Below are 57,271 nucleotides of genomic sequence, written 5' to 3'. Positions count from 1 at the left end.
CTGATCCATTCCTTGATGATCTGGGCGGCCATGCGCGGGTCGGACTTCACCAGCTCGCGCGCGGCCTCCAGGTTGCTCAGGTACTGACGGCGCTGCGCCTCGCGCGGGTCGAGCGGCTCGCCCGGCTCCAGTTCCTCCTCGTCGCCGGCCACCGCCAGCAGCGTGCCGCCCTGGGCCTCGGCGGCGCCGGCGGCCTCCGGCTCGGCCGGCTTCTCCTTCTTGAGCACGTCGCGCACGATGGGCCGCACGACGCCAAACAGCAGGTAGAGCACCACCAGCGCCAGGAGCGCGTACTTGACGAGGTCGGTCGCGTTCTGGCTGGCGAATTCGAGCGCGCGCTCCTGCAGCGAGGGCTTGGGCAGCGAGTCGGCGAAGGCGGCGTTGACCACGTTCAGCGTATCGCCGCGATCCTGGCTGAAGCCCATCGCCTCGCGCACCAGATTGTTGATCTGGTTGACCTCCTGCGCGGTCAGCGGCGTCGGTTTGAGTTCGCCGTTGCGGTCCGGCAGGTTGCGGTAGTTGACCACCACCGCCGCCGACAGCCGCTTGACCATGCCCTTGGGCAGCTTGGTGTGCTGGATGGTCTTGTCGACCTCGAAATTGGTGGTGATCTCGCGGTGCAGCGTGCCGCTGGCGCCCATGGGCTGGCCGGACAGCGTCGCGGTGCCGGGCGCGGCGCCCGGCGGCAGCGTGATCGGCGCCGACGCGGCGGACGGAGGCTGGTTCGACAGCGCGCCGGGCACGCCGCCCGGCAGCGGCGAGCCCTGCCCGAGGCTTTCGACGATCTGCTGGCTGCGCGTCGCCGACGGGTTGGGCGAGGAGTTCGGCCGGTAGGTTTCCGAGGTCTGCTCGACCTCGGAGAAGTCGAGCTGGGCGGTCACCTGCGCGCGCACGTTGCCCTTGCCGAAGATGGGTTCGAGGATGGCCTCGATGCGCTTGACGAAGTCGTGCTCGATCTGGCGCACGTAGTTGAGCTGGCGCTGGTCGAGGCCGGAGGCGTTGTTGACGTCGGGCAGGTTGGACAAGAGGTTGCCGTCCTGGTCGACGACGGTGACGTTCTTGGCCGGCAGGCCGGGGACCGAGCTGGACACGAGATGCAGGATGCCGGCGATCTGGCCGGCGTCGAGGATGCGCCCGGGGTTGAGCTCGAGCATCACCGACGCGGTCGGCTGCTGCTGCTCGCGCACGAAGACGCTCTGCTTGGGTACGGCGAGGTGGACGCGCGCGCTGTTGACCGAAGCGACCGCCTCGATGGTGCGAGCCAGTTCGCCCTCGATCGCGCGCTGGTAGTTGACCTGCTCGGCGAACTGGCTGATGCCGAACTTCTGGTTGTCCATCAGCTCGAAGCCGACGCCGCCGGCCTTGGGCAGGCCCTGCGCGGCGAGCTTGAGGCGGGTCTCGTAGACCTTGTCGGCCGGCACCGAGATCACGCCGCCCTCGCCCAGCTGGTAGGGGACGTTCATCTGCTGCAGCGCAGCGGCGACCTGGCCGCCGTCGCGGTCGGACAGATTGGCGAAGAGGATTTTCTGCGCGGGCTGGCGGTTCAGCAGCACCAGACCGACAATGACCGAGAAGAGCGCCGCGATCGCGACGAACAGCAGCACCTTCCGGTTGGTGGGCAGCGCCTTGAACCGTTCGACCGATTCGTTGACGCGGGATTTCCAGGCAGGCGTAGCGTTGTCTACCAGTTCAGCCATACAGGGGTTCGCGCGTTAGCGATCCGCCGCCGCCGGCCGGAAGCGACCCGCAGCGTCAGACCTGGGTATTCATGATTTCCTGGTAGGCGGTCACCAGCTTGTTGCGGGCCTGCACCATGGTCTGGAAGCTGAGGCTCGCCTTTTGCAGCGAAACCATCACGTCCTGCAGGTTGACCCCTTCCTCGCCGAGCTCGAAGCGCTTTTGCAGGTCCTGCGACGCCGCCTGCGCGGCGTTGACCTGGTCGAGCGTCGCCTTGAGCACGTCGCCGAACTCGACCTGCGGTGTTTCGGCCGTCGCCGCGCCCGACTTGCCGGCCGCCATGGCCTGGCTCGCGCGCAGCTCGGCCAACATGTGGTCGATGCCTTGCAGGGACATAGTCACTCCATCTTGCCTTATGACGGACCAGCTTTCCCGGCGCCCAGCGATTCTTCGCGGTAGCGCTGCAGCTTGTAGCGCAAGGTGCGCTCGCTGATGCCGAGCTTCTCGGCGGCGAGTTTCTTCACGCCGCCGACGGTCGCCAGTGTATCCAGAATATGACGCTTCTCCAGCGCCCTCATGTCGTGGACGGGAGTCGCCTCGGGTTCGAGATCGGGCAAGGAGGACCGCGCGGTTTCCGCGGCGCCGGAGCACGGCGGCAACATCAGGTCGGCGGCAAGAATTTCCGCCCCGGCGGCAAGAATCACCGCCCGCTGCATGACATTTTCCAGCTCGCGGATGTTACCGTCCCAACTATGAGCAGTCAATCGACGCTCCGCCTCGCCCGAGAGGACCATGCCGGCTCTGCCGGCGGCCTCGCAATACTTGTCAAGCAAGCGCCGTGCCAGCGGCAGAATATCCTCGCGGCGCTCGGCCAGCGACGGCAAGCGCAAGGGGAAGACGTTGAGCCGGAAATAGAGGTCCTCGCGGAAGCGGCCGGCGTCGACCTCGGCCGACATGTCGCGGTTGGTGGTCGCCAGCACGCGGATGTCGAGCCGGATCGCGCGGCTGCCGCCGACGCGCTCGACCTCGCGCTCCTGCAGCACGCGCAGCAGCTTGGCCTGCAGCGGCAGCGGCATTTCGGAAATCTCGTCGAGCAGCAGCGTGCCGCCTTGCGCCTGCTCGAACTTGCCGGGCATGGCCGCGGTCGCGCCGGTGAAGGCGCCCTTTTCGTGGCCGAACAGCGTCGACTCGAGCAACGACTCGGGGATCGCCGCGCAATTGACCGCAACGAAGGGGCCGTCGGCTCGGCGCGAGTGGCGATGGATGAAGCGCGCCAGCACCTCCTTGCCGGCGCCCGACGGACCGGACAACAGCACGGTCGCGTCGCTGACGGCGACGCGGCGCGCGAGCGACAGCACCTCCCGCATGCGCGGCGAGGCGGTCAGCGCCTCGCCGTCGCCGCCGTCGGCGGGCAGCTTCAGCAGGTGCTTCTCGACCTCGGCGATCAGCGTCTGCGGCTCGAAAGGCTTGAGCAGGTAGTGGCTGGCGCCGGCGCGCAACAGGTCGATCGCGCGCTCGATCACGCCGTAGGCGGTCATCAGGATGAAGGGCACGCCCGGGTAGCGGCGCTTGACCTCGTCGAACAGCGCGTAGCCGTCCATCGGCGCCATCTGCGCGTCGGAGACGATCAGGCCGACCGGTTCGCGGCGCAGCACCTCGAGCGCGGCGCCGCCGTCGACGGCGGACAGCACCGGGTAGCCGGCCAGTTCGAGGGTGTCGGTCAGCGCTTCGCGCAGGTCGGCGTCGTCCTCGACGACCAGGATGGGCAGCGATTTCATGCGGCGGTCTTCGTCTTCTCAAGAATGGGCGGCGCGCTGCGCGGCGAGCGCGACGAGCTTGCCGGCGATCGCGCCGATCGGCAGCACCTCGTGGGCGGCGTTCAGCGCGATCGCCTCCTTGGGCATACCGAACACCACGCAGCTGGCCTCGTCCTGCGCGAGATTGTACGCGCCGGCCTCCTTGAGCTCCAACAGGCCCTGCGCGCCGTCGCGCCCCATGCCGGTCAGGATCACACCGAGCGCGTTGCGGCCGGCGACGTTGGCGGCCGAGCGGAACAGCACGTCGACCGACGGCCGGTGCCGGTTGACCGGCGAGCCCTGGCTCAGCGACACCGCGTAGCCGACGCTGTGGCACGGCTTGACGACCAGATGCGAATGACCGGGCGCGATGTAGACGGTGTCAGCCATCACCCGCTCGCCATCCTCGGCCTCCTTGACCCGGAGCTTGCACAGCGAGTCGAGCCGCGCGGCGAAGGTCTTGGTGAACATTTCCGGCATGTGCTGCGCGATCAGGATGGCCGGCATGCGCTCGGGCAGCGCGGTCAGCAGCACGCGCAGCGCCTCGGTGCCGCCGGTCGATGCGCCGATCACGATCAAGGGCTGTCGGCCGATCGCCAGCCGTCCCGGCTGGCGCGGCAGGATCACGTCGGCGCTCAGGCAGGGCGCCACTGCGAGCGGGCCCTTGCCGTCGCCGATCTGGAACTGTCCCATCTTCCCTCTTTCGCACGCTCAAGATTGTCGACCCGCGGAAGGCGGGCATAGTCAAGAAATACTATCGTCATTCCCTGCCGCCGGCCACGGGCGCGGCCGGGCCCGTCCGCTTCAACCTTGTCGCAGACGCGCCAGCCAGCCGTCGCAGGCCGCCTCGACCAGGTCGAGCACGGTGTCGAAGCCCTGCGCGCCGCCGTAGTAGGGGTCGGGCACCTCGTCGACGCCGCCGTCGAGCACGTCGAGCAGCAGCGCGAGCTTGTGGCGGTGTTCGGCCGGGCAGCGCGCCGTCAGCTCGGCGAGGTTGCGCCGGTCGGCGGCGAGGATCAGATCGAAGCGCTCGAAGTCGTCGGCCTCGACCCGGCGCGCACGCAAGCCGTCGAGCGCGTAGCCGCGCCGCGCCGCCGCGGCGCAGGTGCGCGGGTCCGGCGCCTCGCCGACGTGGTAGCCGTGGGTGCCGGCCGAATCGACCCGCCAGCCGTCGAGCCCGGCAGCCTCGAGCCGCGCGCGCATCACGCCCTCGGCGGTCGGCGAGCGGCAGATATTGCCCATGCAGACGAACAGGATGTGCATACCGTCTCCCGAAACAGTGCTTGGCGCCCGCCTGAAAACGGGCCGCGGAGCGCGGATTCTAGGAGCCGCACGCCGGAAAAGACAAGACGGGATATCGGCCGCGCAAAGCGCCGTAGCCGGTCGGATAATGGAAGCGATCGGACATTTTCCCGCGCGGGCCCGTCTCGCGCCGTTTGGACGACGACCATGTGCGGACGCTACGCGATCTTCCCGCCCTTCGCCGGCCTCGAGCGCCGGCTCGGACTCGGCCTCGACCTGCCGCCGCGCTACAACGTCGCGCCCGGCCAGACCGTGCCCATCGTCCGCGCCGGCGGTGACGGCTACGCGCTCGCCGACGCGCACTGGGGGCTGATCCCGTTCTGGGCCAGGGAGCGCAAGATCGGCTACAGCACCTTCAACGCGCGCGTCGAGACGGTGGCCGAGAAGCCGGCCTTCCGCGCCGCCTTCCGCCATCGGCGCTGCCTGATCCCGGCCGGCGGCTTCTACGAATGGCAGGACCTCGGCGCCGGTCGGCGCAAGCAGCCGTGGTTCATCGCCGACGCCGGCGGCGACGGCCTGGCCTTCGCCGGGCTGTGGGAACGCTGGCGCGACCCGGACAGCGGCGAGACGGTCGACAGCTGCAGCATCCTCGTCGGGCCGGCCGACCCGGCCTTGCTGCCGATCCACGCGCGGCTCGCCTGCATCGTCCCGCCGGAACACTACCGCGACTGGCTCGCGCCCGACGCGCCGCCGCCCTTCCTCTTCGCGCTGCTCGCGCCGTACCCGGCCGCGCGGCTGCGCACCTGGCGGGTGTCGGCGGCGGTCGGCAACGTGCGCAACGACGGGCCGGAACTGGTCGCGCCGCGGCCGGAACCGCATTAGAATCGGGCCGGCACGCATCGTGCGCGGGGACGGCCCCGCGTGCGCCCTCCACCCCGGGGACGGCCCCGACTCTTGTTACAGGACCGTCCGATGGCCTGGTTCTATCTCGTGATCGCCGGCGCGCTCGAAGTCGCGTGGGCGATCGGCCTGAAGCAATCCGAAGGATTTTCCAAACCCGTTCCGACCGCGTTCACGCTGGCGACGATGGCGGCGAGCTTCTACCTGCTCGCGCTGGCGATGCGCAGCCTGCCCGCCGGCACCGCCTACGCGGTCTGGACCGGCATCGGCGCGGTCGGCACCGTGCTGCTCGGCATCGTTTGGCTCGGCGAGCCGGTCAACCCCGGCCGCGTGCTGAGCCTGAGCCTGCTGGTCGCCGGGCTGATCGGGCTCAAGATCAGCAGCGCCTAGCCCTGCCCCGACCCGAAAAAAAACGGGCTCGGCCAACCTTGTGGGGTTGGCCGAGCCCGTCTGGCGCCTCGTCCGCGGCGCCGAGCAGCCGGGGATCAGCGCGCGCAGGATGCGGCGGAGCGTGCCAGGGCGGCCGCGCCTTACAGCGGGTTGGCCCAGGCATGCTCCTTGAGCGCCTTCAGTTCGTCGCGGAGCTTGGCGGCCTTCTCGAACTCGAGGTTCTTCGCCGCCTCCATCATTTCCTTCTCGAGGCGCTTGATCTCCTTGGCGAGCGACTTCTCGTCGAGCATCGCGACGCGCGCCGCCTCCTTGAGCGCGGCCTTGTCGTCGGCGGTGGTGTAGACGCCATCGATGATGTCCTTGATCTTCTTGGTCACGCTCCTGGGCGTGATGCCGTGCTCGACGTTGAACGCGATCTGCTTGGCGCGGCGGCGCTCGGTCTCGTCGATCGCCCGCTTCATCGAGTCGGTGACCTTGTCGGCGTACAACAGCGCCACGCCGTTGACGTTGCGCGCCGCGCGGCCGATGGTCTGGATCAAGGAGCGCTCGCTGCGCAGGAAGCCCTCCTTGTCGGCGTCGAGGATGGCGACCAGGCCGACCTCGGGAATGTCGAGGCCCTCGCGCAGCAGGTTGATGCCGATCAGCACGTCGAACAGGCCGAGGCGCAGGTCGCGGATGATCTCGACCCGCTCGACGGTGTCGATATCGCTGTGCAGGTAGCGCACCTTGACGCCGTGCTCGGTGTAGTAGTCGGCCAACTGCTCGGCCATGCGCTTGGTCAGCGTCGTCACCAGCACGCGCTCGTTCTTGTCGATGCGCAGCCGGATCTCCGACAACAGGTCGTCGACCTGGGTCGCCACCGGGCGGATCTCGATCACCGGGTCGACGAGGCCGGTCGGGCGCACCACCTGCTCGACCACCTGGCCGGCCTTCCCGTTCTCGTAGGCGGCCGGCGTCGCCGACACGAACACCGTCTGCGGCATCATCCGCTCGAACTCGTGGAACTTCAGCGGCCGGTTGTCGGCCGCCGACGGCAGGCGGAAGCCGTACTCGACCAGGTTCTGCTTGCGGGCCGCGTCGCCCTTGTACATCGCGCCGATCTGGCCGATGGTCACGTGCGATTCGTCGATGAACATCAGCGCGTTCTTCGGCAGGTAGTCGATCAGCGTCGGCGGCGGCTCGCCCGGGCCGCGCCCGGAGAAGTGGCGCGAGTAGTTCTCGATGCCCTTGCAAAAACCCATCTCGTACAGCATCTCGAGGTCGAAACGGGTGCGCTGCTCGATGCGCTGCGCCTCGACCAGCTTGCCCTCCTTCTGGAACCACGCGACGCGCTCGGCCAACTCGAGCTTGATCTTCTCGCAGGCCTTGAGCACGGTGTCGCGCGGCGTCACGTAGTGACTGGACGGGAACACCGTGTAGCGGCCGACGCGCTGGCGCGTCGCGCCGGTCAGCGGGTCGAACAGGGTCAGCGTCTCGATCTCGTCGTCGAACAGGCTGATCCGGAGCGCGGTCTCGGCGCTTTCGGCCGGAAACACGTCGATCACGTCGCCGCGCACGCGGAAGGTGCCGCGCGCGAAGTCGGTCTCGTTGCGGTCGTACTGCATGCCGGTCAGCCGCTTGATGATGTCGCGCTGCGCGAGCGTCTCGCCCTCTTTCAGGTGCAGGATCATCTGGTGGTATTCGGACGGGTCGCCGATACCGTAGATCGCCGACACGGTGGCGACGATCACGCAGTCGGGACGCTCCAGCAGGTGCTTGGTCGCCGACAGCCGCATCTGCTCGATATGCTCGTTGATGCTCGAATCCTTCTCGATGAACAGGTCGCGGCTGGGGACGTAGGCCTCGGGCTGGTAGTAGTCGTAGTAGGAGACGAAGTACTCGACCGCGTTCTCGGGAAAGAACTCGCGCATCTCGGCGTAAAGCTGCGCGGCCAGCGTCTTGTTGTGCGCCATGATGATCGCCGGACGGCCGGTTTGCGCGATCACGTTGGCCATGGTGTAGGTCTTGCCGGAACCGGTGACGCCGAGCAGGGTCTGGTACGACAGCCCGTCGGACAGGCCCTCGACCAGCTGCGCGATCGCGCTCGGCTGGTCGCCCGCCGGCGGGAACGGCTGGTGCAGTTTGAACGGACTGTCGGGATAGCTGATGACCATGGCGATGCCTTGCGAAAAGGGGCGGCGCCGGCGGCGGCCCGACCCTTATTGTACTGCACGGAAAGCCCGCTCCGACGGCCAGGTAACGACAGGTAAAAACCTCGCCGCCGCGGTCTATCCTTTGAGTAAAATGCTGGGCGATCGATCGCTGCACGCAGGAGAAATACGCAATGCTCAAGTTTTTTGCCGGCTGGCTGTTGTCCGCCGCCGTGGCCACCGCTTTTGCCGCGCCCGCCCTCACCGAAGTCCACGGCGTGAAGGTCGCGACGCAGATGGCGAGCCAGGCCCCGCTGTTGAGCTCGCACTCGGTACTGGTGATGAACAGCCAGACCGGCGAGCCCCTCTACGAAAAGAACGCCCACCAGCGGCTGCCGATCGCGTCGATCACCAAGCTGATGACGGCGATGGTGGTGCTCGACGCCGACCTCGACCTGAACGAGGCGGTGACGATTTCCGACGCCGAGATCGACCGGCTGAAGAATACCCACTCGCGGCTGGCGATCGGCACCACGCTGACGCGCCGCGAGCTCTTGCTGCTGGCGCTGATGTCGTCGGAGAACCGCGCCGCCGCGGCGCTGGCGCGCAGCTACCCGGGCGGCACCGACGCCTTCGTCGCGCGCATGAACCGCAAGGCGCGCGCGCTCGGCATGCGCGACACGGTGTTCTACGACGCCACCGGCCTGAACGTGCGCAACAGCGCGACCGCCGCCGACCTCGCGCTGATGGTCAAGGCCGCCAACGGCTACCCGCTGATCCGCCAGTACAGCACCGCGCAGCACCACGCCGTCTACAGCGGCGCCAACCGCCTGCTGCAGTACAAGAACAGCAACGCGCTGGTGCGCGAGGGCGAGTGGGACATCGGCCTGCAAAAGACCGGCTACATCCAGGAGGCCGGCCGCTGCCTGGTGATGCACGCGACCGTCGGCGCGCAACCGCTGGTGATCGTGCTGCTGGCCGCCGGCAACCCGGCCGCGCGGATCAACGACGCCAAGGCCATCCGCCACTGGCTCGAATCGCAGCCGGGCCACTGGCTGGCCGCCGGCTGAGCCGTCCGCCTGCGCCACCCTCCTCCGCCCCGGCCGGGCCCCGTCGCTCGGCCAAGCGCTTTGAGCCGCGTGCGCGGCCCCGCCGAACGCGACAAAGACTCGGCCAACCTTCAGGGTTGGCCGAGCCTTTTTTCTGCGCCGGCGAACGGATCAGGCGCCGCGGTGGAAGGCGATCAGGTGGTCCATCTCGAGGCGGATGCCGATCGGCTCGCCGATCGCGTGGTTGTGGTGGCTCGGCACCTCGGCCAGCACGCGCTGGCCCGACGGCAGCGTCAGCGTGTAGTGGAAGGCCGAGCCGCGGAACACCTTGCTCTCGACGCGCGCGGTCAAGGGGCTGGCGTCGTCGTGCTGCACGTCGTCGGGGCGCAGCAGCACGTCGACCGTCTCGCCGACGGTGAAGCCGTTCGGCGTCAGGCCGCAGAATTCGCCGATCTCCAGCTTCACGCAATTGGGCGCCATGATCGTCGCCGGCACGAACACGCCCTGACCGATGAAGTCGGCGACGAAGCGCGTCGCCGGCTGGTGGTAGAGCGCGTACGGCGTCGCCCACTGCAACAGCCGCCCGCCCTGCATCACGCCGACCTTGTCGGCCATCGCGAAGGCTTCGTGCTGGTCGTGGGTGACGAGGATGGCGGTCATGCCCTCGCGCTTGAGGATGTCGCGCACCTCGCGCGACAGCCGCTCGCGAAGATCGACGTCGAGGCTGGAGAACGGTTCGTCGAGCAGGATAAGCCGCGGGCGCGGCGCCAGCGCGCGCGCCAGCGACACGCGCTGCTGCTGGCCGCCCGAGAGTTCGTGCGGGTAGGCGTCGCCATACGTCGCGAGGCCGACCAGTTCCAGCAGTTCGGCGACGCGGCGCTCGCGCTCGGCGCGCGCAAGCTTGCGCAGGCCGAAGCCGACGTTGGCCGAGACGCTCAAATGCGGAAACAGCGCGTAGTCCTGGAACACCATGCCGATGCGGCGCTCGTGCGCGGCGCGCGCGTAGCCGGCGCGGCTGAGCACTTCGCCGGCCAGGCGGACCTCGCCGCTTTCGACCGGCTCGAAGCCGGCGATACAGCGCAGCACGGTAGTCTTGCCGCAGCCCGAGCTGCCGAGCAGGCAGCCGATCTCGCCGTCGGCCAGTTGGAAGCTCATCGCGTCGACGACGCGGGTGTCGCCGTAGGACTGCGACACCTGATCGAATTCAAGCAAGGCGCTCATGCAGGTTCTTTCTGTCTGGACAGCAGGATCACCGGCAGCAGGCCGGCGAGCACGATGGCGATCGAGGGCAAGGCGGCGCGGTCCCACTGGCCCTCGGCGGTCAGGTTGAAGATGCGCACCGCCAGCGTGTCCCAGTCGAACGGCCGCGTCATCAGCGTGATCGGCATTTCCTTCATCACGTCGACGAACACCATCAGCATCGCGGTCAGCATGCCGCCGGTCAGCAGCGGCAGGTGCAGGCGCGCGGCGAGCCGCCAGCCCGAGTAGCCGAGCATGCGCGCCGCCTCTTCCTGGCTCGGCGTGATGCGGTGCATCGCCGCATCGAGCGCCGAATGGCCGACGGCGAGGAAGCGCGCCGTGTAGGCGAGCAGCATGACGACCAGCGTGCCCTTGAGGACGGCGGTGGTGCCCTCGGGCAACGCGGCGCCGAAGCGGGCGATCAGCCAGTTGTCGAACCAGGCGACGGGCACGAACACGCCGACCGCGAGCACCGTGCCGGGCACCGCGTAGCCGAGCGTCGCGAGCCTGGCGATCAGGCGCGTCGCCGGCCTCTTGTCGCGCCGCGCCGCGTACGACAGCGCCAGCGCGACGACGGCGACCAGCGCCGCCGCCATCAGCGACAACAGCAGCGAACGGCCGACGTAGGCGGCGAGCTCGGCGTTCAGCTCCTCGGCCCAGACGCTGAACGCCCACCACACCAGTTGGCCGACCGGCAGCACGAAGGCGAGCGCGAACACCGCAAAGGCCAGCAGGCTCGCGCCGGCGGCGCGCGCGCCGCTCAGCGGCAGCCGCGGCAGCCGCGGCAGCGGCGCGGCGCGGCCGGTCTGGCCGTAGGCACGGCGGCCGCGCGCGCGCTGCTCGAGCCACACCAGCACGAAGACCAGCGTCACCAGCAAGGACGCGAGCTGCTTGGCGGTGTCGAGCGAGAAGAACGAGAACCACGCCTTGTAGATCGCGTTGGTAAAGGTGTCGTAGTTGAGGATGGCGACCGCGCCGAAGTCGGCCAGCGTCTCCATCAGCGCCAGCGTGACCCCGCCGATGATCCACGGCCGCGCCATCGGCAGCGCCACCCGCCAGAAACCCTGCGAGCGCGACAGGCCGAGCGACTGGCCGACCTCGAGCGCACGCCGACCCATGGTCGAGAAGGCGTTGCGCGCCAACAGGTACACGTAGGGGTAGAAGGCCAGCGTGAGCACCGCGACCACGCCGCCGGTCGAGCGGATGCTCGGCACCCAGCTCGAGTCGCCCCAGGTATCGCGCAGCCAGGTCTGGATCGGGCCGGTGAACTCGAACAGGCCCAGCTGTGAGAACGCCATCACGTAGGCCGGCACCGCCAAGGGCAGCATCAGCGCCCAAGCGAAGAAGCGCCGGCCGGGAAAGTCGTACACCGACACCAGCCACGCCAGCGGCACGCCGACGACGAAGACGCCAGCGCCGACACCGAGCACCAGCCACAGCGTGTTCGTCAGCAGGCCGGGCAACTGGTATTCGAGCAGGTGGGACCAGATCGCCGCGTCGGGCGAGCCGATCGAGGCGAGGATCACCGCGAGCGGGATCACGGTGGCGAGACTGATCAGGGCCGCCACCGCCCGCCAGCGCAGAACCGAGCTCTGCATGAAGCACTTCCGGGAAGAATTGGTAAAGGAAGAAATTATCCGCCCAAGCGGGCAGCGCTGCAAACAAGACCGATTGGCAATCGCATTGCAGGCGCGCGGCCCGGCCGCGCCGCAAAAGACAAAGGGCGGGATCTCTCCCGCCCCGTCAGACCCGTCCGGCGACGATCACTTGTAGCCGACGCGGTCCATCAGCATCACGGCCTGCGCCTGGCGGGTGCCGGCGTTGGCGACGTTGATCAGCGAGGACTTGAACGGCCCCCAGGCGGCGACTTCGGCGGCCGGCTTCACCTTCGGGTTGGCCGGGAATTCCATGTCGACGTCGGCGTACAGGCTCTGCGCCTTCGGCGACGACAGCCATTCGAGCAGCTTGATCGCGCCCTTCTCGTTCTTCGCGTAGCGGGTCACGCCGGCGCCCGAGATGTTCACATGCACGCCCTTGCCGTCCTGGTTGGCCCAGAAGATGCCGATCGGCAGGTTCGGGCTCTTCTTCATCAGGCGGCCGTAATAGTAGGTATTGGCGATGCCGACGTCGCACTGGCCGGCGCCGATCGCCTCGAGCATCTTGGTGTCGTCGGAGAACACGTCGGTCGCCAGGTTGTCCATCCAGCCCTTGACGATGCGCTCGGTCTTCACCGGGCCGTGCTCGGCGAGGAACATCGCGACCAGCGACTGGTTGTACACCTTCTTCGAGGTGCGCAGGCACAGTCGGCCCTTCCACTTCGGATCGGCCAGGTCCTCGTAGCTCGACAGCTGGGCCGGCTTCACCTTCTGCGTGTTGTAGAAGATGGTGCGCGCGCGCACCGACAGACCGAACCACTGGTTTTTCGGGTCGCGCAGGTGGGCCGGGATGTTGGCCGAGAGCGTCGGCGAATTGACCGCCTTCAGCAGGCCCATGTTCGACGCCTGCCACAGGTTGCCGGCGTCGACCGTCATCAGGATGTCGGCCGGGGTGTTGCTGCCCTCGGCGCGCAGGCGCTCCATCAGCGGGCCTTCCTTGTCGGACACCAGCTTCACGTCGACGCCGGTCTCCTTCTTGTACGCGTCGAGAATCGGCTTGATCAACTGCTCGCCGCGCGAGCTGTAGACGACCACCTCCTCGGCGAAGGCGGAGCCGGAAATCGCCGCGACCAGCGCGGCCAGCAACATCGGTTTCATCAGACTTTACTCCTCAAGCCCGGCGCGGGCGATCGACAAGGACTCAAGTCTAATCTCAACAAGAATTGTTATCAATTATTTGCTGCACCGGTCGCTCACGGCGCCGGCGTCACCAGCCTCACCAGGTCGCCGGCCGCGACCGGGTAGCGCGCGTTCTGCAGGCGCGCGACGGCAAGGCCGGGCTGCACCTGGATCACGACCGCGTCGCCCGACAGCCGCTCGGCGACGCCCAGCCGGCGCTCGCTGGCGGCCGCGCGCAGCGCCTGCTGCGGCCGCTGCTTGTAGACCAGCAGGCTGTCGCCGACCTTGAGCCCGGCGAGCGCGCCGTCGCCGAGGTAGAGCCGCCTGCCGTCCTCGACGCGCGCGACCCGGCTCATGAAGGGCACGCAGGCCAAGAGCGCGTCGACGCGCCCGACGGCCTCGCCCAGGAGGGCGTCGACCGTACGGCCGTAGTCGGTGGTGCGGAAAGCCTCGGACGCGAACGGCGGCAGCGAGCGGCCGGCGACCCGGCCCTCGGCGGTCGCGGCGAAGCGCTCGCGCACCACCAGCGCGCCGCTGAAGGCGTCGTACACCCACAGCTCGAAGTCGAAGCGGCGCTCGGCCGGCTCCAGCGTGACGCCGGCGCCGAACAGACCCGAGAGCGGGCCCGCGTAGAAGGCGCCGGGGCGGGAGCGGTCGGCGCCGAACAGCGAGAAGCCGGGTGCGACGCGGCCGACGCCGGTATCGATCACCCGGCCGGCGAGCACGAACTGCACGTCCTCGCGCCGCCCGATCTCGCGGGCGCGCTCGCCGCCGCTGTCCGGGTCGGCGACAGCGGGCTCGGGCAGCACGCCGAAGGCGCCGCCGTCGCGCGCGGCAAAGCGCGGCAACGCCGACAGCCGCCGCGCGAACTCGGCCGCCAGCGCGCGCGAGAGCTCGCCGAGGTCGGACGCGTCGCGCGGCGCGTCGAGGTAGAAGTAGGACGCCAGCACGCGGCGCTTGAGCGCGCGGCCGGTCGGGCGACCGTCGGGGCAGCGGCCGCCGTCGGCGCGGGGGCCGGGCTGCGCGGTGTCGACCGCCACCGTCACCCGGTAGAGCCCGTCGCGCACGCCCTCGTCGACCACGGTCACGCGGCCGGCCGGCAACGGCGCCGCGCTCAGGCTCGTCGACGCGCCTATCCGCCCCGGCTCGACCAGTTCGGCCGACGTCACGCGCGCGGCGCGCGACAGCGCGGCCGCCTCGAGCGCGTCGGCGATCGCCGCCTCGCGCGCGGCGACCGGGCCGGCGTCGAGCGCGGCGTAGCCGGTGCCGGTCAGCCGCTCGGCCGACGCGGGCAAGACGAACGCCGCCGACAGCGCGGCGGCGAGCGCGAGGCGGCGCATGCTCACTGCGCCAGGTAGTAGTTGTTGCCGAGGCTGGGGCGTTCCTCGCCGCAGCGGCCGGCCGGGCATTCGCTGCCGACCACCGGCACCATCTCGGCGGCCTTCTTGACGCTGCCGTTCGTCAGCAGCGCCTGCTTGTAGGCCTGGTAGAAGTCCTGCTCGAGCGTGATCTCGGCGGTCGCCTCGCTGCTGCCGTCGCCCTTGACGGTGTTCGACAGCACGCGCACGCCGCGCAGGTAGCCGTCGACGTAGACGCGGAAGGCGTCGTTCTGCGCGACCAGGTTGGACACCGAGCTGCCGCCGACCAGACGCACGCCCTGCACCTGCTCGGCGACCGAGCGGTAGGCGTCGAGCCGCGCCGCGCGCATCGACAGCAGCTTCTTCTGCGACAGGCTCAAACCCTGACCGCCGGGCGCGGCGCCGACGCCGGTGACGCGGATCACGATCGGACGGTAGGGGTTGACCTCGCGCACCACCTCCTTGACCACCGTGCGCTCGTCGACGGCGGCGGCCGCTTCGCCGCCCTGCCCGACGTAGCCGACGCCGGTCTGCGCCGGCGCGGCGCCTGCGGCGGCGGCCGGGGTCGCGGCGGCGGGCGGCGCGGCCTGCGCGCAGGCGGCGAGCATGACGACAAGGGAAGAAAGGGCCAGGCGGCGGGTAAGGGCTGCGTTCATGACGGGGTCCGGTCTCGTTGGTGTTGCGATGGTAGGAAGGCGGCCGATTCGGCGTCAAGCGCACACGACAAAGAAAAGTGCGCCGGCCGAACAGGAAAAAGCCCGGCGGGCCCGTCGGGGGCTCGGCCGGGCCTGTCGCGGCGGCAAGACGCTAGGACGCTAGCTGGCCAGCTTGAAGCGTCTCACCTCGCCCTCGAGCGACTGCGCCAGCGCGTCGAGCTCGCCGGCCGCGTCGGCCACCGAGCGGGTCGCCGCGGCGTTCTGGTCGACCATCTGCACGATCTGCTCGACGCGGTTGGCGATCTCGTGGCTGGCGATCGCCTGCTCGGACAAGCCGCGGCTGACGTCGTCGATCATGCCGACCACGCTGTCGGTACTGGCGTTGATCTGGGCGATCGCGCCGCCGGCGTGGCGCGCCATTTCCATGCCCTCGGTCACCTGGCTGACCGTCTGCTGCATCTGCGAGGCCATATTGCCGGCGCCGGACTGGATCGCGCCGATCATCGCGGTGATGTCGGCGGTCGACGCGGTGGTCTTCTCGGCCAACTTCCTCACCTCGTCGGCGACCACCGCGAAGCCGCGGCCGAGCTCGCCGGCGCGCGCCGCCTCGATCGCCGCGTTCAGCGCCAGCAGGTTGGTCTGGTCGGCGATGTCCTTGATCACGTTGATGATCGCGGTGATCTTGGCCGCCTCGTCGCCGAGGCTCTGCGCGGTCGCCGCCGCCTGACCGACAGTGGCCGAGATCTTGCCGATCTCGTCGACCATCGCGTGGATCACCTCGGCGCCCGAACGCGCCTGCTGACCCGACTGCTGCGACACGCCCTGCGCCTCGCGCGACAGGTCGGAGATGTGGTTGATGCTGGTCGAGATTTCTTCCATCGCCGCCGCCATCGCGGTCGCGGCGCCCGACTGCTGCTCGGAGCTCTCGCGCACGGTGCGGCTGGCGCCGTTCAGTTCGCCGGCGGCGCCGATCAGCCGGCTGGCGCTGCCGTGCACGGTGCGCAAGGTCGCCGACAGGCCGGCGATGGTGCGCGCCATCGCGTTGTTGAGGCGGGCGATCTCGTGGCTGGCCGGGTCGGCGGGAATGCGCTCGGACAGGTCGCCGCCGGCGATGCGCTCGAGCGAGTCGACCGCCGCGTCGAGCGGCCGGGTAATGCTGCGCGCGACCAGCCAGCCGGCGGCGACGGCGAACAACACCGCCAGCACCGCAACCGCCAGCACCACCTCTTCGATATTGCGCGCTTCGTCGAGGCGCACCTCGTTGAAGCGGCTGTTCAGCTCGATGTTGAAGCGGCCGTAATCGCGCAGCGCCTCGCTCAGCTTGCGGCCGGCCACCGCGCCTTCGGCCGAGGTCAGCACCGCGACCGCCGCCGCGGCGTCGCCCTTGAGTCGCGCCGTGCGCGCGTCGAGGATGTTCCTCTGCCAGGCGTCGTAGGCGGCGTTCACCTTGGCGATATGCGCCTTCTCCGCATCCGAGGCGCCGTGCTCGGCGACCGAGGCCTCGAGGTCCTTCGCCGCGCCGCGAAAGCGCGCCAGCGCCTCGGTCAGCAGCTTGTCCGACCTTTGCAGCGCGGCCTCGTCGGGCGCCAGCATCATGTTGCGCACCTGCACCCTGCCCTCGTTCACCGCGTCGAGCAAGCTGCCGATCGCGACGTTGCGCGGGAAGGCGATGGTGTTGAGCTTTTCGATGCCGGTGGTCAACGAAGCCAGCTGGGTCTGGATAACGACGGCGCCGATCACGAACAACAGCACGATCAGCGCAAAGCCGACCCCGAGCCGGTAAGCGATCTTGAGATTTTTCATGCCGGGACGGCCTCCGTTTTTAAATTTTTCCGAATAAAAACTGCAGCGCGGCAAGTATACCCAGTTAAAGACCCTCCAAATATGAATAAATATTCGCACTTGATATAAATATTTTTCATAAGTTAGCCAGTCATGAAAAAAGCCGCCCAACGGGGCGGCTTTCATGCGTCTTGGCTGACCGGATCAGGCGCGCAGGCGCTTGAGCACCTCGTCGCGGCCGATCAGCGCCAGCACCGCGTCGACCGACGGCGTCTGCGCGGTACCGCACACCAGCACGCGCAGCGGCATGCCGAGCTGGCCCATCTTGATGCCTTCATCCAAGCAGAACGGCTTGAACAGGCCGTGGATGCTCTCGGCGTTCCAGTCGGCCAGCTCGGCCAGCCGGTCGGCGAAGCGGGCCATGCGCTCGCGCGACTCGGCCGACAGGTGTTTTTCCAAATCGGCGGCCGACGGCTCGCGGCGCGCGTAGAAGTAGTCGCACTCGAGCGCCAGCGCGTTCAAATCCTGCACGCGTTCCTTGACCAGCGCGATCACGTCGGTCAGCGCCGGGCCGTTCGCGGTATCGACCTTGGCCGAGGCCAGGCGCGGCGCGACGAGCTCGGCCAACCTCTGGTTGTCGGCGGCCTTGATGTGCTGCGCGTTCAGCCACATGAACTTCTCGTTGTTGAAGCGCGACGCCGACGGGCTGACGTCCTTGAGGTCGAACCAGTCGACGAACTGCTCCATGGTGAAGAACTCGTCGTCGCCGTGACCCCAACCGAGGCGCGCCAGATAGTTGAGCAGCGCCTCGGGCAGGATGCCCTTGTCGGCGTAGTCGACCACGCTGACCGCGTCGCGGCGCTTGGACATCTTCTGGCCGTCCTCGTTGAGGATCATCGGCAGGTGCGCGTACACCGGCAGCGGCGCGCCGATCGCCTTGAGGATGTTGATCTGGCGCGGCGTGTTGTTGACATGGTCGTCGCCGCGGATCACGTGGCTGATGGCCATGTCCCAGTCGTCGACCACCACGCAGAAGTTGTAGGTCGGGCTGCCGTCCGGGCGCGCGATGATCAGGTCGTCCAGTTCGGTGTTGCTGATCTCGATGCGGCCCTTGACCGCGTCGTCCCAGGCCACCACGCCGTCGAGCGGGTTACGGAAACGCACCACCGGCGACACGCCCTCGGGCGGCGCCGGCAGCACCTTGCCCTCCTCGGGGCGCCAGCGGCGGTCGTAGCGCGGTTTCTCGCCACGCGCCTCCTGCTCGGCGCGCATCGCGTCGAGCTCCTCTTTAGACGCGTAGCAATGGTAGGCGTGGCCGGCGTCCAGCAATTGCTGGATCACCTCCTTGTAACGGTCGAAGCGCTGCGTCTGGTAGAACGGGCCCTCGTCGTAGTCGAGGCCGACCCAGTGCATGCCGTCGAGGATCGCCTTGACCGACTCCGGCGTCGACCGCTCCAGGTCGGTGTCCTCGATGCGCAGCACGAACACGCCGCCGTGCTTGCGGGCGAACGCCCAGGAAAACAGCGCGGTACGCACGCCGCCGATATGCAGGTAACCGGTCGGACTGGGGGCAAAACGGGTACGGATCATGGACGATTCAGCCTGAAAAGACGCGAAACCGCCATTTTACGCGCGGGACGGAAAGCGCGGCAATGCGCGGCGCCGGGCGGCGGAAACGGAAACGGCCCCGCGCGATGCGGGGCCGTGCGCCGCTAAGGGGACGGTCTTCAGATGCGCCGGCCGGTCGCGGCGGCGGCGCGCGACGACGACGGCACGCTGACGTCCATGCCTTTGGGCGCAGTCTGCGGCACGAAGCCGGGCTCGGCCGGCGGCGCCGGCACGGCGGGCAATGCCTCGGGCGCCGTCGGCGCGGCCGGCGTCGCCGGGGCGCTCAGCCAGCGTACCGCGGTCAGCTGGCCGTCGTGCTGCGGCTTGCCGTCGGCCTTGCAGGTCAGGCAGACCGGCTTGCCGCTGCGCGCCTTCAGCGCGAGGTCGACGCGCTTGCCGTGCACGGCGATGGCGCGCGCGCGTTGCCAGTCGAGCAGCACCGTCGCCAGCGTCCTGAGCCGCACGTCGCTCTGGTTGTACTGGTCGCGGTAGGCGGTCAGCCACAGGTTGCCCGCTTCGTCTTCGTTCAGCAGCACGCTCTGGTAGGACACGGTGACCGCTGCACCGACCGGCACGGTGTCGGCGAGGTTCAGCGCGTCGTCGTTCTTCAGCCGCACGCAGCCGTGGCTGCGGAAGCCCGGCACGCTGCCGGGCGCGTTGGTGCCGTGAAAACCGAGGCCGAGGCGCGGCTCGCCGAAACGGATGAAAACCTTGCCCAGCGGATTGTCCGGGCCGGGCGGCACGACGGTCTGCACCGGTTTGCCGGCGCGCCGCATTTCTTCCTGGATCGACTTGGGCACGTGCCAAGCCGGATTGCGGTGGATGCCGGTGACGCTGAAGTCGCCGACCGGCGTCTGGGTGAGGGTCTTGCCAACGGCCACCGGGTAGGACTTGTGCAGCACACCGTCGCGGTAAACGAACAGCCGGGTCTGCGGCAGGTTGACCACCACATGCCAGCCGGTCGGCTGCACCAGCACGTCAGGCTGCGGCACCTCTGCCAGAACCGATAGCGATACCGCGCCGAGCACGCCGGCCACACCCGCCTTCCAACCCAAAGACGCCATGAAATCCATTCCGTTTTGAAACCGATGGTAAGAATTTTAACAGAAACCGCGCCGCCTCATTCCCACAAACTCCTGCAAGGCGCGGCCGTTTTTGCGAGAATCGACCGTTTAGCATCTGTTTTGACACGGAAAACGATGAGCCATTCCCAATCCGTCGCCCTGGTGGAGTCGCTCGACCACGAAGGCCGAGGTGTCGCCCACGTAGAGGGCAAGACCATTTTCATCGACGGCGCGCTGCCATATGAAAAGGTAATATACCGCGCCTACCGTAAAAAACCCACCTACGAAAATGCCGATACCATATCGGTGCTGAAGGAAAGCTTTCTGCGCACCGAGCCGCGCTGCCCGCATTTCGGCGTCTGCGGCGGCTGTTCGATGCAGCACGTCGAATTCTCGGCGCAGGTCGCGATCAAGCAGCGCGTGCTCGAAGACAACCTCGCCCACATCGGCAAGGTGGTCGCCGAGCGCATCCTGCCGCCGATCTCCGGCCCGGCCTGGGGCTACCGCCACCGCGCGCGCATGTCGGCGCGCTACGTCGAGAAAAAGGGCTCGGTGCTGGTCGGCTTCCACGAGAAGCGTTCGAGCTTCATCGCCGACATGCACGAGTGCCACATCCTGCCGCCGCACGTCTCGCGCCTGATCGACCCCTTGCGCGCGATGATCGCGACGCTGTCGATCAAGCAGCGCATGCCGCAGGTCGAGATCGCCGTCGGCGCCAAGGTCACCATCCTGGTGTTCCGCAACATGGACGACATCACCGCGGCGGATGCGGCGATCATCCGCGCCTTCGTCGACGCGCATACCCACGCGCACCATCCGCTGCAGGCGTGGCTGCAACCGAAGGGGCCGGACAGCTGCTATCCGTTCTACCCGGAAGACGCACCGCGACTGAGCTACCAGATCGCCGACTTCGGCGTCGAGATGCCGTACTACCCGACCGAATTCACCCAGGTGAATCCGCAGATCAACAACGTGATGGTGGCGCGCGCGCTCAAGCTCTTGGACCCGCAGCCGGGCGAACGCATCGCCGACATGTTCTGCGGCATCGGCAACTTCACGCTGCCGATCGCGCGCTCGGGCGCCACCGTGCACGGCATGGAAGGCAGCGCCGCGCTGGTCAAGCGCGCCGTCGAGAACGCGACGCACAACGGGCTCGAGCAGAGCGTCAGCTACGAGATGGCCAACCTGTTCGAGGTGACGCCGGAATCGTTCGCCGCGCTCGGCCAGTTCGACAAGATGCTGGTCGACCCGCCGCGCGACGGCGCCATCCAGCTCTTGAAAGCGATCAGCGACGAGAACGCGCCCAAGCGCATCGTCTACGTGTCGTGCAACCCGGCGACGCTGGCGCGCGACGCCGGCGTGCTGGTGCACACCAAGGGCTACACGCTGAAGGCTGCCGGCATCATCAATATGTTTCCGCACACCGGCCACGTCGAATCGGTCGCCTGGTTCGAGAAGACCGGCCCGGGCAAGAGCCGCGCCGAGCTCGACGCGATCGAGGCCGAGGAGGCCGCCGCCCGCGCCGCCGCCAAAGAGGCGAAGAAGGCGCGCGAGAGCGCCGAACGCGAGGCCAAGGTCGCCGCAGAAGCCGAGCGTGCCGCGAAAAAGGAGGCGCGCCGTCAACATTACCTGGCCAATCAAGCCTACTACGACGCGCGCAACCAGCAGCAAGCGAGCGGCTCGGCCAACCCAGAGGAGCCGACGCGGCCATGAGCGGACAGGACCTGGCCCCACCGCTGCTCGCACCGCGCCGCGCCGCCCCGGGCGAGCGACGGCCCGCCGCCACGAGCCACCTCGCCCACCGCGCCACCGCGATCATCGAACTGGCCGACGGCGTGCTGGTGACGGCGGCCGCCGGGCAGCGCCTCGGCCTGCCCGGCGGCAAGGCCAACCGCGGCGAGCTGCGCTCGCAGGCGCTGATCCGCGAGTTGCGCGAGCAGATTGGCCTCAGGGTGCACAATATGCTGTACCTGTTCGACCATCTGACGCCGCACACCTCGCACAAGGTCTACCTGGTGATCGCGCAGGGGGTGCCGCGCCCGCAGGGCGAAACCGAGCGCATCGGCGTGCTCGCTTCGCCGGACGGCGAACCCGAAACCACGCCCGAGACGCGCGCGATCCTGCGCCGCTACGCGCGCCTGCGCGGCGAGGAAGGCCCGAAAAGCGAGGCGGTGCGCGCGATGCTGAACCTCGCGCGCTACATCGCGCGCGTCGGCGTCGAGGAACGCGCCGAGTGACGCGCGCCTGGCGGCCGCTGACCGAGTTCGACTTTCACCCGACGACCTCGGCCAACCCCGGCGTCGCGCTGGTGCTGTTCGGCCAACCGTTCTGCGGCGCGTGCAAGGTCGCACGCGCGCGGCTGCCCACGCTGCTGCCGGACGTGATCGGCACACTCTACGAGGTCGACGTCGCGCTCAGCGGCGCGCTCGCGCACGAATTCGAACTCTTCCACCTGCCGGCGCTCGCCCTGTACCAGAACGGCGCGTTTCACGCTTGGGTGAACGCGCCGCTCGAAGCGTCAAGCCTGGCCGAGGCGATTCACCGCGCGCTCGACGCGCCCGCCGAAGAGGCCCCCTGAGACGCCGCGTCGAGCAACTCGGGCGGCAGCTCGATCCAGCCCATCTGCCCGGCGAAACCGGTCAACCCGGTCAACAGCAGGATGGCCAGCGGCGTGTAGCACAGCACGCCGAGAAAGACGCGCAGCTTGGAGACGCCGCTGACCGACGACAGCGCACGGATCAGGATGATCACGCTCAAGAGCGACAGCGCCAGCGTCACGCCGCGCGCGACGTCGTCGGGCAACCAGCTCGCCAGCGGTTCGAGCAACTGCGGACTGTTGGTCAGCACCACCAGCCCGAACAGCGAGCCCTCCAGCTCCGCCCCCGCCAGCCGCAGCCACCAGCCGATGAAGCGCACGAACAGCAGGATCTGCATCCACGTGAACAGCACGAAAAACAGCAGCCGGCCGTCGGTCGAGCCGCCGATCTCGACCGCCCGCGCGCTGGCGAACACCCCCATCAGCGTCAGCAGCAACGCCGTCTGCCAGAACGGATACTGGTAGTGCGAGAGCGGCTGCACGCGGCCGCGCACCAGGTCGATCACATCGTCGAGAAAACGTTGCATGGCGCGCTCAGTCGAAAACCACCGTCTTGTTGTTGTACGACAGGAGGCGGTTGTCCAGATGCCAGCGCACCGCGCGCGACAGCACCACCTTCTCGAGGTCGCGCCCCTTCTGCACCAGGTCGTCGACGTCGTCGCGGTGCGAGATGCGCATCACCTCCTGCTCGATGATCGGCCCCTCGTCGAGGTCCTCGGTCACGTAGTGGCTGGTCGCGCCGATCAGCTTCACACCGCGCGCGAAAGCACGGTGATAGGGGCGCGCGCCGTCGAAGGCCGGCAGGAAGCTGTGGTGAATGTTGATCACCTTGTTCGGATAGCGGGTGACGAAGTCGTGCGACAACACCTGCATATAGCGCGCCAGCACGATCAGGTCGACGCCCGCCTCTTCCAGCAGGCGGAACTGCTCGGCCTCGGCCTCGGCCTTGTTGTCCTTGCTGACCGGGATCACGTGGTAGGGGATGCCGTTGAATTCGACGATGCGGCGGCAGTCCTCGTGGTTGGAAATCACCAGCGGGATCTCGCAATCGAGCTCGCCGATGCGCCAGCGGTGCAAGAGGTCGACCAAGCAATGCTCGTACTTGGATACGAAGATCGCCATGCGCGGCTTGCGGCTCGACAGCGACACCTGCCAGCGCATGTCGTGCTCGGCGGCGATCGGCGCGAACGCGGCGGCGAAGTCGTCCATCGGCAGCGTGAAGCCGTCGAGGTCCCACTGCACCCGCATCAGGAACAGCTTGGCCTCGGCATCCTGGTGCTGGTCGGCGTGCAGGATGTTGGCGTTGTAGGTCATCAGGAAGTTGGCGATCGCCGACACCAGACCTTTCTTGTCCGGGCAGCTGATCAGCAAGGTGGCGGAATGTGGGTTCATGCTCTGTCTGTCGATTCGTTGGCGGTATCAAATGCAAAGCGCCACGGTCGGCGGCGTGCCGGCCGTGGCGTTTCGATCTGGTAAGGCGACTAGCTTAACCGCGCAGCTTGGCCGAGGCCAGCGTATTTTCCAGCAAGGTGGCCACCGTCATCGGACCGACGCCGCCCGGCACCGGGGTGATGTAGCTGGCGCGCTCGCTGGCCGCGGCGAACTCGACGTCGCCGCACAGCGAGCCGTCGTCGAGGCGGTTGATGCCGACGTCGATCACCACCGCCCCCGGTTTGATCCACTCGCCCTTCACGAAGCCCGGCTTGCCGACCGCGGCGACCACGATGTCGGCGGCGGCGACCTCGTCGGCGAGGTTGCGCGTCGCGCTGTGGCACACCGTCACCGTCGCGCGCGCCAAGAGCATCTCGAGCGCCTGCGGGCGGCCGACGATGTTGGACGCGCCGACGATCACCACCTTCTGGCCCTTCGGATCGATGCCGTAGTGTTCCAGCAGCGTCATCACACCCTTGGGCGTGCACGGGCGCAGCAGCGGCATCTTGGTCGCAAGGCGGCCCATATTGTACGGGTGGAAGCCGTCGACGTCCTTGTGCGGATCGATGCGCTCGATCACCGATTGCGGGTCGATGTGCGCGGGCAGCGGCAGTTGCACCAGGATGCCGTCGACCTCGTCGTTGGCGTTCAGTTCGTCGATCAGCGCCAGCAGCTCCGCCTCGGTCGTCGCCGACGGCAGGTCGTAGGCGAGCGAGCGGATGCCCGCCTTCTCGCACGCGCGTTTCTTGTTGCGCACGTAGACCGCGCTGGCCGCATCGTCGCCGACCAGCACCACCGCCAGCGTCGGCACGCGCAGCCCCGCCGCGCGACGCGCCTCGACCGCCTCGCGCACCGCCTCGATGCGTTGCTCGGCCACCGCCTTGCCGTCTATCCGTTGAGCCACCATTTCGTTTTTCCCCAAACTCATTGATGCAAAAACCTAATTTTCGCATTTTTATGAAAGCCGGCTCAACGGGAGTTGACAGCAATACCGGCAATCCGTATATTTGCGGACTCTCGTTGTCGGGGCGTAGCGCAGTCTGGTAGCGCACCTGGTTTGGGACCAGGGGGTCGTGAGTTCGAATCCCACCGCCCCGACCAATGACACGCTTCGGCGGGCTCTGCGCCCGTAGCTCAACCGGATAGAGCACCGGCCTTCTAAGCCGGGGGTTACAGGTTCGAGTCCTGTCGGGCGCGCCAGAGACAATGTATTGCAGTGGTGGATGTAGCTCAGTTGGTAGAGTCCCGGATTGTGATTCCGGCTGTCGTGGGTTCGAGTCCCATCATCCACCCCACAATTTACTAGGAACGAAGTCGCCCAATTTCGTTCTCCCGTTTCGGCGGTGGATGTAGCTCAGTTGGTAGAGTCCCGGATTGTGATTCCGGCTGTCGTGGGTTCGAGTCCCATCATCCACCCCACCCCCCTCCCCCATTCTGCTTTTCCCTGTTTTCCGCGTCGTTTTATCCGCAACGCCCTTGCCCTGCGCCGCCTAAGCGTTTACCCTTGCCGTCCGATTGTTCTTTGTCTGACAAGATACAGAACGTATAATTCGAATACAGTCATTTGTATCCAAAATGCAGCCATGAGCCCCCCCTTGCAGCCGATCAAGCGCCAGACGCTGACCAGCGCGGTGACCGAGTCCCTGCGCCAGCGCATCCTGTCGGGTGAATTCCAGGACGGGCAACAACTGCGCCAGGAGGCGCTGTCCAATGAATACGGCGTCAGCCGCGTGCCGGTGCGCGAAGCGCTGCGCCAGCTCGAGGCGGAAGGGCTGATCCAGATCATCGATCACAAGGGCGCCCTCGTCTCGACCTTGTCGCTCGACGACGTGCTCGAGCTGCTGGACATCCGCGCCTTGCTCGAGAGCGAGCTGCTGCGCGCCGCGATTCCCCGCCAGACCTCGGCCGACCTCGACGCCGCCGCCGCCACGCTCAAGGAGTTCGGCGTCGCGCTCGAAAAGCACGACGTGCGCCACTGGGGCGAATTGAACTCGCGCTTCCACCTCGCGCTCTACCGTGCGGCGCAGCGCCCCAACACGCTGGCGCTGATCGAACAGTTGCACAACAAGACCGACCGCTACACGCGGATGCAGATCCTGTTCACGCACACCATGGAACGGGCGCACGAGGAGCACAACAAGCTGTTGGCGCTGTGCCGCGCCAAGGCCACCGACGAGGCGGTCGACTTCATCCGCTACCACATCCTGTCGGCCGGCCATGCGCTCGAATCCTACCTCAACGAACAGCAGGCGCGCGACGGCGCCTAGACGGAGCGGCACGATGCGCGACGCCCTCCCCCTCCCCAAGCCCGCGCCGGCCGACGCGCGGCCCGGCGCGCTCCGGACGGGGACGGCATGCCGATGACGCTCAAGCGGCGCGCCGGCCGGCTTCTCGTCTGGTTCAAGCGCAGCGTCTGGTCCGACCTCTTCCCGAACAGCACCGTCACGCTGTTCTTCCTCACCATGGCTGTGATGCTGTGGACGCTCGACACGCGCGAAGCCGAACAGCTCAAGGGCGACCTGTCGCGCGACAGCCTGTGGGCCGAGCAGTCGGCGCAGCGCCGGCTCGACGACGACCGCCAGCATCTGATCGAGCTAGCGCGCGCGATCGGCGGCGGCGAGGTCGACGAAGCCGAGTTCCGCCGGCGCAGCGCCGTCTGGCTGGCCAATATGCCGGAGATGGCGGCGATCGCCTACGCCGGCGCCGACGGCCGCGTGCGCCACCTGCAGCCGATGGGAGTGGAACCGTTCCGTCCCGGCGTCGCGCTGCCGCCGCGCAGCGCCGACACCTTCGGCAAGGTGCGCGACAGCGGCCGTCTCGCCTACAGCGTCGCCTACCCAACCGAAAGCGGCGAGTGGTTCGTCGAACTGCATGTACCGGTGCGCGACGGCGACGCCTTCGCCGGCACGGTGATCGGCGTGTTCGGCGCGCAGCGCCTGGTGCGCCGCCTGCCGCCGGCCTGGCTGGCGGAAAAGTATCAGCTCGAACTGGTCGACGCGCACGGCCGCACGCTGGCGCGCAACGCACAGCGCCGCCAGCTGATGAGCTACAGCGAAACCGTATCGCTGCCGGGTACCGGCCTGTCGATCCGCGTCCGCCCGGTACAGGCGGTCGCCGGCCCGGCGCGCAAGCTGCAGCTCGGCCTGATCGTCGGCCTGACGCTGCTGACGCTGCTCAGCCTCGTCAGCCTGAACCGCCACATCCGTCGCCGCATCGACGCCGAGAGCGAGCGCGACCGCGTCTATCGCCTGTCGCAGGATCTGCTGGCCGTGGTCGACGACGACACCAGCATCGTCGAGGTCAACCCGGCGTTCGAGCGCGTGCTCGGCTATCCGCCCGGCACACTCGAAGGCCGCTCCTTCCTCGACTTCCTGCCCGATGCGGAAAAGGCGCGCGTCCGCGACGGCTTCGCCGCACTCCTGGCCGGCACCTGGCAGGACCACTACGTCGAGACGCCGGTCATCGCCGCCGGCGGCGAGACGCGCCATATCGCCTGGGCGCTGAGCCCGCTGCCCGAACGCAACCGCGTCTACCTGTCCGGCCGCGACATCACGGTCGAGAAACGCGCGCTCGAGGACCTGCTCCGCGAGTCGGCCTTCCGCAAGGCGATGGAGGACTCGCTGTCGGTCGGCATCCGCGCGATGGACCGCGCCGGCCGCATCACCTACGTCAACCAGTCGTTCTGCACCATCACCGGTTTTTCCGAGGAGGAACTGGTCGGCCAACTGCCGCCCTACCCGTTCTGGCTCAAGGGCGACGCCGGCGAACGCAACCGCATCTCGCTGACGCAGACGCTGGCCGGCGACGCGCCCAAGGACGTGTTCGAATCGCGCTTCCGGCGCAAGAACGGCCAGGAGTTTTACGCGCAGATGCTGATCTCGCCGCTGATCGACGCCGACGGCGCGCACAGCGGCTGGGTCGCCGCGCTGACCGACGTCACGCGCGAGCACGAGGCCGAGGAACGCTATAAAGAGCAGATGGAAAAGCTGCAGGCAACCTCGCGCCTGGTCACGCTCGGCGAGATGGCCTCGACGCTGGCGCACGAGCTGAACCAGCCCTTGTCGGCGATCGCCAACTACCAGAACGGCTGCATCGAGCGCATCCGCCAGGGCAAGGCGACGCCCGAGGCGCTCTTGCCGGTGATGGAGAAGGTCACCGCGCAAGCCGAGCGCGCCGGCATGGTGGTGCGCCGCATCCGCGAATTCGTCAAACAGAGCGCGCCCGACCGGCGTGCCTGCCAGTTGGCCGAGGTGATCGACGCGACGCTGGCGATCGCCGAGATCGAGGCCAAACGCCACGGTGCGCGCATCGACGTCGCGCTGCCGGAACAACTGCCCGACCTTCACATCGACCCGATCCTGATCGAGCAAGTGCTGCTCAACCTGATCAAGAACGGCATCGAGTCGATGCGCGAGCAGGAGCTGACCGAGCGCGTGCTGTCGCTCGGCGCGCACCTCTCGAGCAACAAGCGGGTTACCGTGTCGATCGCCGACCGCGGTCACGGGGTGCCCGCCGACCAGAAGGAGCGCCTGTTCGAGGCCTTCTTCACCACCAAGTCCGACGGAACGGGCCTGGGCCTGGGCATTTGCCGCTCCATCGTCGAATTCCACCAGGGGCAGATCTGGGTGGAAGACCGCGAAGGCGGCGGCAGTATTTTCAGCTTTACCTTGCCGGTAGTCCCAACATGAACAGCTTCCAACACGCATACATTCATATCGTTGACGACGACGAGGCCTTCCGCGATTCGCTGGTCTGGCTTCTGGAAAGCCACGACTATCGGGTGGTCTGCCACAACAGCGCCGAGAACCTGCTGGCCGACTTCTCGCCCGAGGGGCTCGGCTGCCTGGTGGTCGACATCCGCATGCCGGGAATGAGCGGCCTGGAACTCTTCGAGGAGCTGATCGCGCGCGGCAATCCGTGGCCGGTGGTGTTCCTGACCGGCCACGGCGACGTGCCGATGGCGGTACAGGCGGTCAAGCGCGGCGCCTTCGAGTTCCTCGAGAAGCCGTTCAACCAGCAGGCCTTCCTGTCGGTGGTCGAGGGCGCGCTGGCGGCCTGCCGCACCGCGATGGCGCACGTCGCGGTACGCGACGCCTTCGAAGAGCGGCTCGCCTCGCTGACCACGCGCGAACGCGAGGTGCTCGAAAAGGTCATCGAGGGCAAGATGAACAAGGTGATCGCCGACGAGATGGGCATCAGCATCAAGACCGTCGAGGCGCACCGCGGCAAGATGATGGACAAGATGGGAGCCCGCTCGATCGCCGACCTGGTACAGGCCGTGGTCGCCCACCGCAGTCGCGACGCCGGCTGAGCCCTTGCCGATCAAGGACTTGCGGGCCAGCCCGCAAGGGTGAGTCCCAATAGGAGGCGCCAGGCGGGACGACTTAACATTGCAGCGCAACACAAGGCGCGGCCGCCGGTGAGTGCTCCACCGGTAACCGCGCGGGCGGTGCTCTGATCGCCCGTTGCCGTGGACAGTCTGTCGTCCCGTTTTTACTCCTCCTGCGTCGAAACGCAGCACTCGGTCGGCAAGCCCCGCGCGCGCCGACCACACCCGGATCGTTCACCCGCGATCCGGTTTTTTTTTCGCCGCTCGCCACCGGCCACCCGGTCAAAAAAAAGCGACCCCGGAGGGTCGCCCTTGTGACGCGGCCAAAAACGCTCAGGCGCGCTTCTTGAATTCGCCGGTACGGGTGTCGATCTCGATGCGGTCGCCGATTTCGACGAAGGCGGCCACCGAGATTTCGAGGGAAGCGCCCTTCAGACGGGCCGGCTTCATCACCTTGCCCGAGGTGTCGCCCTTGACGGCCGGCTCGGTGTATTCGACTTCGCGCACGACGGTGGTCGGCAGTTCGACCGAGATCGCCTTGCCGTTGTAGAAGGTCACCTCGCAGATGTCTTCCATGCCGTCGATCAGGTAGTTCAGCGCGTCGCCCATGTTCTCGGCTTCGACTTCGTACTGGTTGAACTCGGCGTCCATGAACACGTACATCGGGTCGGCGAAGTAGGAATAGGTGCATTCCTTGCGATCGAGCACCACGACGTCGAACTTCTCGTCGGCCTTGTACACGGCTTCGGAGGCGCTGCCGGTCAAGAGGTTCTTCATCTTCATCTTCACGACGGACGAGTTGCGGCCCGATTTGCTGAATTCGGCCTTCTGGACGACCATCGGGTCGTTACCCAGCATGAACACGTTGCCGGCGCGGAGTTCCTGTGCGGTTTTCATTGCGTCAAAATCCTAAGGTCTTGATTGGAATCGGAAAAGGTTTTCCGAAAAAACGGGCTATTTTAGCCGGTTTTCCACGAATTGCACCAGCCGGGCGGCAAGATCGCCCATCGCGGCCTGTCGGGCGGCCCAGTCGCGCGCGTGGCGCGCCAGCGCGTCGCGCTGTTTTTCGAGCGCGCGCCACGCGTCGGACACCGCTTCGTCGCGGTTGAACGCGCGGCTGAAGGCGACGAGCGCCTCGGCCGCCGGCTCGGCCAACCCTTGCGTGTAGCGGGCGAGGAAGGCGTCGAGCTTGTCGAGGTGCACGCCGTCGTCCTGGCGGTAGATGTGCCACAGGAAGGGGCGCGCCGCCCATTGCGCGCGCAGGAAAGAATCCTCGCCGCGCACGATGTTGACGTCGCATGCCCACAACAAGCGGTCGTAGCCGTCCTGGTCGGTCATCGGCAGCGCGACGACCGTCAGCGCGCCGCGCGTCGCCTTGTCGCCGGCGGCCAAAGCCTGGCCGAGCACGCGCGACAGCTCGGCCAGCGCGCGCCCCTCGGGCACCAGCGCGGTCACCGGCGCACCGGACGCGCTCCACGCCTCGACGAGGCTGGCCAGCGCCGGCGTCTCGTAGCTGAACACGCTGACGCGCGTCTCGCCCGGCGCGCGCGCCGAGAGCCCCAGCGACGCCCAGTAGGCGGCCAGTCCGGCCGCGTCGGCGAGGAAGGCGTCGCGCCGCATGGACAGGTCGCGCTCGCCGATCAGGCCGCCGCTTTGCGCGGTGAAACCGGGAAAGTAGAAGTACTGCGTCAACGGCAGGCGCGGATGCGGCGAGGCCATGCCGTGGCAGCCGTCGACCCAGTCCTCGGCCGACAGGTATTCGAGGTTCAGCCACACCGGACGCGGCGCGCACGCCGCCATCGCGGCGAGGAAGCCGTCCGGCAGCCGGCAACCGAAGGCCTCGATCACCACGCGCCCCGGCGCGACGTCGGCGTCAAGGTTGGCCGAGCCCGGCGTCCAGCGGCGGATCTCGACGCCGGCGACGGTCTGCGCGTCGGCCGCCGCGTCGAGCCGCGGCTCGATGCGCGCGAAGCTGGCGAAGTCGTCGACCCACAGCCGGAGCGCGACGCCGTGCTCGGCGACCAGCTGGCGCGCCAGCCGCCAGGCGACGCCGATATCGCCGAAATTGTCGATCACGGTGCAGAACAGGTCCCAGCGCTCGGCCGGGCGGGTAGAATCGGTCATGTCGGATGAATTGCGCGCGGCATGCGGCCGGCTCGGCCCGGCGCGCGCGCTATAGTTCGGCTAGAAACCCTCAATGATAGCCCGAAGCCCCTCTCGATGAACGACACCCCGTCCTCCGCCCCCGCCGCGGCGCGCGCGCGCCGCCGCCGGCGCTGGCCCGTCGCGCTCGCCGCCGTCCTGCTCGCCTGGCTTGCCGCGCTCGGCCTGGCCGCCCGTCTCGCCCCCGACTGGATCCGCCGCGCCGCCGCCGACTGGGCCGCCGAACACGGCCGCACGCTGACGCTCGGCGAGGTCTCGCTGTCGCCGTGGAGCATGACGCTGACCGTCGGCGACGTGAACTTCCGCGACCGCGACGGCCGCGTGCTGTTCAAGGCCGCCTCGATCGTGCTGGACGCCGAGCCGACCTCGCTGCTGATCGGCCGCTACCACGCGGCGACGCTGACGCTGGTCGCGCCGGAAACGCAGCTCTACCGCGACCGGCAGGAGCGGTGGAACTGGGCGCAGCTTGCCGCCGACCTCGCCGGCAAGGCGCCGGCCAAGCAAAACGCCGAACTGCCGAAGATCGTCGTCGACCGGCTCGAACTCAAGGACGGCCGCTTCACCGTGGTCGACGAGACCACGCCCGACGTGCCGCCGTGGCGGCTCGCGCCGCTGAACCTGGTGCTCACCGAGCTGTCGACGCTGCCGGTCGAAGGCGGCTACCGGCTTGCCGCCGACGTCGACGGCGGCGGCAAGCTCGCCTGGCGCGGCGCGCTGACGCTGCAGCCGCTGAGCTCGCGCGGCCGCGTCGAACTGTCCGGCTTGCCGCTGGCGCGCCTCGCACCGGCGCTGCGCGAGGTGGCGACGCTGCAGTCGCCGGCCGGCGCGCTGTCGCTGCGCGCCGACTACCGCTTCGCGCTGACCGGCCCGCGCGTGACGCTGACGGCCGCGCCGTTCTCCGCCTCGCTGACAGGCCTTGCGCTGTCGGCGCCGCAAAGTCCGAGCCGGCTGACGCTGCGCGCGCTGACCGTCGACGGCGACGGCTTCGACCTCGAGCAGCGCCGCATCGACATCCGCCGCGTGCGCCTGAGCGACGGCTCGCTCGCCGCGCAGCGCGCCGCCGACGGCGCGCTCGACTGGCAGGCGATGATCCCGCCGTCCCGCCCGGCCCCCGCAGCTCCGGCGACACCCGCCGCGCCGTGGAGCGTGAACCTCGCGCAACTCGCGCTCGAACGGGTCAGGCTGTCGTTCGCCGACGCGAGCTTCGCGCGGCCGCTGCGTTATACGGGGACGTTGGCCGAGGCCGGCTTCGCGCTGTCGCTCGAGGCCGGCCGCGCGCCGCAACTGTCGCGCCTCGCCGTGCACCTGGCCGACAACCGCGTCGAAGACGCCGGCGGCCGCGAACTCGCGACGCTGCTCGACGCGCGGCTCGACAACGCGCGCGTCGACGCCGGCGCACGCCGCGTCGAGCTGGGAACGCTGAAGCTGACCGGTCCGCGGCTCGACGTCGCGCGCGACAAACACGGCCGCGTCGCGCTCGCCGACGCCTTCGCGCCGGCGCGCCGCGCCGCGCCGGCGAAACCGGCCGCCGGCCCGGCCTGGACGGTGGTCCCGCCCGAGGTCGAGGTCGCGCAGGGCCGCGTCGCCTGGCGCGACGCCGCCGTCGCGCGCCCGGTCGAAGTGGTGATCGACGACATCGCCGGGCGCGGCCGCGCGCGCGACAACGGCGCGCTGGCGGTCGAGTTGTCCGGCCGCGCCGCCAGTGGCCGCGCCAACGCGCGGCTCGACGTCGCACCCGGCGGCGCGCTCGACGCACATCTGACGCTCGCCGGCCTGCCACTCGCGCCCTTTGCGCCGTACGCGCTGTCCGGCACGCCGCTCAGGCTCTCCGGCGGCACGCTCGGCGCCGACCTCGACGTGCGCGTCGCCGACGGCCGCTGGCAGGCCCGCGGCGGCGCGCGCGTGTCGCGTCTGGTGCTGCTCGAACCGGGCGACCGCCGCCCGCTGATCGCCTGGCGCGAGCTGGTCGCCTCGGGGATCCGCGCCTCCGGCGGCACCCGCCTCGCGGTCGACGTCGCCGAGCTCAGGCTCGACGGCGCTCAGGCACGGCTGATCCTCGACGAGAAGCGCCAGCTCAACGTCGCGCGGCTGTTCGGCGCCAAGGCGCCGCCCACGCCGCCGCAGGCCAGCGACGCCATCGCCGCGGACGCGCCGTGGTGCGCCCGGCCGGCGCCGGCACCGGCGCTGCCGACGGTCAACGTCAGAAGCGTCGTCGTGCGCGCAAGCGAGCTCGACTTCGCCGACCTCGGCATGCGGCCGAGCTTCGCGACGCGCATCCACGGCCTCAAGGGCACGGTCAACGGCCTGTCGACGCAGCCGGGCCGGCGCGGCACCGTCACGCTCGACGGCGCCGTCGACCGTTACGGCGACGCCCGCGTGCGCGGCACGCTCGCCCCCCTGTCGCCGACCGACGACACCGACATCACGCTGGCCTTCCGCAATATCCCGATCAACAGCCTGAACCCGTACTCGATGACCTTCGCCGGCTGGCGTATCGACGACGGCCGGCTGTCGACCGACCTGCGCTACCTGCTGGTCAACCGCCAGCTCAAGGGCGAGAACCGCGTGCTGATCAACTCGATCAAGCTCGGCGACGAGGTGCACGACCCGAACGTGACGCCGCTGCCCTTGCGGCTGGCGGTCGCGCTGCTCGAGGACAGCGACGGCATCATCGACGTCAACCTGCCGATCGAGGGCAGCCTCGACGAACCGAAGTTCAGCTACGGCCACCTGGTGTGGCAGGCGATCCGGAACGTGATCGTCAAGGTCGTCAGCTCGCCGTTCCGCGCGCTGTCGGCGCTGTTCGGCGGCGAAGGCTTCGACGCGATCAACTTCGCGCCCGGCGAGGCAGGCATCGCGCCGCCGGAGCGCGAGAAGCTCGACAAACTCGCGCAGGTGCTCGAAAAGCGGCCGCGCGTGACCGTCAGTCTCGCCGGCGGCGTCGACGTCGGCCGCGAGACGAAGGAACTGGCGCGCGCGCGCGCCGACCGCGCGATCCTCACGGCCGCCGGTCTGAAGATCGCGCCCGACCTGCCGCTGCCGCTGCCCGACCTCGACGACGAGCGCATCCAGGCCGCGGTCAAGCAGGTTTACGGGCGCGAGGTCGGCCTGATCAAGCTGACGGCGCGGCTGGTCGCCACGCCGGACAACCGCGAACGCTACGCGCGGCTGCGCGACGAGATCGTCGCCGCGCAGAAGGTCGACGCCGCCGCGCTGCAGGCGCTGGCGCGCGCGCGCGGCGAGGCGGCCTACCAGGCGCTGGTCGGCCGCAACGCGGCGCTCAAGGCGCGCGTGACGCTGGCCGAGCCGCAGACGGTCAAGGCCGATGCCGAGGGCGTGCCGCTCGTCGTCAAGCTCGACGCGCTGCTCGCCGCGCCGGCGCAGGCCGCCTCGGCCAAGCCAGCCCCGGCCGCCGCGCCGTGACGGCAGCACCCTCCACCCCCGCCGACACCAGGGAGAAGCGCATGAAAGCCGACCCGCGCCCCGCGCTGCCCGAACAGCCGATCAGCCGCGACGTGCTGCGCGAAAAGTACGCCAAGGGCGACGAGGCCGACGCCGACGCGGTCAGGCGGCGCGTCGCACGCGCGCTCGCCGCGGTCGAGGCCGAGCCGGCCGCGCACGAGGACGCGTTCTTCGCCGCGCAGCAGGCCGGCTTCATCCCCGGCGGCCGCATCAACTCGGCGGCTGGCACCGCGCTGGCGGCGACGCTGATCAACTGTTTCGTGCAGCCGGTCGGCGACTCGATCAGCCAGACGGTGGCCGGCAAGCCCGGCATCTACCCGGCGCTGCAGCAGGCGGCCGAGACTATGCGGCGCGGCGGCGGCGTCGGCTACAACTTCAGCGCGATCCGGCCGCGCGGCGCGCGCGTGGCCAGCACGCACAGCCGCGCCAGCGGCCCGGTGTCCTATATGCAGGTGTTCGACGCCAGCTGCGAGACGGTCGAATCGGCCGGCGCGCGGCGCGGCGCGCAGATGGGCGTGCTCGACGTCGACCACCCGGACATCGAGGAATTCATCCACGCCAAGGACCGCGGCGCGCTGTCCAACTTCAATATCTCGATCGGCGTGTCCGACGCCTTCATGCGCGCGGTCGAGGCCGACGCCGACTGGCCGCTCGTCCACGCCGCCGAGCCGGACGCGGCGCTGTTCCCCGACGCGACCCGGCTGGCCGACGGCCGCTGGCTGTACCGGCGCGTGCCGGCGCGCGCGCTGTGGCATCAGGTGATGCGCTCGACCTACGACCACGCCGAACCGGGCGTGCTCTTCCTCGACCGCATCAACGCCGACAACAACCTGTCCTACTGCGAAACGATCGCGTCGACCAACCCGTGCGGCGAGCAGCCGCTGCCCGACTACGGCTGCTGCGACCTCGGCTCGATCGACCTGACCCGCTTCGTGCGCGCACCGTTTTCCGCCTCGGCCAACTTCGACTTCGCCGCTTTCGACGCCACGGTGCGCGTCGCGGTGCGGATGCTCGACAACGTACTCGACGCCACCGTCTGGCCGCTGCCCGAGCAGGCGTTTGAAGCCGCCGCCAAGCGCCGCATCGGGCTCGGCTTCACCGGACTGGGCGACGCGCTGATTTTGCTGAACCTGCGCTACGACAGCGACGCCGGCCGCGCGATGGCGGCGAGCTTGGCCGAGGCGATGCGGAACGCCGCCTACGACGCGTCGGTCGAGCTGGCGATCGAAAAAGGCCCCTTCCCGCTGTTCGACGCCGAGCCCTACCTGGCCGCGCCGCACTGCGCGAGCCGGCTGCCCGAGGCGATCCGGGCGCGCATCCGCCAGCACGGCATCCGCAACTCGCACCTGCTGTCGATCGCGCCGACCGGCACCATCTCGCTCGCCTTCGCCGACAACGCGAGCAACGGCATCGAACCGGCGTTCTCGTGGCACTACACGAGGAAGAAGCGGCTGCCCGACGGCGGCCAGCAGGAATACCAGGTCGAGGACCACGCCTGGCGGCTGTTCCGCCACCTGTTCGGCCCCGACGCGCCCTTGCCGCCGGCCTTCGTCTCGGCGCTGGAAATGAGCGCGCTCGACCATATGCGGATGGCCGCCGCCGTCGCGCCCTATATCGACACCGCGATCTCCAAGACGGTGAACGTGCCGGCCGACTACCCCTTCGACGACTTCGAGGCGCTCTATCTGGAAGCCTGGCGCGCCGGCCTCAAGGGCATCACCACCTACCGGCCGAACACGGTGCTCGGCGCGGTGCTGTCGCTGCCGGCGGCCGCAGACGGCGCCTCGGCCAACCTCGCGGCCGCGTCGGGAGCGGACCGGCGTCTCGCGCTCAAGAGCGCGCCGAGTCCGACGCTCGCCAGCCTCAAGTGGCCGCACCGGCCGCAGCTGCCCGACGGCAACCCATCGTGGACCTATATGGTCGAGGGCGACGACGGCGGCTTCGCCGTGGTGGTCGGCCACGTCGACGAGGAGCGCGCCTACCCGTTCGAATGCTGGGTCAACGGCAGCGAACAGGCGCGCGGCCTCGGCGCGATTGCCAAGACGCTGTCGATGGACATGCGCTGCCGCGACCGCGGCTGGCTGGCGATGAAGCTCGACGCGCTCGCGCGCACCGCCGGCGACCGGCGCTACCGGCTCGAACTCGCCGGTCAAGAGCAGTACGCCGCCAGCGCCGCCGCCGCGCTCGGCCGCGTCGTGCGCCACCGCGTCGCCGCGCTCGGCGCGCTCGAGGCGGCACAGGACGAACCGACCCCGGTGCTGGACGCGCTGATCGCGCGCCAGGAACCCAAGTCCGGCCCGGACGGCACGCTGAGCTGGACGGTCGACATCGCCAACGCGCAGACCGGCGACGACTTCGTGCTGTTCGTGAAGGAATTGACGATGCCCGGCGGCGGCCGCCGCCCGTACGCGATGTGGCTGGCCGGCGCCTACCCGCGCGAGCTCGACGGGCTGTGCAAGCTGCTGTCGCTCGACATGCGGGTGATCGACCCGGCGTGGATAGGGCTGAAACTGCGCAAGCTGTTGAACTGGGCCGAGCCGCAGGGCGACTTCTTCGCGCGCGTGCCCGGCGGCGAGAAGTCGCAGAGCTGGCCGTCGACGGTCGCCTACCTGGCGCGGCTGTTGATCCACCGCTACGCGATGCTCGGCCTGTTGACCGAAGCGGGCTACCCGGTCGAGGACATGGGGGTACTCGCGCCCGAACAGGGCGAACTGTTCGGCCAACCCGAGCGGCCCGCGGCGCTGGCCGGCAAGGCCTGCCCCGAATGCGGCCACCGCGCGCTGATCAGGAAGGATGGTTGCGAATTCTGCACCGCCTGCGGCCATATCGGCGCCTGCGGCTGAAGCCTGGCACACCGCCAGCGGGAATCGGCGCTGTGAGTGACAACATAAGCTGCGACTTTGACACCATAAGTTGCGACTTTTGCCAGCATAAGCTGCTGACCTGAGTCGAATCGTGTAGCCATTCTGCAAGTGAGCTCTCGTATCCTTGGAGCATGGAGAACTCGATGAAAAAGCGATTTACCGACGAACAGATCATCCGCATCCTGCGGGAAGCCGAAAGCCGGGAGGCGTCGACAAAGGATCTGTGTCAGCGTCACAACATCACGGAACAGACGTTCTACCGCTGGCGCAACAAGTTCGGCGGCATGGATGTGGCCGAGGCACGGCGACTCAAGGAACTGGAGTCGGAGAACGAGCGGCTCAAGCGGCTGCTGGCCGAGCAGTTGCTGGTAACTCACGGCTTGAAGGAATTCAGCCGAAAAAAATGAGCACCCCGACGGGCCGGCGCGAAGCGCTGGAAGTCCTGACTCGGCGGGGTCTGTCGCAACGCAAGGCATGTCGTTACCTGGGGCTCAGAGTCGCTAACAAAACCGGTCGATAAAGCGTAAGCAGATCAAGGCACAAGCCAGCTTGAGCAAGGCGTAATGCGTGTCCAGCCGTCTTTCGAAGCGGATGCGCAGCTTGCCGAAGCCGGCCAACCAGGCGTGCGTGCGCTCGACCACCCAGCGATGGCGCCCCAGCCGCTCGCCGCTTTCCACGCCGCGACGGGCAATGCGCGCCATGATGCCGCGACGTTTGAGGTGCTCGCGACAGCGGCGGAAGTCGTAGCCCTTGTCGGCGTGCAATTTGTGCGGTCGCTGCCGGGGTCGTCCCGGCAGGCCGGGAACGGCCGGAATGGCGTCCACCAAGGTCTCGAAGGCTATCGAATCGTGGCGATTGGCGCCCGTCACGCTCAGCGCCAGTGGCACGCCACGGCGGTCGACGATCAGGTGTCGCTTGCTACCGAGCTTGCCGCGATCGGTGGGGTTGCGGCCGGTTTCCGCGCCCCCCGGGGGCTGGCGACACTCGCTCCGTCGATGCAGGCCCGGCTCCAGTCGATCTGGTCGCATTGCCGCAGTTGGGTCAACAGCGCCAGATGCAGGCGGTCCCAGACGCCTTGGGCTTGCCTGTCGCGCAGGCGTCGCCAGCAGGTCATGCCGCTGCCGAAGCCCAGTTCTTGCGGTAGGTCCTCCCACGGGATCCCGGTGGTGAGCACGAACAGGATGCCGTTCAGCGCCGCCCGGTCATCCAGGCGGGGACGCCCGCCCCGTCGTGAACGGGGCGTGCTGGGCAGCAACGGTTGCAACGATTTCCACAGTTTCTGGCTGACGACACTTCGCTTCATGCCGACCAGATGGGGCCTCGCGTGCTCAGCATCAAGGAGGTTTTGTTAGCGACTCTCAGTCGCCGGGTAGCGGCCTACGAGCTCAAGCAGCCGGAGAAGGATCGACACTTGGGTGAACGGCTGCTTGCGGCATCGTCGGAGGTACCACGCTTTGGCTATCGCCGGATGGCGGCCTGGCTGGCGCTGAGTGAATCGCGAGTACGGCGGATGTGGCGAGCGTTGAAACTCGGCATCCCGAAGCGGCGGCCACGCCGGCGACGTTGCGGCAGCGATATTCGCCTGCCGGGCGCCACGCAGCCCAACTCGGTCTGGAGCTATGACTTCGTCCATGACCAGTTGGTCGATGGCCGGGCATTGAAGATGTTATGCGTGATCGACGAATACACCCGCGAATGCCTGGCTATCGAGGTGGCGCCAGTCTGCGCTCGCAAGACGTCATCCTGACGTTGTCGCGCCTCATGCGGCGGTACGGCAAGCCTGCCTACGTTCGATCGGACAATGGTGCGGAGTTCACTGCCGCCAAGGTCATGCGCTGGCTGCGCGATGCGGCGCTTGGACCCGCCTTCATTGCGTCCGGCAGTCCGGGGCAAAACGGTTTCATCGAAAGTTTCAACGGCAAGCTACGCGCCGAATTGCTGAATCGCGAATGGTTTCGCAGCCGCGCCGAGGCCAAGGGGCTCATCGAATGCTGGCGGCAGTTCTACAACGAGCGCCGACCACACAGCGCCCACCGCTATCAACTTCCGGCCACGGTCCGTCGAGCCTGGCTGGATTCGGCTACTATCGACAACCGACTCACTGCCTGAGTGGCTACAAAATCCCGACTCAGGTCACTCCCTGGAAACAAGAAAAGCGGCGCCGATGATCGGTTCCGCTTCCCTCCTTCAAGTCCCGTCAAATGCCGGGGCTGGCGCCTGTAACGCCCCTATGCCCCGGCCCTCACTCCGCCGGAACGGGCTCCTCCTCCCGCAACACCTGCTGCGTCCACAGCACGGCCTCGGTGTAGAAGCGGTTGACGAGGTCGAGGTCCAGCTTCAGCAGCGCGACCAGGCGGGTGACGCGCGCCGGGTCGTTCTGCTCGCAGGCGACGGCCAGCTGGAAGTAAGGCGCGAACAGGCCTTTTTGCGCCAGCAGCGCGTCTGCGACCGGCGCCGGCAAGTCGAGCGGTTCGAGCGCATCGGCCAACGGTACGTTCAAGAGCGCCGCCAGCAGCGAGAACATGCCGGTCAGGAACAGGTGCTCGGCCTCGAGCCGGCTGCCGCGATAGTCGCCCAGCCGCTCCATGAAGGCGGCGCGGATCAGCGACTTTTCCAGCAGGCCCGGGGAAGAGACGTCGTCGCGGCGCGCGGTGAACAGCAAGAGCGACATCCACTTGAACAGGCGTTCGCGCCCGAGCAGCAGCAGGCTCTCCTCGATACTCATCACCTTGCGGCTCAGTCCGTTGACCGGCGCGTTGACGAAGCGCAGCAGCTTGAACAGCAGCAGCGAGTCGAGCTTGAACTGCGCCTCGATTTCGTGCGCTTCGGCGTTGCAGCGCAACAGCCGCATGATCTCGAGCACGCGCGCCTGGCCGCTGTCAACCTTGCCGGTCGGCATCGAGCGCCCACCGGCCAGGTAAACGCCGTGGAACAGCGCGAAGCGCTGCGCCGCCGGCCCGTGCAGGCACAGCTCCATGTCCTCCGCCGTGCCGACGTTGCGCGCAAACCAGCGCGCCTTCGGGTAGCGGCGCGGCAGCTGGTCGAGCAGCGGCGCCAGCACGCGGTTGGCCGAGGCGGCGAAGTCCAGCACCATCACGTCGGCCAGCGCGAACAGCCGCTCGCGGCGCGCCGCCGTCACGACGCTGTCGTCGAAGCGCGCCGGCGCGAGCGCCAGGCGCAGACCACCCGCCTTGAGCGCCTCGAGCCGCGCCAGGTCGCCGTCGTCCAGCGGCTCGCAGCCGGGCTCGACGAGCAGCAGCACGCTGCGCGCCGGCAAGGTTGCCAGTTCGGGCAGATCCAGCGAATCGAGCGAGATCTGGATGAAGGCGCGCCGGTAGTCGAGCAGCCGGTACACGCCCATTTTCGCGAGCGTGGACAGCAGCAGGGCGTCGAACTCGCGCCGCCGCGCCGGCGTGCCGGCGGCGCCGCGCTCGTCGCGGGCGGCGAACAGGTAGGCGACGGCACGCTGCTGGCGGTCCAGCACCGGCTGGTGCGCGACAAAGCCCAGCGTCGGCGGCAGCTCGATCGGTCCGGCATCCGTCTCGGGCGCCCGTACTGCCATTCGCGGCGGCTCGGTCGCGGCGGCGACCGGCGCGGCGCCCTCCTCCTCGCGCGGCTTTCGGCCGGCGAAGCCTTCGATCAGGCTTTTGAACATGGTCGGTCGTTCTGCAAAAAATCGGGATCGGGGCCGCGGCACCGCCCCGCTCAGCCGATGCGGCCCGGGATACGCGGCGTGCTGACCACCACGTCGCCGCATTGCGCGCGGTGGCGCAGCGCGTGGTCCATCAGCGTCAGCGCCAGCATCGCCTCGGCGATCGGCGTGGCGCGGATGCCGACGCACGGGTCGTGGCGGCCGTGGGTTTCCATCGTGACCGCTTGGCCGGCCTTGTCGATCGAGCGGCGCGGCGTGGCGATGCTCGAGGTCGGCTTGATCGCGATCGAGACCTCGATGTCCTGGCCGGTCGAGATGCCGCCGAGAATGCCGCCGGCGTGGTTGCTGGCGAAGCCTTCCGGGGTCAGCTCGTCGCCGTGCACCGAACCGCGCTGGGCGACCGATTCGAAGCCGGCGCCGATCTCGACGCCCTTGACCGCGTTGATGCTCATCATCGCGTAGGCGATATCGGCGTCGAGGCGGTCGAACACCGGCTCGCCCCAGCCGACCGGCACGTTCTCGGCGACCACGCGCAGCCTGGCGCCGACCGAGTCGAGGCTCTTGCGCACGCTGTCCATATACGCTTCCAGCTCGTCGACCACGCTGTTGTCGGCGGCGAAGAACGGGTTGGTCGGCACGTCTTCCCAGCGCGCGAACGGGATAGGCTTCTCGCCGATCTGCGTCATGTGGCCGCGGATCACGATGCCGTACTGCTCGGCCAACCATTTCTTGGCGATCGCGCCGGCGGCGACGCGCACCGCGGTCTCGCGCGCCGAGGAACGTCCGCCGCCGCGGTAGTCGCGGATGCCGTACTTGTGCCAGTAGGTGTAGTCGGCGTGGCCCGGGCGGAAGGTGTCGGCGATGTTGCCGTAATCTTTGCTGCGCTGGTCGGTGTTGCGGATCAGCAGCGCTATCGGCGTGCCGGTGGTCTTGCCCTCGAACACGCCGGACAGGATCTCGACGGTATCCGGCTCGCGGCGCTGGGTGACGTGGCGGCTGGTGCCCGGTTTGCGACGGTCGAGCTCGGCCTGGATGTAGGCCTCGTCGATGGAAAGCCCGGGCGGACAGCCGTCCACCACGCAGCCGATGGCCGGGCCGTGGCTCTCGCCGAACGAGGTCACGGTGAACAGCAAGCCAAAAGTATTGCCTGACATCGATCTCTTGCCTTTGTCTTGTTGCGCGGCCCAGCGTTGTCGCGCCTTGCCGCAGATTGCATGGTTTTAACGTTCATCTTATCACACGCGCCCCGGGCAAAACGGCCGGCGGGGAGGCGCCCCCCCCTGCCGGCCGTGTCTGCCTCGGCCAACGTTGGCCGAGCCTTTGCGCTTAACGCGCTTCGCCGTTCACCAGTTGGCGCGCCAACAGGTTGTGGTGCTTGACGAGGTTGCGCAACGGCACCGTGGTCAGCTCGCCGTCGCGCACCACCGCGCGGCCGTTGATGAAGCTCCAGTTGACCTTGGTCGACGCGCAGAACAACAGCGCCGCGACCGGGTCGTGCCAGCCGCCGGCGAAGTCGAGTTCGTTGAGGTCGAAGGCGATGAAGTCGGCGGCGAAGCCCGGCGCGAGCTGGCCGATGTCGTCGCGGTTGAGCACCGCCGCGCCGCCGCGCGTCGCCATCTCGATCGCCTCGCGCGCGCTCAGCGCCGCCGGGTCGATGCGGCCGACGCGCTGCAACAGCATGGCCTGGCGCACCTCGTTGAGCATGTGGCCGCCGTCGTTCGACGCGCTGCCGTCGACGCCGATGCCGACCTTGACGCCGGCGTCGAGCATGCCGCGGATCGGCGCGATGCCCGAGGCCAGCCGCATGTTCGAGCACGGGCAGTGCGCGACGCCGGTGCCGGTGCGCGCGAACAGGTCGATGCCGTCCTTGTCGAGCTGCACGCAGTGCGCGTGCCACACGTCGTGGCCTACCCAGCCGAGGTCCTCGACGTACTCGGTCGGCGTCATGCCGAACACCTCGCGGCTGAAATCGATGTCCTTGTAGTTCTCGGCCAGGTGGGTGTGCAGCGACACGCCGTAGGCGCGCGCCAGGTGCGCCGCCTCGCGCATCAGGTCGGTGGTCACCGAGAACGGCGAGCACGGCGCGACCACGACGCGCGTCATCGCGTAGCGGCCGGCGTCGTGGTAGGTCTCGATCAGCCGGCGCGCGTCGCGGAGGATGTCGTCCTCGTTCTCGACCACGGCATCGGGTGGCAGGCCGCCCTTGCTCTCGCCCAGGCTCATCGCGCCGCGGCTGGCGTGGAAGCGCATGCCGATCTCGGTCGCCGCCTCGATCGCGTCGTCGAGCTGGCAGCCGTTCGGGTAGATGTACAGGTGGTCGCTCGCGGTGGTGCAGCCGGACAGGATCAGTTCGGCCATCGCGGTCTGGGTCGAGACGCGGATCATCTCCGGCGTCAGGCCCGCCCAGATCGGGTACAGGGCTTTCAGCCAGTCGAACAGCTCGCAGTCCTGCGCGGCCGGCACGACACGCGTCAGCGACTGGTACATGTGGTGGTGGGTGTTGACGAAACCCGGCAGCACCAGGTGGTCGGTCAGGTCGACGATTTCGTCGGCCGGCTCGTCGGCGAGCTCGGCGCTGGTGCCGACGCGGACGATGCGGTTGTCTTGGAGAAGCAGCGCGGCGTCCGCCAGTTCGCGGCGCGCGTCGTCCATGGTGACGAGGGTGTGGATATGCTTGATCAGGGTACGGGGCATGGCTGACTCCATCTTCGCCACACGGCATGACGTCGCCCGCACCCGTGGCGCGGCTTCGCATCCGTCTGGCGACCTTGGTAAAACGGTCGAAAGACCTCCAACGGACTGAAGCGCGTACCGGCGCAGGGGGCCTTGTATCGCGACCTGGCGGACCCCCTACGATCCAGGCCGGAACTGCAAAAGAAAACGGGCCGGCAAAACCGGCCCGCCTAGGGTAGATCAGTCGCGCAGGGCGCGCAATCGGGCTTCGTGCAACTGCAGCAGCTCGGCGACCACCGACACCGCGATCACCGGCGGCTCCTTGCCCGCGATGCCCGCGATGCCGATCGGACAGGTCAGCTCGGCGGCCACGCGCTCGCGGCCGACGCCGCGCGCCTCGAGCCGGCGGGTGAAGTTCGCCCGCTTGCTCTTGGAGCCGATCAGGCCGACGTAGGCCGCGTCGCCGCGCTTGAGCACCTTCTCGACGATGTCGAAGTCCAGCGCGTGGTTGTGCGTCAGGATCAGCCAGTAGGCACCGGCCGGCTGACGCGCCACGTCGCCGTCGTCGCCGACCTCGGTGACGATGTTGTCCGCCACCGCGTCGGGGAACATGTCGTCGCGCGCGTCCAGCCAGGTGACCTTGCACGGCAGCGTGCCCAGCAGGCTCGCCAGCGCGCGGCCGACGTGGCCGGCGCCGAACAGCACCACCTGCATCGTCGACGGCAACAGCACGTCGAGCAGCCACTCGGCGTCGCCTTCCTTCTCCAGCCGCGTCTGGCCGGCCTCGCCTTGCGGCGCGGTCAGCGTGACCTTGGCCGAGGGATCGGACAGCGGCACGTGGCGCACGCGCACCTCGCCGTCGGCCGACGCGCGGGCAGCCTCGGCCAACCACGCGTCGTCGTCGGCGTCGATGCGCTCGATCGCGAGGAACACCACGCCGCCGCAGCACTGGCCGAGACTGGCACCGAGCGGCATGCGCAGCGTCGCGCGGCGCGCTGCGCCGGCGGCGAACAGCTCGCGCGCCGCGTCGATCGCGCGGAACTCGAGCGTGCCGCCGCCGATGGTGTCGGCCTGCCAGTCGGGTCCGACCGCCATGCGCGCGCCGGCTTCGCGCGGGGCGGAGCCGTCGGCGCGCGTCACGGTGATCAGCGCGGCCGGCTGCGACGCTGCGCGCGCCGCGCGCAGTGCCTCGAGCCAGTTGGCGCCGTTGCGGACCGCGAAGGTCATACCGTCTCGGCTTCGACCGCTTCGGCCTTCTTGGCGGCCTTGACCGCCTCGACCGCCTTCAGGATCGCCTCGGCGGTGGCCGGCGCCATCAGCGGCGGCACGGCGCGGCCGCTGTCGTCGACCGCGGCGACCGCGTCGCGCAGCGCGAGGAACACCGACATGCCCAAGGGCAGCGGCGGCTCGCCGACGGCCTTCGAGTGGTAGATCGAGTCTTCCTTGTTGCTGTTGGCGTACAGGCGCGTGTTGAACTGCGCCGGCACGTCGGACACCGACGGGATCTTGTAGGTCGACGGCGCGTGCGTCATCAGCTTGCCGTCCTTGTTCCACCACAGCTCCTCGGTGGTCAGCCAGCCGGCGCCCTGAATGAAGCCGCCCTCGACCTGGCCGATGTCGATCGCCGGGTTCAGCGAGCTACCGACGTCGTGCAGCACGTCGGCGCGCAGCAGGCGGCTCTCGCCGGTCAGCGTGTCGATGATCACCTCGGACACCGAGGCGCCGTAGGCGAAGTAGAAGAACGGACGACCGGTCAGCGTCTTGAAGTCGTAGTGGATCTTCGGCGTGCGGTAGAAGCCCGACGACCACAGCGGCACGCGCGCGGTGTAGGCGATCTTGACGAACTCCTCGAAAGCGATCTTCTCGTTGCCGGCGTACACGTGGTTGTCGGCAAAGCGCACTTCCTCCGGTTTGCAGCCGTAGCGCTCGGCGGCGAAGGCGGCCAGCTTTTCCTTGACCTTCACGCACGCGTCCTGTGCGGCCTTGCCGTTCAGGTCGGTACCGGTCGACGCGGCGGTCGCCGAAGTGTTCGGCACCTTCGAGGTGTCGGTCGCCGACACGCGCACGCGGTCGATCGACAGGCCCAACTCCTCGGCGACGACTTGCGCCACCTTGGTGTTCAGGCCCTGGCCCATTTCGGTGCCGCCGTGGTTGATCATCACCGAACCGTCGGTGTAGACGTGCAACAGCGCGCCGGCCTGGTTGAACTGGGTCGCGGTGAACGAGATGCCGAACTTGACCGGCACCAGCGCCAGGCCCTTCTTCAGGATCTTGTTCTTGGCGTTGAACTCGTTCACTTCCTGGCGGCGCTTGCGGTATTCCGACGTCTCCTCGAGCTCGGCGACCAGCTCGTGGATCACGTTGTCTTCCACCGTCATCTGGTACGGGGTGACGTTGCGGTCGGTCTTGCCGTAGAAGTTGATCTTGCGGACGTCGAGCGGATCCTTGCCGAGCTTGCGCGCGATCGTGTCGATCATGTACTCGATCGCGATGATGCCCTGCGGGCCGCCGAAGCCGCGGAAGGCGGTGTTCGACTGGGTGTTGGTCTTGCCGCGGATCGACAGGATGTCGAACTCGTCCAGATAGTAGGCGTTGTCGGTGTGGAAGATCGCGCGGTCGCCGACCGGGCCGGACAGGTCGGCCGAAAAGCCGCAGCGCAGGCGGTACTCGATCTTCAGACCCTGAATGCGACCGTCATCGTCGTGCGCGATGTCGTACAGGATCTGGAAGTCGTGACGCTTGCCGGTGATCATCATGTCGTCGTCGCGGTCGGCGCGCAGCTTGACCGGCTTGCCGGTCTTGCGCGCGAGCAAGGCGGCGATCACGGCGAACACCCACGACTGGGTTTCCTTGCCGCCGAAGCCGCCCCCCATGCGACGGCACTCGGCCTTCACGGTATGCACATGTTGGCCGAGCGCGTGCGCGACCATGAACTGCATCTCGGACGGGTGCTGGGTCGAGGTGTAGACGTGCATGTCGCCGTCTTCGCCCGGCAGCGCGTAGGCGATCTGGCCTTCCAGGTAGAACTGCTCCTGGCCGCCCAGGTCGAATACGCCGGTCACGCGGTGCTTGGCGTTGGCGAGCTTCTCCTCGACGTTGCCGCGCTTGATGTGCACCGGCGGCAGCACGTAGGCTTTCGCCTCGGCGGCGGCCTGCGCGGTCAGGATCGCCGGCAGGTCTTCGTATTCGATCTTGGCGAGCTTGGCGGCGCGACGCGCGAGGTCGTGGCTGGTGGCGGCCACGGCGAACACCGGCTGGCCGTAGTACAGCACTTCCTCGTCGGCGAAGATCGGCTCGTCGTGCAGGAAGGGGCCGAGGTACTTGTCGCCCGGCACGTCGTCAAGGGTGATCACGGCGATCACGCCCTCGGCGGCCTTCACCGCCGACAGGTCCATGGCCTTGATCTTGGCGTGCGCGCGGGTCGAGATGCCGATGGCGGCGTGCAGCGTGCCTTCACGCTGCGGAATGTCGTCGGTGTAGTTGGCCTTGCCGCTCACGTGCAGGTGGGCACTTTCGTGCTTGAGCGACTGACCGACGGTGCGATGTTGCTGTTGCATGGTCTTTCCTCTCATCCCTTAGTTGTTGGCGGCGTACAGGCTGAGCTCTTGCCCGCTGGTCGTTTCCACGAAGAAACGGTAGACCAGGTTCTTGGCCGTGGTCATGCGGTACTCGCTGGTCGCGCGCATGTCGGTCATCGGCTGGTAGTCCTGCTCCATCGCGGACATCGCTTTCTGTACGCTGGCCTCGTCCCAGGATGCGCCGTTCAGGGCGGCTTCGGCGTGGCTGGCGCGCTTCGGGGTGGCGGCCATACCGCCGTAGGCGATGCGCGCGTCCTTCACGCGACCGTTCTCGATGTCGAGCGCAAACGCGGCGCAGACGGCCGAGATGTCCTGGTCGTAGCGTTTGGACAGTTTGTAGACGGCAAACTTCACCGACTCGCGGCGCAGCGGCACGCGCACGCTCTCGACGAATTCGCCGGCGTCGCGGGCCTGCTTGCGGTAGGCCAAGTATAGGTCTTCGAGGGGCATTTCCCGGCGACGGTCGCCCTTGCGCAGCACGACGCGCGCGCCGACGGCGATCATCGGTGGCGGGTTGTCGCCGATCGGCGAGCCGTTGGCCAGGTTGCCGACGAAGGTGCCCGAATTGCGGATCGGGGTCGACGAGAAGCGCTTCCACAGCTCTTCCATCTCCGGATACTGCTCGACGACGACCGGGAAGGCATCGTTCAAGAGCACGGCCGCGCCGATTTCGATCGCGCCGTCGCGCTGCTCGATCTTCTTGAGCTCCTGGATGCCGCCGATATAGATGACGGTCTTGAGGTCCATCAGGTGCTTGGTCACCCACAGGCCGACGTCGGTGCCGCCGGCGAGGATCACCGCGTCCGGGTTGGCCTCGTACAGCGCGGCCAGCTCCTCGACCGTGGCCGGCGCATAGTAACGGTTGCCCGCCGCGGTCTCGACCTCAAGCGTACCCTCGGGGCGGATCGCCTTCAGGCGTTCGGCCAGGGTATCGCCGCAAGTCCTGGCCTCAGGGTAATCACCCATTTTCATGGCGGCCTCAACAATGGGACGATAGCCCGTACAACGACACAGGTTGCCAGACAGGCAATCGAGCACGCGCTCGCGGCTCGGTTTGGTTTCGCCGTTCTGGTACATGGTGTACATCGACATCACGAAGCCCGGGGTGCAGAAACCACACTGCGAGCCGTGGTTGTCGATCATCGCCTGCTGGGCCGGATGGAGGGAGCCGTCCGGGTTGGCAATGCCTTCGACGGTCCAGATCGCACGGCCGTCGAAAGTCGGCAGGAAGCGGATGCACGCGTTGATCGCACGGAAGCGAACCTCGCCGGTTTCGGTCAGTTCGGCTTCGGTGACGGTACACGCGCCACAGTCGCCCTCGGCACACCCTTCCTTGGTCCCGGTGGCGCGCTCTTCCTCGCGAAGATAGTTCAACAAGCTCTGGGTCGGCGAGGTCGGAACCACTTCGCGCAACTCACCGTTCAACAAGAACCGGACAGTTCTTCGGTTTCCCATTTTCTTCTCCTCTTATGCGTCGCCAGCCGACCCGATGGGCGCGACCGACGTCAAATCCGGAAAAAAGTCAGGCGTGCTCTGATGCCGACACATTTTCCATTGCTTCATCATTGCTCTGAAGTTTATTGAGACACAGGTTGGCCACGATGGCTACCAGCGTACCCATCGTGATGCCACTGTGCAAAAAAATATTCGCCAGCTCCGGGAAACGGCTGAAAATCGACGGCACGAGCACCGGCATCATCCCGATCCCGAGGGCCAGCGCCACCACCATGCCGTTGCTGTTGCCGCGGTATTCGACCTCACCCAGGGTACGGATACCGGCGGCCGCCACCATGCCGAACATCACGATCCCGGCGCCGCCGAGCACCGGTTTCGGCACCGAGGCGACCACGCCGGCCAGCTTGGGGAACAGGCCCAACGATATCAGGATCACGCCGGCCATGGCCACGATGAAGCGGCTCTTGGCCCCCGTCACCCCGATCAAACCGACATTCTGCGCGAACGCCGTGTACGGAAAGGTATTGAATACCCCGCCCAGCGTCGTCGACAAGCCGTCGGCCAACAGGCCGCGCCTGAGCGTTTCCTGATCGACCGGTTTTTCGACCATCTGGCCGATCGCGAGCATGTCGGACATGGTCTCGATCATGGTCACCACCATGACCAGCGACAGGATCACGCACGGCACGACGTAGAACTCCGGCAAGCCGAAGTACATCGGGATAGGCAGCCCCAGCCAGGCCGTGTGCCCCACCGGCTGGAAGTCGGTCATGCCGAACAGCGAGGCGACCACGGTACCGACCACCAGGCCGGTCAGGATCGCGATATTCCGGAAGAAACCGTGCGCGAGCCGGTAGACCAGCAGGATGACCAGCAGCGTGAACATGCCGATCGCCAGCGAACTCATCGCGCCGAAGCCGGGCATGGACGGGTGTCCCCCGCCCAGCCAGCCTACCGCGACCGGCATGATGGACAAGCCGATCAGCGTGATGATCGACCCCATCACCACCTTGGGGAAGAAACGCAGCAGCTTGGCGATGAACGGGCTCGCCAGCATCGTGAAGATGCCAGAGGCGATCACCGCGCCGTAGATGCCGGTCAGGCCGTAGTCCTTGCCGATCAGGATCATCGGCGTCACCGCGGCGAAGGTGCAGCCCTGCACCAGCGGCAGCCGGCAGCCGAAGCGCCCGACCCCCACCGCCTGGATGATGGTGGCGATCCCGCACGCGAACAGGTCCGCGTTGATCAGGAACACCAGGTACTCGTGCGGCAGATCGAGCGCGGTGCCGAGGATCAGCGGCACCGCGACGGCACCGGCGTACATCACCAGCACGTGCTGCAGGCCGTAGACGAACAGCGGCCCCAGCGGCAGCACCTCGTCCACCGGGTGGACAGCCTGAGTCTCTTCCATTCTTCTCCCCTGGCGCGGCGGCTTCTTGTCGAGCCTTGCCGGCCGGTCGGACTGCGGGTGACCGGCGACGCCGAGTGATATTAAGGTCGTTTATTTCCCTTCCAAAGAAGAGATTATACCGAAGCGAGGGGGCGATGCACTGGCTAAGTGCTCAAGCGAGCGCCGGCGCGGACTCGATGAGATAAACCTGCGACAGTTGCACCTCGTCGCAGTTGTGGCCCGGACCGCCGCGGTCGACGACGATGAAGTCGCCCTCGCAGCCCAGCGTGACCAGCGGATGGTGCCAGGTGCCGCGGTGGTAGTTCACACCCTGGTCGCCGCGCACGATGAAGCCCTTGAGCTGGCTCTCGTCCGGCTTGTCGTCGGCGCCGTTCGGGGCCACCACGACGATGAACGGCGCGCCGCTCGACGGGATGAAGGCCTGGCTGCCCAGCGGGTGGCGCTCGAGCATCTTCACTTCCACCGGCAGCTGGAAGGCGTCGCCGCGGCACATGCTGATGATGGGCAGACCGCCCTCGCCGGTCACTTCGACGCGGCCGAGGTTGTGGTAGCGCTTGGTGGTGCCGTTGTTGATCGGGAACCATTCGCTGCCGTCGATCTGGATCACGTCGCCGAAGGGGGCGAACGCTTCCTTGGTCAGCAGTTCGAGTGTCAGGGTAGTCATGTTGTCTCCTCGTTTTTCTGGCTAAAGCCCCGTCCGGCGAACCGGACGGGGCTGTTCATCTCGCTATCGAGCGATCCGGCCGCTTACTTGGCCAGCTTGCCCCAGATGCGCAGACGGCTGACGCCGCCGTCCGGGAAGATGTTCAGGCGCACATGGGTGACCGGGCCGATGTCGCGGATCTGCTCGGCGCCGTAGTAGTGCTGCTTGTCCATCTCGGTCTTCTGCTCCGGCAGCAGGGTGTCCCAGAACATCGCCTGGGTCACGATCGACTGGTCGGTGCTGTTGGTCACGTAGGCGGCCTGGATCGACACGCGGTCCGGGTAGTTGCCCTTGAAGTGGGCGGTGTCGACTTCGATCTTCTCGACGGTCGCGGCGTGGCCCAGCTCGACGATGCACCAGTCGTTGCCCGGCTCGCGACGGCGACGGGTTTCCCAGCCGTCGCCCATGTTGACGCCGCGGCCCGGCATGATCAGGCGGAACGGCACGCCGAAGTGGGCGTTGTTGAACGCCACCACACGGCCGCCGTTTTCCAGCGCCGACACTTCGATCAGCTCGTTGGCGTCCTTCTTGTCCCAGTCGCACTTGGGCAGACCGTAGACGCGGAAGCGGGCGACGCCGCCGTCCGGGTAGATGTGCAGACGCAGGTGGGTCCACGGACGCTCGTCCGAGATCTCGATGAAGTGGTGCGAGTCGCCGTTCAGCGAGGTGGTGGCGACCACTTCGGTCCAGACGGTGTCTTCGGTCGGGTCGGTTTCGCTATAGCAGGCCTCGATCGACGCGGCCGGCGGGAAGTTGCCGGTGAAGTGGCTGGTCTCGATGTCGAAGCCCTTGATCACGCCCGGCAGACCCAGCTTCACGATCGCGAAGTCGTGGCCACCGTTGCGGCGGCGACGGGTTTCCCAGCCGTCCATCCATTTGCCGTGGTCGTCGAACTTGCCGACGATGAACACCGGCTCGGACGCCTGCAGCATGCGCGAGGCGGCGGCGAACCATTCGTCGGTGCAGAACAGCACCTTGGCGCCGAAGTCTTCGTGGGCCAGGTTGGTGTAACGGGTGGCGAATTCCGGCACCGACTCGGCAGGACGCGCGTTGATGATGGTACCGACCGGTGCATTGGGTGCAGCCATTGTCTTCTCCTGAATAGGTTATTGGGGCGAGAGGCTCGGCCAACCCTCGTCGGGCCTGGCCGAGGAAGGCGATCAGATCTTGATCAGGTCGTGCAGGCGGAAGCCGCCGATCTTGTAGATCTGCGACAGGCTTTCCGCACGCTCTTGTTCGGCGTTCAGGCCGACGCGACGCTCGAACTCGCGGATGATGCCGTGGCGGTCGTAGCCGCGCACCGCGAGGATGAACGGGAAGCCGAACTTGGCGTTGTACTCGGCGTTCAGGCGGGTCAGCTTCTCGAATTCTTCCGGCGAGCACTTGTCGAGGCCGGCGCCGGCCTGCTCGTTGGTCGACTCCTCGGTCAGCTCGCCGCGCACCGCGGCCTTGCCGGCCAGCTCCGGGTGGGCGCGGATCAGTTTCAGCTGCGCGTCGACGCCGGCGTTCTCGATCGCGGCGATCATCGCGTTGTGCAGCCCCTCGACGCTGGTGAACGGGCGCTGCGACGCCACGGCCTCCGGCACCCACGGCGAGTGCTCGAAGATGCCGCCCAGCACGTTGACGAAATCGGCAACCGGCAGACCGTTCAGTTCGGTCAGGCTGATCGTTTTGCTCATGGTCTTATTCTCCTTTGGGCTGGTAGGGGTGGTGTTCGGCCCAGTGCTTGGCGATGTCGATGCGACGGGCGATCCAGACCTGGTCGTGGCTGGCCACGTAGTCGAGGAAGCGCTTGAACGCGGCGAAGCGACCCGGGCGGCCGAGCAGGCGGCAGTGCATGCCGATCGACAGCATCTTCGGCGTCTCGGCGCCTTCGGCGTACAGCACGTCGAAGGCGTCCTTCAGGTACTGGTAGAAGTGCTCGCCGGTGTTGAAGCCCTGCGGCGTGGCAAAGCGCATATCGTTGGAATCGAGGGTGTACGGCACCACCAGGTGCGGCTTCTTCGAGCCGTCGGACAGCTCGACCTCGGTCCAGAACGGCAGGTCGTCGCCGTAGTAGTCGGCGTCGTAGGCGAAGCCGCCGTGTTCGACCACCAGCTGGCGGGTGTTCGGGCTGTCGCGGCCGGTGTACCAGCCCTGCGGCGTCACGCCGAGCAGATCCTTGATGATCTGCATCGCTTCCTTCATGTGCTGGCGCTCGGTTTCCTTGTCGATATTCTGGTAGTGGATCCACTTCAGACCGTGGCAGGCGATCTCGTGGCCGCCGTCGACGAACGCCTTGGCCACTTCCGGGTGACGGGCCAGCGCGGTCGCCACGCCGAAGATGGTCAGCGGCCAGCCGCGGCGTTCGAATTCGTTGAGGATGCGCCAGACGCCGGCGCGCGAACCGTATTCGTAGATGCTTTCCATCGACATGTGGCGCGCCTCGTAGGCGGCCGCACCGACGATTTCGGACAGGAACTGCTCGGACGCCTTGTCGCCGTGCAGCACGCAGTTCTCGCCGCCCTCCTCGTAGTTGAGGACGAATTGCAGCGCGACGCGCGCGTTGCCCGGCCAGTTGGCCTTCGGAATGTTGCGACCGTAACCGATCAGGTCGCGCGGATAGTTGGCAGACATGTTTCCTCCGGGTGTCGTTTTAACGTTTGAAGGTGAAAACCGCCCTCAAGTCGGATTGGATTTCCTCGTCGCTCAGGCGCAGGCGCTGCTCGCAGTCCTGCAGATGGTGGTGCATCGCCGCCAGCGCGGCGTCGAGGTCGCGGCGGGCCAGGCAGTCGAGGATCACGTCGTGCTCGTCGAAGGAGCAGGCGCTACGGCCGGGCACGTCGTAGAGCGCGATGATCAGCGAGGTGCGGCTCGTGAGCCCGCGCATCAGGTCGGTCAGCACCGCGTTTTCGGCCAACTGCGCGAGCTTGACGTGAAAATGGTTGGACAGGCGGATCCAGGCGCTGCGGTCGCCGTTGGCGAAGGCGGCGCGCTCCTCGTCGACCAGGCTGCTCAGCGAGGCCAGACGCGACTCGAGGTCGGGCATGCCCATCAGCTTCTTGAGGATGGCGCCCTCGACCATGCGACGCGCCTCGAAGATGTCGTGCGTCTCCTTGACGTCGGGCGTGGCGACGAAGGCGCCGCGGTTGGGCTGGATCTCGACGATCTCGTCGTGGGCGAGCTTGGCGAGCGCGGCGCGCACCATGCCGCGCGAGCAGTGGAACACGTCGCACAGCACCGCCTCGGTCAGTTTCACGCCGGGCAGCAGACGCTGGTCGATGACCGCGTCGAGAATTTCCGCATAGATACGGTCGACCTCGTTCAGAGGTTCGCCATCGAGGACTTGACTGTCCCAAACGGACTTTTCGGGCCGGATACCGGACACCGCTGGCGCTTCAGTGGGCGTCATCGTTTGGTCTCACTAAATTTCCGAGATGCGGGAATTGTTTCCAAAATTTTGTTGACAATTATTGGAGCCGCGAGCGAATATCGTCAACACAAATTGTTGACAATTTTTGCTCCGCGCAACGAAGCTGCAACAGGGCAAAGATTAAATATTCAATAAGAGGAGAGAACCTCATGGGAAAACTGACTACCCACGTGCTTGACACGATGCATGGCAAACCCGCCGCCGAGGTCGCCGTCAAGGTGTTCCGCGTCGAGAACGAGGTGCGCACCCAGGTCGCCGAAAGCCGGACCAACAGCGACGGCCGCGTCGACCAGCCGCTGCTCGAAGGCGACGCGCTGACCGCCGGCGTTTATGAAATCCAGTTCCATGTCGGCGAATACTTCGGCCGCAAGGGCGTCAACCTGCCCGAACCGCGCTTCGTCGACGTGGTGGTGTTGCGCTTCGGCATCAGCAACCCGACCGAGCACTACCACGTGCCGCTGGTCGTGACGCCGTGGACCTACTCGACCTACCGCGGCAGCTGATCAACACACGCGCTCGACGTGTGACGCGATAACTGGAGACATGATCTAATGGAAAACTACCTGCTTGACTGGGCCAACCTGCTCTTGCGCTGGTTGCACGTGATCGCCGCCATCTCGTGGATCGGTGAATCGATCTACTTCGTGATGCTCGACAACGGCCTGAAGAAACCGACCGACGAGCCCTCGATCAAACGCGGCGTGTTCGGCGAGATGTTCGCCGTGCACGGCGGCGGCTTCTACCACAGCCAGAAATACCTGACCAACCCGCCGTTCGAACTGAACGACGACGTGCACTGGTCGTACTGGAAGTCGTACACGACCTGGCTGTCCGGCTTCGCGCTGTTCGCGCTGCTCTACCTGGCCAACGCCAGCATCTACCTGGTCGACCCGGCCAAGATGGAGCTGTCCGGCGCCGCCGCTTCCGCCATCGCCGTGGCCTTCCTGGTCGGCGGCTGGGTGGTCTACGACGCGCTGTGCCGCCTGATCAGCCCGACCATGAACCGCGACGGCGTGCTGTCGATCGCCGTGGCCGTGATGGTGATCGCCGTCGCCTACGCGACCAGCCACATCTTCCAGGGCCGCGCCGCCTTCCTGATCACCGGCGCCGTGATGGCGACGTGTATGTCGGCCAACGTGTTCTTCTGGATCATCCCGGGCCAGCGCCGCATGTTCAACGACATCAAGGCCGGCCGCGCGCCGAACCCGCTGGACGGCAAGCGCGGCAAGCAGCGCTCGGTGCACAACACCTACTTCACGCTGCCGGTCGTGTTCCTGATGATCAGCAACCACTACGCGTTCACCTACAGCCACGAGCAGGCCTGGCTGATCATGTCGCTGATCATCGTGTCGGGCGCGCTGATCCGTCAGTTCTTCGTGCTGATGCACGCCGGCAAGAAGCTGTACGCGCTGCCGGCCGCCGGCACCGCCGTGATCGTCGCCGCGCTGTTCGTCGGCGCGCCGCAGCGGGCGCTCGAATCGGCGCCGGTCGCCGAAGCCGCCCCGGCCGCCAGCGCTGACGGCTCGGCCCCGGCCGCCGCCGTCGCCGCCGGCGTCAGCTACGACGCGATCCACGACGTGATGGAAAAGCGCTGCGTGGCCTGCCACGCCGCCAAGCCGACCCAGCCCGGCTTCGCCGCCGCGCCGGCCGGCCTCGTGCTCGACCAGGAAAGCGTGGTGCGCGCCAACGCGGCCCGCATCAACACCGCGGTGAAGTCGAAGTACATGCCGCTCGGCAACATGACCCAAATGACCGACGAAGAGCGCGCTCTGGTCGATCAGTGGGTCAGCGCAGGCGCGAAGTAACCCCTAAGAAAAGCCGGCGCAAGCCGGCTTTTTCACAACCACCAGATGGAGACAGAGAGCATGTTCAGAGGCACCAAGATCGTCGCGACGCTCGGTCCGGCCAGCAACAACCTGGAGACGCTGCAGCAGATGATCGCCGCGGGCGTCAACGTCGCCCGCCTCAACTTCTCGCACGGCAAGCCCGAAGACCACATCGGCCGTGCGCAGATGATCCGCCAGGCGGCCGACAACGTCGGCACCTGCGTCGGCATCCTCGCCGACCTGCAGGGCCCGAAAATCCGCGTCGGCAAGTTCGCCGACGGTTCGATCATGCTCGTCAAGGGCGCGACCTTCGTGCTCGACGCCGAATGCGAGCTGGGCAACCAGGACACCGTCGGCCTCGACTACAAGGACCTGCCGAACGACGTCGCCGCCGGCGCCGTGCTGCTCTTGGACGACGGCAAGATCGTGCTCGACGTCGACCGCGTCGAAGGCGCCAAGATCTTCACCACCGTGCGCGTCGGCGGCAAGCTGTCGAACAACAAGGGCATCAACCAGCAAGGCGGCGGCCTGTCCGCCCCGGCGCTGACCGACAAGGACAAGGAAGACCTGAAGACCGCAGTCGCGCTGCAAGCCGACTACATCGCCGTCTCCTTCCCGAAGAACGCCGCCGACATGAACGAGGCGCGCGAGCTGGTCAAGGCCGCCGGCGGCCACGCTCTCCTGGTCGCCAAGATCGAACGCTGCGAGGCGATCGACAAGCTCGAGGAAATCCTCGACGCCACCGACGGCATCATGGTCGCCCGCGGCGACCTGGCGGTCGAAGTCGGCGACGCCGCGGTGCCGGCGCTGCAAAAACGGATGATCCGCATGGCACGCGAGCGCAACAAGTTCGTGATCACCGCGACCCAGATGATGGAATCGATGATCAGCAGCCCGGTGCCGACCCGCGCCGAGGTGTCCGACGTCGCCAACGCCGTGCTCGATGGCACCGACGCGGTGATGCTGTCGGCCGAGACCGCCGCCGGCGAGTACCCGGTCGAGACCGTCGAGGCGATGGCGCGCGTGTGCGTGGCCGCCGAGCAGTCGTACGC

At 68.0% G+C, this 57,271-nt stretch carries 46 protein-coding genes, 4 tRNA genes and 2 pseudogenes (2 of these 52 running past the window's edge); 20 read left to right on the top strand and 32 right to left on the bottom strand.

The genetic code is table 11. The features are described from left to right. From fliF to EV683_RS01355, 5 genes are all read right to left on the bottom strand, one after another. Positions 1-1,697: the 5' portion of a flagellar basal-body MS-ring/collar protein FliF gene (fliF, locus tag EV683_RS01375; RefSeq protein WP_066610608.1), read on the bottom strand. 13 nt of this gene lie to the left of the window's left edge; the window shows 1,697 of its 1,710 coding nt (coding positions 1-1,697); it begins with the start codon at positions 1,695-1,697; its stop codon lies beyond the left edge, outside the window. Between the two features lie 55 nt (positions 1,698-1,752). Beyond that, entirely contained in the window at positions 1,753-2,073 is a 321-nt protein-coding gene (gene fliE, locus EV683_RS01370; protein ID WP_066610610.1) for a flagellar hook-basal body complex protein FliE, read from the bottom strand. 17 nt (positions 2,074-2,090) lie between these two features. Next, positions 2,091-3,455 carry a sigma-54-dependent transcriptional regulator gene (locus EV683_RS01365; RefSeq protein ID WP_131861451.1) on the bottom strand — a complete coding sequence of 455 codons (1,365 nt, stop codon included), beginning with the start codon at positions 3,453-3,455 and terminating at the stop codon, positions 2,091-2,093. An 18-nt stretch (positions 3,456-3,473) separates the two neighbouring features. Further along, positions 3,474-4,166 (bottom strand): chemotaxis protein CheB, encoded by a 693-nt coding sequence (locus EV683_RS01360; RefSeq protein ID WP_066610613.1) that lies wholly within the window; start codon positions 4,164-4,166, stop codon positions 3,474-3,476. Positions 4,167-4,277: 111 nt separating this feature from the next. Beyond that, positions 4,278-4,736 (bottom strand): low molecular weight protein-tyrosine-phosphatase, encoded by a 459-nt coding sequence (locus EV683_RS01355; protein ID WP_131861449.1) that lies wholly within the window; start codon positions 4,734-4,736, stop codon positions 4,278-4,280. A gap of 186 nt (positions 4,737-4,922) precedes the next feature. Here EV683_RS01355 and EV683_RS01350 point away from each other — a divergent pair, with 186 nt between their 5' ends. Together EV683_RS01350 and sugE are read left to right on the top strand one after the other, a co-directional pair. Beyond that, positions 4,923-5,597: an SOS response-associated peptidase gene (locus EV683_RS01350; RefSeq protein ID WP_131861447.1), complete on the top strand. Its 675-nt coding sequence runs from the start codon at positions 4,923-4,925 to the stop codon at positions 5,595-5,597. A 90-nt stretch (positions 5,598-5,687) separates the two neighbouring features. After that, a complete protein-coding gene (gene sugE / locus EV683_RS01345; protein WP_131861445.1) occupies positions 5,688-6,005 on the top strand; it encodes a quaternary ammonium compound efflux SMR transporter SugE in 318 nt (105 codons plus the stop codon). A gap of 140 nt (positions 6,006-6,145) precedes the next feature. Here sugE and uvrB read toward each other — a convergent pair whose 3' ends face one another. After that, positions 6,146-8,158: an excinuclease ABC subunit UvrB gene (gene uvrB / locus EV683_RS01340; protein WP_066610622.1), complete on the bottom strand. Its 2,013-nt coding sequence runs from the start codon at positions 8,156-8,158 to the stop codon at positions 6,146-6,148. 170 nt (positions 8,159-8,328) lie between these two features. Between uvrB and EV683_RS01335 the strand changes: the two genes are divergently transcribed. Then, positions 8,329-9,204 (top strand): D-alanyl-D-alanine carboxypeptidase family protein, encoded by an 876-nt coding sequence (locus EV683_RS01335; RefSeq protein WP_131861443.1) that lies wholly within the window; start codon positions 8,329-8,331, stop codon positions 9,202-9,204. A gap of 150 nt (positions 9,205-9,354) precedes the next feature. Here EV683_RS01335 and EV683_RS01330 read toward each other — a convergent pair whose 3' ends face one another. The 8 genes from EV683_RS01330 to EV683_RS01295 all read right to left on the bottom strand — a co-directional run bounded on the left by EV683_RS01330 (position 9,355) and on the right by EV683_RS01295 (position 19,664). Beyond that, a complete protein-coding gene (locus EV683_RS01330) occupies positions 9,355-10,404 on the bottom strand; it encodes an ABC transporter ATP-binding protein (RefSeq protein ID WP_131861441.1) in 1,050 nt (349 codons plus the stop codon). After that, positions 10,401-12,020, bottom strand: a complete 1,620-nt coding sequence (locus tag EV683_RS01325) for an ABC transporter permease (RefSeq protein ID WP_131861439.1) — start codon at positions 12,018-12,020, stop codon at positions 10,401-10,403. Before EV683_RS01325 ends, EV683_RS01330 begins: the two co-directional genes overlap by 4 nt. A gap of 165 nt (positions 12,021-12,185) precedes the next feature. Next, positions 12,186-13,175 (bottom strand): extracellular solute-binding protein, encoded by a 990-nt coding sequence (locus tag EV683_RS01320; protein ID WP_424948501.1) that lies wholly within the window; start codon positions 13,173-13,175, stop codon positions 12,186-12,188. A gap of 95 nt (positions 13,176-13,270) precedes the next feature. After that, complete coding sequence (locus EV683_RS01315) at positions 13,271-14,536, bottom strand: flagellar assembly protein T N-terminal domain-containing protein (RefSeq protein WP_131861435.1); 1,266 nt, start codon at positions 14,534-14,536, stop codon at positions 13,271-13,273. Positions 14,537-14,538: 2 nt separating this feature from the next. Beyond that, complete coding sequence (locus tag EV683_RS01310; RefSeq protein ID WP_131861434.1) at positions 14,539-15,210, bottom strand: LPP20 family lipoprotein; 672 nt, start codon at positions 15,208-15,210, stop codon at positions 14,539-14,541. A 159-nt stretch (positions 15,211-15,369) separates the two neighbouring features. Next, on the bottom strand, positions 15,370-17,013 hold the full coding sequence (locus EV683_RS01305) for a methyl-accepting chemotaxis protein (RefSeq protein ID WP_131861433.1): 1,644 nt from the start codon (positions 17,011-17,013) through the stop codon (positions 15,370-15,372). 183 nt (positions 17,014-17,196) lie between these two features. Beyond that, positions 17,197-18,582 carry a glutamate--tRNA ligase gene (gltX, locus tag EV683_RS01300; RefSeq protein ID WP_131861431.1) on the bottom strand — a complete coding sequence of 462 codons (1,386 nt, stop codon included), beginning with the start codon at positions 18,580-18,582 and terminating at the stop codon, positions 17,197-17,199. 137 nt (positions 18,583-18,719) lie between these two features. Continuing rightward, complete coding sequence (locus tag EV683_RS01295) at positions 18,720-19,664, bottom strand: L,D-transpeptidase (protein WP_131861429.1); 945 nt, start codon at positions 19,662-19,664, stop codon at positions 18,720-18,722. A 135-nt stretch (positions 19,665-19,799) separates the two neighbouring features. Between EV683_RS01295 and rlmD the strand changes: the two genes are divergently transcribed. The 3 genes from rlmD to EV683_RS01280 are packed head-to-tail and all read left to right on the top strand — an operon-like array spanning position 19,800 to position 22,242. After that, on the top strand, positions 19,800-21,377 hold the full coding sequence (gene rlmD, locus EV683_RS01290; protein WP_066610636.1) for a 23S rRNA (uracil(1939)-C(5))-methyltransferase RlmD: 1,578 nt from the start codon (positions 19,800-19,802) through the stop codon (positions 21,375-21,377). Beyond that, positions 21,374-21,901: an NUDIX domain-containing protein gene (locus EV683_RS01285; protein WP_131861427.1), complete on the top strand. Its 528-nt coding sequence runs from the start codon at positions 21,374-21,376 to the stop codon at positions 21,899-21,901. The genes rlmD and EV683_RS01285 overlap by 4 nt, the downstream gene beginning before the upstream one ends. Further along, a complete protein-coding gene (locus EV683_RS01280) occupies positions 21,898-22,242 on the top strand; it encodes a thioredoxin domain-containing protein (protein ID WP_131861425.1) in 345 nt (114 codons plus the stop codon). Before EV683_RS01285 ends, EV683_RS01280 begins: the two co-directional genes overlap by 4 nt. On the opposite strand, the gene EV683_RS01275 is transcribed toward EV683_RS01280, so the two are convergent. The 3 genes from EV683_RS01275 to folD form a co-directional block, all read right to left on the bottom strand. Then, positions 22,203-22,787, bottom strand: coding sequence for a hypothetical protein (locus EV683_RS01275; protein WP_066610640.1), 585 nt, complete (start codon positions 22,785-22,787; stop codon positions 22,203-22,205). The two genes, EV683_RS01280 and EV683_RS01275, sit on opposite strands and share 40 nt — an antisense overlap. A 7-nt stretch (positions 22,788-22,794) precedes the next feature. Next, positions 22,795-23,652, bottom strand: a complete 858-nt coding sequence (gene purU, locus EV683_RS01270) for a formyltetrahydrofolate deformylase (protein WP_131861423.1) — start codon at positions 23,650-23,652, stop codon at positions 22,795-22,797. Between the two features lie 94 nt (positions 23,653-23,746). After that, a complete protein-coding gene (folD, locus tag EV683_RS01265) occupies positions 23,747-24,598 on the bottom strand; it encodes a bifunctional methylenetetrahydrofolate dehydrogenase/methenyltetrahydrofolate cyclohydrolase FolD (RefSeq protein ID WP_066610643.1) in 852 nt (283 codons plus the stop codon). Between the two features lie 117 nt (positions 24,599-24,715). Between folD and EV683_RS01260 the strand changes: the two genes are divergently transcribed. From EV683_RS01260 to EV683_RS01230, 7 genes are all read left to right on the top strand, one after another. Beyond that, positions 24,716-24,792, top strand: a tRNA-Pro gene (locus tag EV683_RS01260). A 22-nt stretch (positions 24,793-24,814) separates the two neighbouring features. Further along, positions 24,815-24,891: transfer RNA gene (locus tag EV683_RS01255), tRNA-Arg, on the top strand. A gap of 19 nt (positions 24,892-24,910) precedes the next feature. Further along, positions 24,911-24,986, top strand: a tRNA-His gene (locus EV683_RS01250). Between the two features lie 48 nt (positions 24,987-25,034). Next, positions 25,035-25,110, top strand: a tRNA-His gene (locus EV683_RS01245). A 164-nt stretch (positions 25,111-25,274) separates the two neighbouring features. Beyond that, positions 25,275-25,958: a GntR family transcriptional regulator gene (locus EV683_RS01240; RefSeq protein ID WP_066610644.1), complete on the top strand. Its 684-nt coding sequence runs from the start codon at positions 25,275-25,277 to the stop codon at positions 25,956-25,958. Between the two features lie 87 nt (positions 25,959-26,045). Further along, positions 26,046-28,379: a PAS domain S-box protein gene (locus EV683_RS01235; RefSeq protein WP_243694692.1), complete on the top strand. Its 2,334-nt coding sequence runs from the start codon at positions 26,046-26,048 to the stop codon at positions 28,377-28,379. Continuing rightward, positions 28,376-29,002: a response regulator transcription factor gene (locus EV683_RS01230; protein WP_066610645.1), complete on the top strand. Its 627-nt coding sequence runs from the start codon at positions 28,376-28,378 to the stop codon at positions 29,000-29,002. The genes EV683_RS01235 and EV683_RS01230 overlap by 4 nt, the downstream gene beginning before the upstream one ends. Before the next feature lie 351 nt (positions 29,003-29,353). On the opposite strand, the gene efp is transcribed toward EV683_RS01230, so the two are convergent. Both efp and earP read right to left on the bottom strand, forming a co-directional pair. Next, complete coding sequence (efp, locus tag EV683_RS01225; protein WP_066610650.1) at positions 29,354-29,917, bottom strand: elongation factor P; 564 nt, start codon at positions 29,915-29,917, stop codon at positions 29,354-29,356. Between the two features lie 57 nt (positions 29,918-29,974). Continuing rightward, positions 29,975-31,144, bottom strand: a complete 1,170-nt coding sequence (earP, locus tag EV683_RS01220) for an elongation factor P maturation arginine rhamnosyltransferase EarP (protein ID WP_131861421.1) — start codon at positions 31,142-31,144, stop codon at positions 29,975-29,977. Between the two features lie 96 nt (positions 31,145-31,240). Between earP and EV683_RS01215 the strand changes: the two genes are divergently transcribed. From EV683_RS01215 to EV683_RS01205, 3 genes and pseudogenes are all read left to right on the top strand, one after another. Further along, complete coding sequence (locus EV683_RS01215) at positions 31,241-34,606, top strand: DUF748 domain-containing protein (protein ID WP_131861419.1); 3,366 nt, start codon at positions 31,241-31,243, stop codon at positions 34,604-34,606. A 41-nt stretch (positions 34,607-34,647) separates the two neighbouring features. After that, a complete protein-coding gene (locus EV683_RS01210; RefSeq protein ID WP_131861417.1) occupies positions 34,648-37,488 on the top strand; it encodes an adenosylcobalamin-dependent ribonucleoside-diphosphate reductase in 2,841 nt (946 codons plus the stop codon). Positions 37,489-37,652: 164 nt separating this feature from the next. Further along, positions 37,653-38,002 (top strand): annotated as a pseudogene (locus EV683_RS01205) (transposase); the annotation flags it as partial. Between the two features lie 7 nt (positions 38,003-38,009). Here EV683_RS01205 and EV683_RS01200 read toward each other — a convergent pair. After that, positions 38,010-38,812 (bottom strand): IS5 family transposase gene (locus EV683_RS01200; protein WP_424948500.1). Its coding sequence is split into 2 segments (ribosomal slippage): positions 38,010-38,482 and positions 38,482-38,812, totalling 804 coding nucleotides; the frame shifts between segments, so codons are not numbered across the junction. A gap of 54 nt (positions 38,813-38,866) precedes the next feature. On the opposite strand from EV683_RS01200, the pseudogene EV683_RS01195 reads away from it, so the two are divergent. Continuing rightward, positions 38,867-39,618: pseudogene (locus EV683_RS01195) on the top strand (IS3 family transposase); the annotation flags it as partial. A gap of 133 nt (positions 39,619-39,751) precedes the next feature. Here EV683_RS01195 and EV683_RS01190 read toward each other — a convergent pair. The 12 genes from EV683_RS01190 to EV683_RS01135 form a co-directional block, all read right to left on the bottom strand. After that, on the bottom strand, positions 39,752-41,164 hold the full coding sequence (locus tag EV683_RS01190; protein ID WP_131861413.1) for an EAL and HDOD domain-containing protein: 1,413 nt from the start codon (positions 41,162-41,164) through the stop codon (positions 39,752-39,754). A 50-nt stretch (positions 41,165-41,214) separates the two neighbouring features. Continuing rightward, positions 41,215-42,315 carry a chorismate synthase gene (gene aroC / locus EV683_RS01185; RefSeq protein ID WP_066611361.1) on the bottom strand — a complete coding sequence of 367 codons (1,101 nt, stop codon included), beginning with the start codon at positions 42,313-42,315 and terminating at the stop codon, positions 41,215-41,217. A 172-nt stretch (positions 42,316-42,487) separates the two neighbouring features. Next, complete coding sequence (locus EV683_RS01180; RefSeq protein WP_131861411.1) at positions 42,488-43,855, bottom strand: 8-oxoguanine deaminase; 1,368 nt, start codon at positions 43,853-43,855, stop codon at positions 42,488-42,490. Between the two features lie 219 nt (positions 43,856-44,074). Further along, a complete protein-coding gene (gene xdhC / locus EV683_RS01175) occupies positions 44,075-45,061 on the bottom strand; it encodes a xanthine dehydrogenase accessory protein XdhC (protein WP_131861409.1) in 987 nt (328 codons plus the stop codon). Further along, on the bottom strand, positions 45,058-47,391 hold the full coding sequence (xdhB, locus tag EV683_RS01170) for a xanthine dehydrogenase molybdopterin binding subunit (protein WP_066611356.1): 2,334 nt from the start codon (positions 47,389-47,391) through the stop codon (positions 45,058-45,060). Before xdhB ends, xdhC begins: the two co-directional genes overlap by 4 nt. A gap of 18 nt (positions 47,392-47,409) precedes the next feature. Further along, on the bottom strand, positions 47,410-48,867 hold the full coding sequence (gene xdhA / locus EV683_RS01165) for a xanthine dehydrogenase small subunit (protein WP_131861408.1): 1,458 nt from the start codon (positions 48,865-48,867) through the stop codon (positions 47,410-47,412). 67 nt (positions 48,868-48,934) lie between these two features. Then, positions 48,935-50,278 carry a nucleobase:cation symporter-2 family protein gene (locus tag EV683_RS01160; RefSeq protein ID WP_066611351.1) on the bottom strand — a complete coding sequence of 448 codons (1,344 nt, stop codon included), beginning with the start codon at positions 50,276-50,278 and terminating at the stop codon, positions 48,935-48,937. Between the two features lie 151 nt (positions 50,279-50,429). Further along, positions 50,430-50,942, bottom strand: a complete 513-nt coding sequence (locus tag EV683_RS01155) for an ureidoglycolate lyase (protein WP_066611349.1) — start codon at positions 50,940-50,942, stop codon at positions 50,430-50,432. An 83-nt stretch (positions 50,943-51,025) separates the two neighbouring features. Then, the gene (gene alc, locus EV683_RS01150; protein ID WP_066611348.1) at positions 51,026-52,069 is read right to left on the bottom strand and encodes an allantoicase; all 1,044 of its coding nucleotides are present in this window, start codon (positions 52,067-52,069) and stop codon (positions 51,026-51,028) included. Positions 52,070-52,141: 72 nt separating this feature from the next. Beyond that, a complete protein-coding gene (uraD, locus tag EV683_RS01145; protein ID WP_066611346.1) occupies positions 52,142-52,660 on the bottom strand; it encodes a 2-oxo-4-hydroxy-4-carboxy-5-ureidoimidazoline decarboxylase in 519 nt (172 codons plus the stop codon). A 4-nt stretch (positions 52,661-52,664) separates the two neighbouring features. Further along, on the bottom strand, positions 52,665-53,597 hold the full coding sequence (gene puuE / locus EV683_RS01140) for an allantoinase PuuE (protein ID WP_066611340.1): 933 nt from the start codon (positions 53,595-53,597) through the stop codon (positions 52,665-52,667). A gap of 19 nt (positions 53,598-53,616) precedes the next feature. Continuing rightward, complete coding sequence (locus tag EV683_RS01135; protein WP_131861406.1) at positions 53,617-54,372, bottom strand: GntR family transcriptional regulator; 756 nt, start codon at positions 54,370-54,372, stop codon at positions 53,617-53,619. 170 nt (positions 54,373-54,542) lie between these two features. Between EV683_RS01135 and uraH the strand changes: the two genes are divergently transcribed. The 3 genes in view from uraH to pyk are tightly spaced (at most 48 nt apart) and all read left to right on the top strand, a layout consistent with a single transcriptional unit that may run on beyond the window. Beyond that, the gene (gene uraH, locus EV683_RS01130; RefSeq protein WP_066611335.1) at positions 54,543-54,896 is read left to right on the top strand and encodes a hydroxyisourate hydrolase; all 354 of its coding nucleotides are present in this window, start codon (positions 54,543-54,545) and stop codon (positions 54,894-54,896) included. A 48-nt stretch (positions 54,897-54,944) separates the two neighbouring features. Further along, positions 54,945-56,198 (top strand): urate hydroxylase PuuD, encoded by a 1,254-nt coding sequence (locus EV683_RS01125; RefSeq protein WP_131861404.1) that lies wholly within the window; start codon positions 54,945-54,947, stop codon positions 56,196-56,198. 45 nt (positions 56,199-56,243) lie between these two features. Further along, positions 56,244-57,271 carry the 5' portion of a pyruvate kinase gene (gene pyk / locus EV683_RS01120; RefSeq protein WP_279432271.1) on the top strand. Its footprint extends 418 nt past the window's final position, so the window shows 1,028 of its 1,446 coding nt (coding positions 1-1,028); its start codon is at positions 56,244-56,246; its stop codon lies off the right edge, out of view.

The organism is Crenobacter luteus (assembly GCF_004345725.1).
GTDB lineage: Bacteria > Pseudomonadota > Gammaproteobacteria > Burkholderiales > Chromobacteriaceae > Crenobacter > Crenobacter luteus.
This window is presented reverse-complemented; position numbering and strand designations above follow the sequence as displayed.

Bases quoted from the DNA above. Each gene is read 5' to 3' on its own strand.
- fliE (WP_066610610.1), bottom strand. From the start codon at position 2,073: ATGTCCCTGCAAGGCATCGACCACATGTTGGCCGAGCTGCGCGCGAGC.
- EV683_RS01365 (WP_131861451.1), bottom strand. From the start codon at position 3,455: ATGAAATCGCTGCCCATCCTGGTCGTCGAGGACGACGCCGACCTGCGC.
- EV683_RS01360 (WP_066610613.1), bottom strand. From the start codon at position 4,166: ATGGGACAGTTCCAGATCGGCGACGGCAAGGGCCCGCTCGCAGTGGCG.
- EV683_RS01355 (WP_131861449.1), bottom strand. From the start codon at position 4,736: ATGCACATCCTGTTCGTCTGCATGGGCAATATCTGCCGCTCGCCGACC.
- EV683_RS01350 (WP_131861447.1), top strand. From the start codon at position 4,923: ATGTGCGGACGCTACGCGATCTTCCCGCCCTTCGCCGGCCTCGAGCGC.
- sugE (WP_131861445.1), top strand. From the start codon at position 5,688: ATGGCCTGGTTCTATCTCGTGATCGCCGGCGCGCTCGAAGTCGCGTGG.
- uvrB (WP_066610622.1), bottom strand. From the start codon at position 8,158: ATGGTCATCAGCTATCCCGACAGTCCGTTCAAACTGCACCAGCCGTTC.
- EV683_RS01335 (WP_131861443.1), top strand. From the start codon at position 8,329: ATGCTCAAGTTTTTTGCCGGCTGGCTGTTGTCCGCCGCCGTGGCCACC.
- EV683_RS01330 (WP_131861441.1), bottom strand. From the start codon at position 10,404: ATGAGCGCCTTGCTTGAATTCGATCAGGTGTCGCAGTCCTACGGCGAC.
- EV683_RS01325 (WP_131861439.1), bottom strand. From the start codon at position 12,020: ATGCAGAGCTCGGTTCTGCGCTGGCGGGCGGTGGCGGCCCTGATCAGT.
- EV683_RS01320 (WP_424948501.1), bottom strand. From the start codon at position 13,175: ATGAAACCGATGTTGCTGGCCGCGCTGGTCGCGGCGATTTCCGGCTCC.
- EV683_RS01315 (WP_131861435.1), bottom strand. From the start codon at position 14,536: ATGCGCCGCCTCGCGCTCGCCGCCGCGCTGTCGGCGGCGTTCGTCTTG.
- EV683_RS01310 (WP_131861434.1), bottom strand. From the start codon at position 15,210: ATGAACGCAGCCCTTACCCGCCGCCTGGCCCTTTCTTCCCTTGTCGTC.
- EV683_RS01305 (WP_131861433.1), bottom strand. From the start codon at position 17,013: ATGAAAAATCTCAAGATCGCTTACCGGCTCGGGGTCGGCTTTGCGCTG.
- gltX (WP_131861431.1), bottom strand. From the start codon at position 18,582: ATGATCCGTACCCGTTTTGCCCCCAGTCCGACCGGTTACCTGCATATC.
- EV683_RS01295 (WP_131861429.1), bottom strand. From the start codon at position 19,664: ATGGCGTCTTTGGGTTGGAAGGCGGGTGTGGCCGGCGTGCTCGGCGCG.
- rlmD (WP_066610636.1), top strand. From the start codon at position 19,800: ATGAGCCATTCCCAATCCGTCGCCCTGGTGGAGTCGCTCGACCACGAA.
- EV683_RS01285 (WP_131861427.1), top strand. From the start codon at position 21,374: ATGAGCGGACAGGACCTGGCCCCACCGCTGCTCGCACCGCGCCGCGCC.
- EV683_RS01275 (WP_066610640.1), bottom strand. From the start codon at position 22,787: ATGCAACGTTTTCTCGACGATGTGATCGACCTGGTGCGCGGCCGCGTG.
- purU (WP_131861423.1), bottom strand. From the start codon at position 23,652: ATGAACCCACATTCCGCCACCTTGCTGATCAGCTGCCCGGACAAGAAA.
- folD (WP_066610643.1), bottom strand. From the start codon at position 24,598: ATGGTGGCTCAACGGATAGACGGCAAGGCGGTGGCCGAGCAACGCATC.
- EV683_RS01240 (WP_066610644.1), top strand. From the start codon at position 25,275: ATGAGCCCCCCCTTGCAGCCGATCAAGCGCCAGACGCTGACCAGCGCG.
- EV683_RS01235 (WP_243694692.1), top strand. From the start codon at position 26,046: ATGCCGATGACGCTCAAGCGGCGCGCCGGCCGGCTTCTCGTCTGGTTC.
- EV683_RS01230 (WP_066610645.1), top strand. From the start codon at position 28,376: ATGAACAGCTTCCAACACGCATACATTCATATCGTTGACGACGACGAG.
- efp (WP_066610650.1), bottom strand. From the start codon at position 29,917: ATGAAAACCGCACAGGAACTCCGCGCCGGCAACGTGTTCATGCTGGGT.
- earP (WP_131861421.1), bottom strand. From the start codon at position 31,144: ATGACCGATTCTACCCGCCCGGCCGAGCGCTGGGACCTGTTCTGCACC.
- EV683_RS01215 (WP_131861419.1), top strand. From the start codon at position 31,241: ATGAACGACACCCCGTCCTCCGCCCCCGCCGCGGCGCGCGCGCGCCGC.
- EV683_RS01210 (WP_131861417.1), top strand. From the start codon at position 34,648: ATGAAAGCCGACCCGCGCCCCGCGCTGCCCGAACAGCCGATCAGCCGC.
- EV683_RS01190 (WP_131861413.1), bottom strand. From the start codon at position 41,164: ATGTTCAAAAGCCTGATCGAAGGCTTCGCCGGCCGAAAGCCGCGCGAG.
- aroC (WP_066611361.1), bottom strand. From the start codon at position 42,315: ATGTCAGGCAATACTTTTGGCTTGCTGTTCACCGTGACCTCGTTCGGC.
- EV683_RS01180 (WP_131861411.1), bottom strand. From the start codon at position 43,855: ATGCCCCGTACCCTGATCAAGCATATCCACACCCTCGTCACCATGGAC.
- xdhC (WP_131861409.1), bottom strand. From the start codon at position 45,061: ATGACCTTCGCGGTCCGCAACGGCGCCAACTGGCTCGAGGCACTGCGC.
- xdhB (WP_066611356.1), bottom strand. From the start codon at position 47,391: ATGCAACAGCAACATCGCACCGTCGGTCAGTCGCTCAAGCACGAAAGT.
- xdhA (WP_131861408.1), bottom strand. From the start codon at position 48,867: ATGGGAAACCGAAGAACTGTCCGGTTCTTGTTGAACGGTGAGTTGCGC.
- EV683_RS01160 (WP_066611351.1), bottom strand. From the start codon at position 50,278: ATGGAAGAGACTCAGGCTGTCCACCCGGTGGACGAGGTGCTGCCGCTG.
- EV683_RS01155 (WP_066611349.1), bottom strand. From the start codon at position 50,942: ATGACTACCCTGACACTCGAACTGCTGACCAAGGAAGCGTTCGCCCCC.
- alc (WP_066611348.1), bottom strand. From the start codon at position 52,069: ATGGCTGCACCCAATGCACCGGTCGGTACCATCATCAACGCGCGTCCT.
- uraD (WP_066611346.1), bottom strand. From the start codon at position 52,660: ATGAGCAAAACGATCAGCCTGACCGAACTGAACGGTCTGCCGGTTGCC.
- puuE (WP_066611340.1), bottom strand. From the start codon at position 53,597: ATGTCTGCCAACTATCCGCGCGACCTGATCGGTTACGGTCGCAACATT.
- EV683_RS01135 (WP_131861406.1), bottom strand. From the start codon at position 54,372: ATGACGCCCACTGAAGCGCCAGCGGTGTCCGGTATCCGGCCCGAAAAG.
- uraH (WP_066611335.1), top strand. From the start codon at position 54,543: ATGGGAAAACTGACTACCCACGTGCTTGACACGATGCATGGCAAACCC.
- EV683_RS01125 (WP_131861404.1), top strand. From the start codon at position 54,945: ATGGAAAACTACCTGCTTGACTGGGCCAACCTGCTCTTGCGCTGGTTG.